This is a genomic window from Pantoea sp. RCC30.1 (genome assembly GCF_058148845.1).
The window spans coordinates 1-45,307 of sequence record NZ_JBXUHX010000014.1; the positions used below are offsets into that span (position 1 = coordinate 1).

Consider the following 45,307-nt stretch of genomic DNA (forward strand, 5'->3'; position numbering starts at 1 on the left):
CGCGCCATTGCAGCGTGGCATCCTTCTCCTCTTCAACAAAGCGACCATCGATCAGCACGTCGAGATAGCTCAGCACCGCGCGCTGCACCGCATTCAGCTCCTGCATCCGGTAACCGGTCCACAGCCAGATATCTTTATCGGGACACGCCTGCCGCACCCGTTTCACCAGACGGCGGATATGCGGCACGTTATGCGGGTGCAGCGGATCGCCACCGCTCAGCGACAATCCCTGGCGCGGAATGCGCGTATCCTGCAAATCTGCCAGCAGTTGCTCCTCCATCTCAAGCGTAAAGGGCACGCCGGAGTCGAGTCGCCAGGTGCTCTGGTTATAACAACCGCGGCACTGATGTTCGCAACCGGCGACAAACAGCGTGCAGCGGGTGCCGGGACCATTAACGATATCCACATCATAGTAGCGATGGATATGCATCATCCCAGCGGTCCTTCAGACAGATGTTTCACCCGACGCTGCACTTCCTGCTGTTTGCCAGCATTAAAGGGCCGCGCATCCGGGCTACCCAGATAGCCGCAGACCCGCCGGGTAACGGAGACGCGCGCCGGATCGTGATTGCCACAGTTCGGGCAGGTGAAGCCACGGCTGGTGCAGGTGAACTCACCGTTGAAGCCGCACTCGTAGCACTCATCAATCGGTGTGTTGGTGCCGTAATAGGGCACGCGGTCGTAGCTGTAATCCCAGACATCCTCCAGCGCCTTGAGATTGTGCTGCACATTCGGGTATTCGCCGTAACAGATGAATCCCCCATTCGCCAGCGGTGGATAGGGCGCTTCGAAGTCGATTTTGTCGTAAGGATTAACCTTCTTCTCAACGTCGAGATGGAAGCTGTTGGTGTAGTAGCCCTTGTCGGTAACGCCCGGCACCAGGCCAAACTGCGCCGCATCAAGACGACAGAAGCGATCGCACAGATTCTCGCTCGGCGTGCTGTAAAGGCTGAAGCCGTAGCTTGTTTCCTCTTTCCAGCGCTCGGTGGCATCACGCAGGTAAGCGATAATCTCCACGCCTTTGGCGCGCAGTGCCGCGTCATCGTAAGGATGCTGATGACCGCCGCTGAGGGCATTCAGCGTTTCGTGCAGGCCGATATAGCCCAGCGACAACGACGCGCGGCCATTGCGGAAAATAGGACCGACTTCATCATCCGCATTCAGCCGGACGCCACAGGCACCTTCCATATAGAGGATGGGCGCGACGCGTGCTTTGGTTTTCTCCAGCCGCGCGACCCGCGTCATCAGTGCCCGCTTAGCCAGCAGCAGTCGCGCGTCGAGCAGCGTCCAGAAACGCGCTTCTTCACCGCCCGCTTCCAGCGCGATGCGCGGCAGGTTCAGACTGATCACGCCGATATTGTTGCGGCCCTCATGAATCTGCTCGCCGTTCTCTTCATAAACGCCCAGGAAGCTGCGGCAGCCCATCGGGGTTTTAAATGAGCCGGTAACTTTAACCACCTGATCGTAGTTGAGGATATCGGGATACATCCGCTTGCTGGCACACTCCAGCGCCAGTTGCTTGATGTCGTAGTTAACGTCGCCCGCCCGGCGGTTAACGCCCTCGCGAATGCTGAACACCAGTTTTGGAAACACCGCTGTTTTGCGATTTTTCCCCAGCCCCGCCAGCCGGTTGCGCAGAATCGACTGCTGAATCAGCCGTGCCGCCCAGTCTGTCCCCAGTCCGAAACCAAAGGTGACAAACGGCGTCTGGCCGTTAGCGGTGTGCAGGGTGTTCACCTCATACTCCAGCGACTGAAAAGCGTCGTAGCACTCTTTCTCTGTACGCTGGCGTGCATACTGCTCAGCCTGCGGGATCTGCCACTGCTCAGCGATCGCCAGATGCCGGGCATAGCTCTGCTCAACAAACGGGGCCAGCACTTCATCAATGCGGTTAATGGTGGTGCCGCCATAAATGTGGCTGGCGACCTGAGCGATGATCTGCGCAGTGACGGCTGTAGCGGTGGCGATCGATTTAGGTGGCTCGATCTCAGCATTGCCCATTTTAAAGCCATTGGTCAGCATGCCTTTAAGATCGATCAGCATGCAGTTAAACATCGGGAAGAAAGGGGAGTAGTCAAGGTCGTGATAGTGGATCTCGCCGCGCTCGTGCGCCAGCACCACATCGCGCGGCAGGATCTGCTGCTGTGCGTAGTGCTTCGCCACGATCCCGGCCAGCAGGTCGCGCTGCGTCGGGATCACTTTGCTGTCTTTGTTGGCATTCTCATTCAGCAGCGCCGCGTTGGTCTGATCGACCAGACCGCGAATGGCGTGATGTAACTGGCTCTGACGATCGCGGGCGACATCGCGATCGTGGCGGTATTCAATGTAGGCGCGGGCCAGCTGCGGATAAGGGCCCCCCATCAGCGTCTCTTCTACCGCACACTGAATCTCACGGATATCCACCTCCGGACGCTCGGCCAGGCGCAAAGCAACGCGCTCAGCAACCTGCGCGCACCAGGCCAGGTCATCGACTTTTGCTGCTTTTGCCGCTGCCGCTACGGCCTGCTCAATACGCTGCGCATCAAAGCCTGTCCGGCATCCATCACGCTTGATTACCACCGTCGCCATTTCTCTCTCCATAAACTACATATAGGGTTCGGTAGGATTCTATTCCCTACATGTAGTGTTTGCTGCGAATTATTACGCTCAGATTTGACCTGAAACAAGGAAGGCTCAAGCCGGTAGAAAATTACGACTGTTGTAAAAAATGGGGCAGGGTTCAGGTTTCCTTCGGGATTTACTGGCGGATCGGCGCGCAGCAACTTTAATCAAAGTTCTGCCTGTTAAACGTTGACGTTACAAGGATGCCCGCCAATGTGGTTACCCCGTTCTCTGCTCCTGCTTTCGGCCCTCTGCCCGCTCGCCCAGGCCAGTCCACTGCCACTGATGCCCTGGCCGCAAGAGGTGGCACAGCCCGCCAGCGGCGGCACGCTTATCCTGACGCCGCAACTGACGCTGCAAATCTCAGGTGATCATCTGGCGGGCGCGGAAGCACGCTGGCTGGAGCGCATCAGTAATCAGACTGGGTGGCCGCTGTTGCCTGCCACCCAGCCGATGGCCGCACCGACTATCCGCATCGTTATTGCGAAGGCAGTAGATCCGCTGCCGCTGCCCGATAGCGATGAGAGCTATCAGTTACAGGTTGATGGCGACGGCGTCCTGTTAACCGCATCCAGCCGTTTTGGCGCGATGCGTGGCATGGAAACCCTGCTGCAACTGATACAAAACGGCGCACAGGGCACGACCATTCCTTACGTCACCATCCGCGATTATCCGCGCTTTCCGTGGCGCGGCGTGCTGATCGACACGGCGCGTCACTTTATGCCGGTGGAGACGCTTAAACGTCAGATCGACGGCATCGCCGCCGCGCGAATGAACGTCTTTCACTGGCATCTTACCGATGATCAGGGCTGGCGCTTCGCCTCCAGTCACTATCCCCAGTTGCAGCAGAAAGCCAGCGATGGCAACTATTACAGCCAGCAGCAGATGCGGGAGATCGTGAAATATGCCACCGATCGCGGGGTGCGTGTGGTGCCCGAGCTGGATATACCTGGACATGCTTCCGCGCTTGCGGTCGCGATGCCAGAGCTGATTAGCGTACCCGGACCCTATCAGATGGAGCGCGGCTGGGGCGTCTTTAAACCGCTGCTCGATCCCAGCAACGAACAGGTTTATCAGGTGATCGATACGCTGGTGGGTGAGATGGCGGCGATCTTCCCCGATCCCTGGCTGCACATCGGCGGCGATGAAGTCGATCCCACACAGTGGAACAACTCACCTGCGATTCAGCAGTTTATGCGCGAGAACAATCTGAAAGATGCACATGCGCTTCAGGCGTACTTCAATCAGCGGGTAGAAAAGATCCTCGAAGCCCATCAGCGTCAGATGGTGGGCTGGGATGAGATCGCCCATCCCGATCTGCCGCGCAGCATTCTGATTCAGTCGTGGCAGGGCCAGGATGCGCTGAGTGCGCTGGCAAAAGAGAACACTCGCAGCATCCTTTCTACCGGTTTCTACCTCGATCAACCCCAGCCTGCCAGCTATCACTACCGCAATGAGGTCACGCCGCGCGGGCTCAACGGCCTGGATCGTCTGCGGCCCGGCGATCAGGCGCAGAGCTGGTCATTCACGATGCCGCGGCTGAAAGGCAGCCCGGTGAAGGGCAGCTTTACGCTGATTCAGAGCGAGTCGGGCTGGCGCGGTTTTATCGACTTCGACGGCAAAGCCCGGCGGATGGTCAGTCAGATCAACTGGCTCTCGACACAGCAGGTGCAGTTCAGCGTGGATAGCTGGATGGGGCCGTTCCAGCCGGTGGTCACGCTGCAACAGAATTCCCTTAAAGGTTATGTAGAGGTAGGCAACGTGCGTTATCCCACCAGCGGCCAACGGCTGGCGCAGCCGCCTGCGGGCATCGCGCCCGTGCTGCCCACGCCAGAACAGGTGCAGCAAAATCTGCTGGGTGGTGAGGCGGCGCTGTGGGCGGAAAATATCAACAGCCAGATTATCGATACCAGATTGTGGCCGCGCGCCTTTGTGGTGGCCGAGCGGTTATGGTCCGCAGAAAATGTCACTAACATGGATTCGATGTATTCACGACTGGCAGCGATGGATCGCTGGAGCACCGTGTCAGTGGGAACGCTGCAACATGCCCAGACGGAGCAGCAGATGATGCGGCTGGCCAGCGGGCACGATATCGCCCCGCTGCGGGTGCTGGCCGAAGTGCTGGAACCGGCGCAGTACTACACGCGTCAGCATCTGAAGTTTCAGGCGGGCCATTACAACTACGACGAGCCGTTAAACCGGCTGGTCGATGTGCTGCCCGCAGAGAGCGAGGCGGTGCGCCAGCTGGAGCAGCAGGTCGCGGTATTAATCGCTAATCGTAATAATCCGGCTGCCGCCTCCGCGGTTCGCGCGCGGCTGCAGCGCTGGCAGGCCAACACGACTGCGGTAATGCCAATCATCAATGGCAGCGCGCAGCTGAAGCCGCTGGCACACAGCGTGCAGCAGATCGAGGTGCTGAGCACCATGGGCCTCGCGCTGGTGAATGCTTACGTCCGTAATCAGGCGTTTGGTGCCAGTGAAGTAGCGGAGATGCATGCGACACTGGATGCCGCCGCAGAGGTGCAGGATGAAACGGTGATAGCGCTGGTAAGGCCGCTGGAGACGCTGCTGCGCGCCTTTCAGTAAGTGCTGTGGCCGGCTGAGCCGGCCACCGTCGCGTCAGGCCGGGCCGCTGACCGAGTGGCGGCGCACCAGCGTCGGGCTGAACATGTGGGTCACTTCCGGCAGCGGCAGATCGTGGGCCAGCGCCAGTGCCAGCTGGGCCGCCTGCTGCGCCATGGTGACAATCGGATAGCGGACGGTGGTGAGGCGCGGTCGCACATAGCGCGACACCAGCACATCATCGAAGCCAATCAGCGACATCTCTTCCGGCACGCGAACGCCGTTATCGCTCAGCACCGCCAGCGCGCCCGCCGCCATGGAGTCGTTGTAGCAGGCGACGGCGGTGAAATTCTTGCCGCGTCCCAGCAGTTCCGTCATCGCCTGCTCACCGCCGACTTCATCCGGCTCGCCCCAGGTAACCAGTCGATCGCTGCACGGCAGGCCGTGTTCTTTGAGCGCATCGTAGTAACCCTGCAGACGATCTTCGGCATCGGAGATGGTGTGAGTCGAGCAGATAAAGGCGATATTCTGGTGGCCGAGCTGGATCAGATGACGGGTGGCCAGCCAGGCGCCGTAGCGATCGTCGAGCGCAATACAGCGCTTTTCAAAGCCTTTTATCAGCCGGTTCAGCAGCACCATTCCGGGCACCTGCTTCATCAGCACTTCCAGTTCTGCGTCGGGAATTTTCTTGGCATGAACCACCAGCGCCGCGCAGCGGTGACGCATCAGCTGTTCAATCGCCTGCCGCTCTTTTTGCTCATTATGGTAACCGTTACCAATCAGCAAAAAGTTACCGGTGTCACCCGCCACTTCATCCACGGCTTTAACCATCGCGCCGAAAAAGGGATCGGAGACGTCACCAACAATCAGGCCGAGCGTTTCGGTCGATTGTTGCGCCAGCGCGCGTGCATTGGCATTCGGGTGATACTGAAGCTGCTCCATTGCCTGGCCTACGGCCTGTCGGGAGCTGTCGCTGGCTTTGGGAGAATTATTGATTACACGTGAGACTGTGGCGACAGAAACGCCCGCCAGTCGCGCAACATCCTTTATGGTAGCCATGCGTTGACCTGCTTTGGGGAAAACGTTTACACATCGCATCAGTGTTACGGAAAAGGGCGGACACATCAACCCGACAGAATGCCAGCGTCGTCGCAAAAAGGGGCAAAATCGGACCCGCAGGCACATCTTCTGCTCAGCCGTCGCCCCATGCTATGCTCAATCTCCCACCTGGCTACCGTGAAAAAAACCGATGAAAACCAAAGTGCCGCATCTGGCTCACTGGGGCGCCTTTACCGCCGTCACTGAAAACGATCGCCTGATTGGCTGCGAACCTTTCTTCGCCGATGCCGATCCGTCACCGATGATCCACACCATTCCCGAGCTGGTCTACTCCGACAAACGCATTCGCCAGCCAATGGTGCGCCGCTCGTGGCTGAAGTCACGCGAGAAGAGCGACCGCACGCTGCGTGGTCGGGAAGATTTCGTCGCCGTCGACTGGGAAACCGCGCTGGATCTGGTGGCGGAAGAGAATCGCCGCATTCGTGAGCGCTACGGTGCTTCGGGCATTTTCAACGGCTCCTACGGCTGGTCATCGGCCGGTCGTGTCAACCACGCCCGCACCCTGGTTCGTCGTTTCTACTTTCAGGGCGGTGGCGGCGTCGATCAGCAGGGCAACTACAGCTGGGGCGCGGCGCAGTTCTTCCTGCCTTATGTAATTGGCACCTATATGCCGCTGACCGGGCGCGTCACCGAATGGCCGCAGGTGGTGGAGCATGCCGAAATTTTTGTCGCCTTTGGTGGACTGGCGCTGAAAAACGCCCAGGTCGCCTCGGGTGGTGCAGGGCAGCACAGCCTGAAACCGGCGCTGATGCAGCTGGCGACCAAAGGCACGCCGGTGATCAACATCAGCCCGATGCGCGATGACTGCCCGGAATTTGTTAACGCCGAGTGGATTCCGATTCGCCCTAATACCGATGTGGCGCTGATGCTGGCGCTGGGCCATGAGATCACCCAGCGCGGCGCGGTTGACGAAGCGTTTCTCGCCAGCCACTGCACTGGCTGGCCGCAGCTGCGTGCCTATCTGCTGGGTGAAACCGATGGCGTGGCGAAAACCGCCGGCTGGGCCAGCCGTATCACCGGCATCCCGGCTGACCGTATTGTGCAGCTGGCGCAGCAGCTCACCGGCAAGCGCAGCTTTATTACCTGCTCCTATTCCGTTCAGCGCGCCCATCGCGGGGAACAGCCTTACTGGATGATGATTGCGCTGTCGTCGATGCTCGGTCAGCCAGGCCTGCCGGGCGCGGGTTTCTCCTTTGGTCACGGTTCAATGAACAGCGTTGGTAACCCGCGTCAGGAAGGTCCGGCCCCGATGATGAGCACCGGTCCCAATCCTTCGGGACTGTCGATTCCGGTGGCGCGCATTAGCGATATGCTGCTCAATCCCGGCCAGCCTTACCGCTTTCAGGGCGAAACGCTGCACTATCCCGACATTCACATGGTGCACTGGGCGGGCGGTAATCCTTTCCATCATCACCAGCAGCTGAACCGGCTGGTAGAGGGCTGGCAGCGGCCCGATACGGTGGTAGTGCAGGATATCGTCTGGACGCCTGCCGCACAGATGGCGGACATCGTGCTGCCCGCGACAACCACGCTTGAACGCAACGACATCGGCGGCTCCTCACGTGACCGCTTTGTGCTGGCGATGCATCAGGCGATTAAGCCGCAGCATCAGGCGCGCAACGACTTCGATATTTTTGCTGACCTGGCAGAACGCCTCGGCTATCGCGACACCTTCACCGAAGGGCGCAACGAGATGCAGTGGATCGCCCATCTTTATCAGCAGTGTGCGACCGCACATCAGCGCAAAGGCATCGATTTCCCGGAGTTTGAAGCGTTCTGGCAGCGCGGCTTTGTGGAAATTCCGGAAGGCGGTAAGCCCTATCAGTTTATGGAGGAGTTCCGCGCCGATCCGCAGGCCAATCCGATTAAAACCGCCAGCGGCAAAATCGAGCTTTTCAGCCAGACCATTGCAGACTACCAGCTGGACGATTTTGCCGGCCATCCGGAGTGGCGTGAACCGCAGGAGTGGCTCGGTTCGGCGGTCAGCCGCGACTATCCGCTGCACATGATCTCGATTCAGCCTTCCGACCGGTTACACAGCCAGCTGGATGCCACCGAAACGGTGCAGGGCAATAAAACCGCCGGACACGAAACACTTTATATGCATCCGCAGGATGCAGCAGCCCGCGGGCTGGTGGAGGGTGACGAGATTGAGGTAAGCAACGCACGCGGCGTGATGCTGGCGGGCGTGCGGATCACCGAGGGTGTGACGCAGGGCGTGGTCATTATCTCCACCGGGGCCTGGTTTGATCCCGGCTTCGGCAAGGCGTGGCAGCCACACGATCGCGCGGGTAACCCCAATGTGCTGACGCTCGACATCGGTACGTCGTCGCTAACGCAGGGGCCAAATGCCATGAGTTGCCTGGTGGAAATCAAAAAACATCAGGATTGCACAATAGCGTAAGGATCTCATGGCTGGTTACATTTTGCGGGTAACTGTTGCGTTTGAGAGATAGCAGCCGATCAATCCCTCTTGCTACATTCAGGGTCCCAGAGGTATTGATGGGTGAACATCAATAGATTTTCTTGATTACACCAACCTGCGCAGATGCGCAGGTTTTTTTTGCCTGAAATCCGCTGCCGATAACGAACTGATACACAGTTTTCCTGTTATACAGCCAGCGCTTTCTTTATAACTGCTGGCACCAGCCCCTTTCTCTTTATTTTGCGCAGCGGAATGCCATGCCCCGGATTAAAAAACTACTGGGAAAAGACCAGATAAAAGCGCCGTTCAACCCTTTTCGTTTTCGCCTGATCTGCCTCGGTGTCACGACCTGTCTGGTGGTGCTGCTGGCGCGCGTCGCGGACCTGCAGTTCCTGAATCAGCCGATGCTGGAGCACGAAGCGGATCAGCGATCGCTGCGTACCGTCACGCTGCCGACCAGCCGCGGTACCCTGCTGGATCGTAACGGCGAAGCCCTGGCGCTCAGCGTGCCATCACGCGACGTGATTGCGGATCCGCAGCGCGTGCTGGAGAGCAACCCCGATTTTACCAGTGCCAAATGGGCCTATCTTGCAGCGGCGCTGAATACCCATCCCGAAGAGCTGGCGGCGCAAATCACCGCCAACCCGAAACGTCGCTTCCTCTACCTGGGGCGTAAAGTCGAACTGGGCATCGCTAAAGATATTAAAGAGCTGAAGCTAAAAGGCATCAGTGAAGTTTATGACGACAGCCGTTTCTATCCGATGAGTGAAGCCTCTGCGCCGCTGATCGGCATCGTCGGGGCGGATAATGTCGGCCTGAACGGACTGGAAAAAGGCTTCGATAAGGTGTTGCAGGGCGAGCCGGGCAAAGAGGTCTATCGTCAGGATGCGGCGGGCAATATCATCGCGATGATCAACTATCAGCCGCCGACCCAGCCGCCAACGGTGCAGCTCAGCATCGACAAATATGACCAGTACACGCTCTACAGCAAACTGCGCGACGGCGTGCTGATCAACAAGGCGGACTCGGGTGCCGCCGTGCTGGTGAAAATCGACACTGGCGAGATTCTGGCAATGGCTTCCTATCCGTCGTTCAACCCTAACAACTATGAAGGGGCTACCCCGGCGCAGATGCGTAACTCGGCCATCAACGATAGCTACGAGCCGGGATCGACCGTGAAGCCATTAGTGGTGATGGAAGCGCTGGAGCGCCATCTGGTGCGTCCGGACTCGGTGATCGACACCACGCCTTACAGCGTGAACGGTCACCTGATCCGCGACGTCGGCCACTGGCCGCGCCTGACCATGACCGGCATTCTGCAAAAATCGAGCGACATCGGCGTGTCACACCTTGCGCTGGCGATGCCTGCCGAAGCGCTGGTGAACACTTATCAGGCGTTCGGTCTGGGCAAACCGACTGGATTAGGGCTAACCGGCGAAAGCGTTGGCTACTTCCCGCTGCACCGCGCCCGCTGGGCCGATATCGAGCGGGCCACCTTCTCCTTTGGTTATGGCCTGCGTGTCACGCCTTTGCAGATTGCCCGTGAATACGCCACGCTCGGCTCTTATGGCGTTTACCGTCCGCTGTCGATCACCCGCGTCACGCCTCCGGTCATGGGGCGGCAGGTTGCTAACCCGGAAACGGTAAAAGAGGTGGTGCATATGCTGGAGAGTGACGTCCTGCCGGGTGGAACCGGTCTGAAAGCCGCCGTGCCGGGCTATCGTCTGGCAACCAAAACCGGTACGGCAGAAAAAATGGGCACCAGCGGCAAGTATGATGGCGGCTACGTCAACTACACCGCCGGTATTGCTCCCGCCAGTCATCCTGAAGTGGCGCTGGTGGTGATGATCAACCATCCGACGGCAGGCGATCACTTTGGTGGCTCGGTGGCTGCACCGGTGTTCGGCAATATCATGGGACCGGTGCTCAAACACATGAATATTGCACCGGACGCCATCTACACCAAACCACCGGCCAGCACTTCGGATAAATCTTAGAAAAATCAGAGTGTAAGCGAGGCATGAAAGATATTCACACCTCGTTGCACTTCCCCGAATTCGGTTGCGTTTTCCCGCTGTCTCCACGCAGTCATTCAGTGCGAGGATAGCAGTCCCAGAGGTATTGATGGGTGTGAAAACAACACCGCTTCGGCAGTGAGATCCCTGTTATTACACCAACCCACGCAGATGCGTGGGTTTTTTTTGCCTGCTCGCCAGACCCTGCCTTTTCCGCTGTATAAACCGCCGTTAAATCATCATCGTTCTTAACGAAACCCTGACAGTTTGCCAATAGAAAGGCGCGTCGCCTTTCACCGATAATGGCCGCCGTGAAGCCTGGTGTTTTTTTGCTCGCCTCAGCCGGTTATCACTGCCGCATTCCGCACGTTCCGGGATTTCTTTTTCTGCTTATCTGAAGAGTTTGACGATGACTCACCTTTCTCGCCCCGGTCGTACTTTTGGGCTCAAATGGCTGCTCCTGTTGCTGGTGGTTGCGATTGTTGCTGGCGTTGTCTGGCGTCTGCTGACGGCGGGACACGCGCCGGGTGAGGGGATGCCGCCGGGCAGGCATGGCGCGCATGGCATGATGGGCGGCGGGGCGACGCTGGTTCACAGCGGTATGGCCAGCACGGCGGATGTGCCGGTGTGGCTCAATGCGCTCGGCACGGTGATCCCCAACGCCAGCGTGACGGTGACCAGTCGTGTTGACGGCCAGCTGGAGCAGGTTTTCTTTACCGAAGGGCAGAAGGTCAGCGCCGGGCAGTTGCTGGCGCAGATCGATCCGCGCAGCTATCAGGCGACGCTGAACCAGTATCAGGGCGAACTCAGCGAAAACCAGGCGCTGCTGAACAGCGCCGAACTGACGCTGGCGCGCTACCGTAAACTGGCGGCGCAGGACGCACTGGCGCGTCAGGATCTGGACAGCCAGATTGCCACCGTCGGGCAATATCGCGGTGCGGTCGCCGCCGATCAGGCGCAGATCGCCAGTGCGAAGCTGAGCATTGAATATGCCCGGATCACTGCCCCGATCAGCGGGCGCGTCGGTCTGCGTCAGGTCGATCCCGGCAACATGGTACAGAGCTCCAGCAGCACCGGCCTGGTGACCATCACCCAGATGCAGCCCGCCGCTGTAACCTTTAGCGTGCCGCAAAGCGAAATCCCGACGCTGGTCAGCGTGTTGCATCAGGGCCAGAGCCTGCCCGCCACGCTGTTTGATCAGGACAACCAGCATCAGCTCGCCAGCGGCGAAGTGAAGTTCATCAGCAACCAGATCGACACCGCCACCGGTACCGTGGCGCTGAAAGCGGTTTTTGCCAACCAGGATGAGTCGCTATTTGCTAACCAGTTTGTGAATCTGCGGCTGCAGACCCGGGTGCTGAAAGGCGCGACGGTGATCCCGGCGCAGGCGCTGCAGTTGAGCAGCGACGGCAGCTTCGTCTTTGTGATCAATCAGGATCGCACCGTAACGCGCAAAGCGGTCACCACCGGCCCCGCGTTCGGAGACGATCAGCAGGCGATCCTCAGCGGCGTTTCACCGGGCGATCGGCTGGTGACGGAAGGGATCGATCGCCTCACCAGCGGCAGCAAAGTCACGCTGGCCGATGAGACGCCCGCTGCCGGTACTGTGTCGAAATGAACCCGTCTCGCCTGTTTATTCTGCGTCCGGTCGCCACCATTCTGCTGATGGTCGGCGTGCTGATCTCCGGTATTTTTGCCTATAAATTCCTGTCGACCTCGGCGCTGCCGCAGGTCGACTATCCGACCATTCAGGTCACCACGCTCTATCCGGGCGCCAGCCCGGATGTGATGGCGTCGTCGGTCACGTCACCGCTGGAGCGCCAGTTAGGGCAGATGGCGGGGCTGAGCCAGATGAGCTCCACCAGCGCCAGCGGCTCGTCGATTATTACCCTGAAGTTCAGCCTTGATCTGTCGCTGGATGTCGCCGAGCAGGAGGTACAGGCGGCGATCAATGCGGCGAATAACCTGCTGCCCGACGATCTGCCCAATCCGCCGACCTACAAAAAGGTCAATCCGGCGGACAGCGCGGTGGTGACGCTGGCGGCCAGTTCCAGCACGCTGCCACTGACCGAGGTGCACGACCTGGTCAATACCCGGGTGGCGCTGAAGCTGTCGCAGATTTCCGGTGTCGGGATGGTGACGCTGGCGGGCGGACATCAGCCCGCGATTCGGGTGCAGATGAATCCTCAGGCGCTGGCGGCGCATCATCTGACGCTGGAGGCGGTGAATACGCTGATTGGCAACAGCAACGTCAATGGCTCCAAAGGCGGCTTTGACGGTAAATATCATTCGGTCACCATCGACGCCAACGACCAGCTGCGCACCGCAACCGAGTACGGCAACCTGATCCTCACCTATGAAAATGGCGCGGCGCTGCGCCTGAAAGATATCGCCCATATCGAACAGGGCGCGGAGAACAGCTTCCAGTCGGCGTGGGCCAACAACCAGCCGGCGATTGTGATCAGCGTGCAGCGCCAGCCGGGCGCGAACGTGATTCAGGTGGTGGACAACATCAAGGCGCAGCTCCCCGCGTTACAGGCGGCGCTGCCGGACGGAGTGAAGATGACGATTCTCTCCGATCGGACCCAGACCATTCGCGCCTCGATCAGCGATGTCCAGTTTGAACTGATGCTGTCGATTGCGCTGGTGGTGATGGTGACCTTCCTGTTCCTGCGTAACGTAGCCGCCACGCTGATTCCGAGCGTGGCGGTGCCGCTGTCGCTGGTCGGCACCTTTGGGGTGATGTATCTGGCGGGCTTCAGCCTGAATAATCTGTCGCTGATGGCGCTGACTATTGCCACCGGTTTTGTCATTGATGACGCTATCGTGGTGGTCGAGAACATTTCACGGCGGCTGGAGCAGGGCGAGTCGCCCATGGAAGCCGCGCTGAAAGGCTCCCAGCAGATTGGCTTCACCATTATCTCGCTGACCTTTTCCCTGATTGCGGTGCTGATCCCGCTGCTGTTTATGGGCGATGTGGTCGGGCGACTGTTCCGGGAGTTTGCGATTACCCTGGCGGTGGCGATTCTGGTGTCAATGCTGGTGTCGCTGACCCTGACCCCGATGCTGTGCGCTTATCTGCTGCGCCACATTCCGCCCGAACAGCAGTCAACATTTGCCCGCAAGGGTGGCGAACTTTTCGATACGTTGGTGCGTGGCTATGACCGACTGCTGACCGTGGTGCTGAACCATCAGAAACTGACGTTGCTGGTGGCGCTGGCGACCTTCGGACTGACCGCGCTGCTCTACATGATGGTGCCGAAAGGCTTCTTCCCGACCCAGGATACCGGGCTGATTCAGGGCATTACTGTCGCCTCACAGGATGTCTCGTTTAACGCGATGGCGACGAGACAGCAGGCGCTGTCGGCGCTGATCCTGAAAAACCCGGCGGTGGAGAGCGTCTCATCGACTATCGGCATCGACGGCACTAACACCAGCCTCAACAGTGGACGGTTACAGATCAACCTTAAGCCGTTTGGCTCGCGTGATGTGAAAGCGGATGAGGTGATTAAACAACTGCAACTGGCGACCGCCGATGTGCCGGGCATCCGGCTCTATCTGCAACCGGCGCAGGATCTCACCGTCAACGACCAGGTCTCGCCGAGTCAGTATCAGTTCACCCTGGACGACGCCGACAGTGAAAATCTGGTCAGCGCGTCGCCGAAACTGGTGGCGGCGTTGCAGCAGCGGCCCGAGTTTAATGGTGTGGTGAGTAACTTGCAGGATCAGGGGCGCGTTTCTTATGTTGAGCTGAACCGCGACAAAGCGGCGCGCTTTGGCATTACTGCGTCGGACGTGGACACCGCGCTTTATAACGCTTTTGGTCAGCGCCTGGTCTCGACTATTTTCACCCAGTCGAATCAGTATCGGGTGGTGCTGGAAGTGGCGCCGGCATACCAGCAGGGCCCGGCGTCGTTTGATGATGTCTGGCTGCAATCGTCCGGCAGCAGCAGTTCGGCGTCGTCCACCAGCACGGCTTCGTCATCAACGTCTTCGTCTTCATCAACATCTACCTCAGCCTCTGACACGACATCCACCAGCAGCGGCATGGTAAAACTCACCGCTATCGCCACTATTCATCAGCGCACCGGCTCGCTCATGCACATGCGGCTGAATCAGTTTCCGGCGGTGATGATCTCCTTCAACCTCAATCCGGGCTACTCGCTGGAGGACGGGCAGCGGGCGATCACCGAGGTGCGGCAGCAGTTGCACCTGCCGGAGAGCACAACCCTGCGTTATCAGGGAGAAACCTCGGCGTTCCAGAGCGCCACCGGCAACACGCTGTGGCTGATTCTGGCGGCGCTGATCACCATGTATGTGGTGCTCGGCATCCTCTACGAAAGCTTTATCCATCCGGTCACCATTCTCTCAACGCTGCCGTCGGCGGCGGTGGGCGCGCTGCTGACGCTGTTGCTGGCAGGCACGGAGTTCAGCCTGATTGCGCTGATTGGCGTCATCCTGTTGATCGGCATCGTGAAAAAGAACGCCATCATGATGATCGATTTCGCGCTGGAGGCGGAACATAAGCAGCACCTCAGCGCGCGTGACGCGATTCATCAGGCCTGCCTGCTGCGCTTCCGCCCGATCCTGATGACGACGATGGCGGCGCTGCTCGGCGCGTTACCGCTGATGCTGGCCTCCGGCTCGGGCGCAGAGCTGCGGCAGCCACTGGGACTGGTGATTGTCGGCGGGCTGATTGTCAGTCAGGTGCTGACGCTCTTTTCAACGCCGGTGATCTACCTCCTGTTTGATGGGCTGGCGCAGCGCGGCAACGCCTGGGTGAAACGCCGTCAGCAGCAGGCGCGGAGCGGGCAATGAATCTGACCCGGCTGTTTATCTTTCGTCCGGTGGCGACGCTGCTGCTGACGCTGGCGATCCTGCTGCTCGGCGCGCTGGGCTACCGGCTGCTACCGGTCGCACCGCTGCCGCAGGTGGATTTCCCGACCATCATGGTCAGCGCCAGTCTGGCGGGGGCCAGCCCGGAAACGATGGCCGCCACTGTTGCTACGCCGCTGGAACGTGCGCTGGGGCAGATTGCCGGTATTAGTGAGATGACCTCCAGCAGTTCGCAGGGATCCAGCACGGTCATCCTGCAGTTTGAGCTGGACCGCGATATCAACGGTGCGGCACGCGACGTACAGGCGGCGATCAACGCGTCGCGCAGCCTGCTGCCGAGCGCAATGGCCTCGCTGCCGACCTACCGCAAAGCCAATCCGTCAGATGCGCCAATTGTGATGCTGGCGCTGACCTCCGCCACCCGCACGCCCGGCGAGCTTTATGACCTGGCGGAGAGCAAAATCGAACAGGCGATGGGGCAGGTGCAGGGCGTGGGAGAAGTGTCGCTGATGGGCAGCGCCTTACCCGCGGTGCGCATCGATCTGCAGCCGCTGAAGCTGACCCACTTCGGCATCTCGCTGGAGACGGTGCGCGCCGCTGTCGCCAACAGTACGACTAATCTGCCTAAAGGGATTTTGCAGAGCAGTGACCAGTCGTGGCTGGTGGACAGCAACGGCCAGCTGGAGAAGGCCGCCAGCTACCGCGATCTGATCATCACCTGGCAGCAGGGCAAGGCGGTGCGGCTGCGTGACGTCGCCACGGTCTATGACTCGGTGGAAGATCGCTATCAGGCCGGATTTCTTAATGCCACGCCCGCGGTGATGATCGGCATTAAACGTCAGGCGGGCGCGAACATGCTCGAAACCATCGACGCGATAAAAGCGCAGCTGCCGCTGCTGGAAAAAAGTCTGCCCGCTGACAGCCAGCTGAAAGTGGTGGTTGACCGTTCGCCCGGCGTGCGCGCCTCGCTGTATGACACTGAAGAGACGCTGCTGATCGCGGTGTTGCTGGTGATTGCGGTGGTGTTTATTTTCCTGCGCAATCTGCAGGCGGTAATCATTCCGGCGCTGGCGCTGCCGGTGTCGCTGATCGGCACCTGCGCGGTGATGTACCTGCTGGGTTACAGTCTGGATAACCTGTCGCTGATGGCGCTGATTATCTCCACCGGCTTCGTGGTGGATGATGCGATTGTGGTGCTGGAGAACATCACCCGTCACATTGAGCGCGGGCTGAGTCCGCTGCGGGCGGCGCTGCACGGGGCACAGGAGGTGAGCTTCACCGTGCTGTCGATGACCGTGTCACTAATCGCAGTGTTCATCCCGATCCTGCTGATGGGCAGCATTGTCGGGCGGCTGTTCCGGGAATTTGCCGTGACGCTCACCGTGTCGCTGCTGATCTCGCTGTTTGTCTCACTCAGCCTGACGCCGATGCTCTGCGCGCGCCTGCTGAAACCGAAGCCGCCCGTCAGCCAGCGGCCGCATCCGCTTTATCAGTTTATTGAAAACCAGCTGAATCGCCTGCTGGCCGCCTACGGACGCGGGCTTGCCTGGGTAATGCGCCATCAGAAGCTGACGCTGCTCAGTCTGCTGCTGACCGTGCTGCTCAATGTATTTCTGTTCACCGTGGTGCAGAAGGGCTTTTTCCCCAATCAGGACACCGGGCTGCTGATGGGTGCGCTACGCGCCGATCAGAACATCTCATTCCAGGCGATGAAGCCGAAAATGCTGATGTTTACGAAGATCATTCAGAAAGATCCGGCGGTCGAGAGCGTGATGTCGTCGATGGGCAGCGGGATGTTTGGCTCCCGCAACAGCGCCAACTTTTTTGTGCGGCTGAAGGATTTTGACCAGCGCGACGCCACGGCTACCGAGGTGGCCAACCGGCTGACGCGCAAAACCAGTCACATCGCCGGGGCGCAGATGTTCCTGATGGCGGCGCAGGATCTGCACATTGGCGGCCGCAGCGCTAACGCGACCTGGCAGTACAGCCTGCAGGCAGACGATCTTGAGCTGCTGCGGGTCTGGACGCCGAAAGTGCAGGCGGCGCTGGCGGCAATTCCCCAGCTCAACAGCGTAGATTCCGACTCGCAGACCGGCGGTCAGGAGGTGGAACTGACCATCGATCGTGACCGCGCCACCCGGCTGGGCGCCAATGTGAAAATGCTGGATACGCTGCTGAACAATGCGTTCAGCCAGCGGCAGATCGCCACGCTCTACCACACTCTGAATCAGTATCACGTGGTGATGTCGCTGCAGGACAGCGACACCGCGAATCCGGAGACGCTGCAGCAGCTCTATGTGATTAACGACAGCGGTGACCGCGTGCCGCTCTCCGCCTTTGTCCGCTTTAGCGGCGGTAATGCACCGCTGTCGGTGGCACATCAGGGCCAGTCGGCTACCAGCACGGTGGCATTTAATCTGAATGATGGCGTCTCGCTGGAGCAGGCGCAGTTGCTGATTAAACAGGCGATGGCGAAGCTGGGCCTGCCGTCGACTATTCATGCCGGTTTTGCCGGTACCGCGGCGGCCTTTTCACAGCTGACCGCCACCATGCCATGGCTGATTCTGGCGGCGCTGGCGGCGGTCTATATCGTGCTCGGCGTGCTCTATGAGAGCTATATCCATCCGCTGACCATTCTCTCGACGCTGCCGTCAGCGGGCGTCGGGGCGCTGTTACTGCTGCTGCTGACCAACACGCAGCTCACGGTGATCGCGCTGATTGGCATCATCCTGCTGATCGGCATCGTGAAAAAGAACGCCATCATGATGATCGACTTCGCCATCGACGCGGAGCGGCGGCTGGGCATGTCGCCTCAGCAGGCGATCACCCAGGCGTGCCTGATGCGCTTCCGGCCGATCATGATGACCACGCTGGCCGCCTTCTTCGGCGCGTTGCCGCTCGCGCTGGGCAGCGGCGGTGACGCCGACCTGCGCAGCCCATTGGGGATCGCTATCGCGGGCGGACTGGCGCTCAGCCAGCTGCTGACGCTGTTTACCACGCCGGTTGTTTATCTTTGGCTCGATCGTCTGGGCCGTGTCACTCAACGTCAATGGCGTCGTCTGCGCCATGCGGAATCCTGAACCATGAAACCTCTCATCCCGTTTGTTGTGATGCTGCTGCTGGGCGGCTGTAGCGTCGGTCCTGACTATCAGCGCCCGGCGGTGGCGATGCCGGTTCACTATAAAGAGGCCCGAGGCTGGCAGCAGGCGACGCCGCTGGATGCGCAAAGCAAAGGCCAATGGTGGTCGGTTTATCATGACGCCACCCTGAGCGACCTGCTGAGCCAGGTGAGTATCTCGAACCAGAACGTGGTGAATTATGCCGCGCAGTACCGGCAGGCGCAGGCACTGGCGGCTGAGTCCCGCGCGGCGCTGTTTCCCTCGCTGGACTATGACGGCAGCGTAACCCGCAGCGGCAGCCATGCCACTGATAGCAGCGTTCGCACCACCAGCAGCAGCCATCAGGCGGAGCTGAGTGCCAGCTGGGAGCTGGATTTGTGGGGCAAACTGCGGCGCACGCTGGAGGAGAACCGCGCCAGCGCCTCGGCCAGCGCGGCGGAACTGGCCAACATCACCCTGAGCGCCCAGTCTGAGCTGGCGCAGGACTATTTCCAGCTGCGCATCATGGATCAGAAAATCGCGCTCTATCAGCAGAGCGTTGATGCTTATCAGCGCTACCTGAAAGTGATTAATAGCCAGTATCAGGCGGGCACCGCGTCGCGTGCCACGCTGGCCCAGGCGCAGCTTCAGCTGGAGAGCGCCAGCGCCTCGGCGCAGGATTATCAGTGGCAGCGTGCGCAGATGGAGCACGCTATTGCGCTGCTGGTCGGCAAGGCACCCGCCGACTTCAGCCTGACCGCCGCGCCGCTGACGGCCTCGCTGCCCGCGATTCCAGCGGGTCTGCCGGGCGAGCTGTTGCAGCGCCGTCCCGATATCGCTTATGCCGAACGCAACATGGCCGCCGCCAATGCCGCCGTGGGTGTGGCGGTGGCCGGTTACTATCCCGACCTGACCCTGAGCGCCAGCGGTGGCGTCAGCGCTTCCGTGCTGCATTCGCTGTTCTCGCTGCCGAACCGCGTCTGGTCGCTGGGGCCGGAGCTGAGCGGCACGCTGCTCGATGCGGGCGCGACCGCAGCACAGGTCGATCAGGCGCGGGCGAGCTGGGAGGCCAGCGTCGCCACCTATCGTCAGACGGTGCTGACCGCGATGCAGGAGGTGGAGGATAAGCTGGTGGAGCTGAACACACTGCAGGGCGAAATCGCCGCGCAGCAGCGCGCCACTGACGCGGCGCAGACTTCGGCGCGGGTGACGCGTCTGCAGTATGAGTCGGGCATGATTGACTACCTGGATGTGGCGACGACAGAGAACAGCAGCCTGAGTGCGCAGCAGAGTTTGCTGACGCTGCAGAGCACGCAGTGGGTCAGCAGCGTGGCGCTGATTGCCGCACTCGGCGGAGGCTGGCAGGCCCCCTGAGGCAGCGTCAGGATGCCGATAATTCGGTTGTCGAACCGCGTCAAATCCTGCATCGTGAGGGGCTAATTTTCACGATGCTAAGGAACCGGCATGGCTTTCAAACTATTACGCCTGATGTTTCGCCTGTTATGGCGGGTCGAACTGCGGGGCGACGTCGCCGAACTGCATAAGCAGAAGGTATTGATCACACCGAACCATATGTCGTTTCTGGACGGCATGCTGCTGGCGCTATTTTTGCCCATCAAACCGGTGTTTGCCGTCTACTCGACCATCAGCGAAAGCTGGTTTATGCGTCTGGCGAAACCCTTTATCGACTTTGTGCCGCTGGATCCGACCCGGCCTATGGCGCTGAAGCAGCTGGTCAGGCTGATTGATACAGGCCGTCCGGTGGTGATCTTCCCGGAAGGACGAATTACCATCACTGGCTCGCTGATGAAAATCTACAGCGGGGCGGGCTTTGTCGCGGCGCGTTCAGGCGCTAACGTAGTGCCAATGCGCATTGAAGGTGCTGAATACACGCCGTTTGGTCGTCTGGCGGGCGTGTTTAAACGCCGTCTGTTCCCGCGCATCACACTGACCGTTCTGCCCGCCACTCGCATTCCGATGCCGGAGGCGAAACGGGCGCGCGATCGGCGCGTGCTGGCCGGTGAGCATCTGCATCATGTGATGATGGAAGCGCGGATGGCGGTGCGTCCGCGTGAAACCCTGTTTGAGGCATTTCTGGCGGCACGTAATCGTTATGGCGCGTTTAAGCGCTGCATCGAAGATGTGAATTTCAAACCCGACAGTTACAACGGACTGCTGAAGAAGTCGCTGGGCGTGGGCCGTATTCTGGAGCGCTACAGCCAGCCGCGTGAAGTGGTGGGGCTGTTGCTGCCCAATACTACCGTGACGGCGGCGGCGATTTTCGGGGCTACCCTGCGAGGACGCGTTCCGGCAATGCTCAACTACAGCGCGGGCGTTAACGGCATGCGGGCAGCACTGACCGCCGCGCAGATCAAAACCGTCTTCACGTCGCGGCAGTTCCTGGACAAAGGCAACCTATGGCATCTGCCGCAGGGGCTGGATGATGTGCAGTGGATCTACCTGGAAGACCTCAAAGATACCGTCACTGGCAAAGACAAGCTGTGGATCCTCGCCCATCTGCTGATGCCGCATCGCGCCCAACTGCCTCAACAGCCAGAAGACGCCGCGATGGTGCTGTTTACCTCTGGCTCTGAAGGTAATCCTAAAGGCGTGGTGCATTCACATAAAAGTCTGCTGGCGAACGTTGAGCAGATCCGCACCATCGCCGACTTCACGCCGCGCGACCGCTTTATGTCGGCGCTGCCACTGTTCCATGCGTTTGGTTTAACCGTCGGGCTGTTCACGCCACTGATGACCGGCGCTCAGGTCTTCCTCTATCCCAGCCCGCTGCACTATCGCATCGTGCCGGAGCTGGTCTATGACCGTAACTGCACCGTGCTGTTTGGCACCTCAACCTTCCTGGGTAATTACGCGCGCTTTGCCGCGCCGTATGATTTTGCCCGCCTGCGCTATGTGGTCGCCGGTGCGGAGAAGTTGCAGGAGAACACCCGTCAGCTCTACATCGAGAAGTATGGTATTCGCATCCTCGAAGGCTACGGCGTAACCGAGTGCGCGCCAGTCGTGGCGATTAACGTGCCGATGGCGGCGAAGACGCACACCGTGGGACGCATTCTGCCGGGCATGGATTCACGACTGATGTCGGTGCCGGGCATCGAGCAGGGAGGACGGCTGCAGCTGCGCGGGCCCAACGTGATGAAGGGCTATCTGCGCGTCGAGAATCCAGGCGTGCTGGAAGCGCCGGTCGCCGACGATGGCGAAGGCAATCTGGAAGCGGGCTGGTATGACACCGGTGATATCGTCAGCTTTGATGAAGGCGGTTTCTGCCAGATTCAGGGGCGTGCCAAACGCTTTGCGAAGATCGCGGGTGAGATGGTGTCGCTGGAGATCGTCGAGCAAATCGCCCTCAAAGCGTCGCCGGACAAACAACACGCCGCTTCACTGCGCCCGGATGGTCAGCGCGGTGAAGCGCTGGTGCTGTTCACCACCGATGCTGAGCTGGCGCGCGACAGGCTGCAGAAAGCGGCCCGCGAGCTGGGTGCGCCAGAGTTGGCATTGCCGCGTGATATCCGCGTGATGAAGCAACTACCGCAGCTGGGCAGCGGTAAACCCGATTACGTCACGCTGAAAAAAATGGCGGAAGAGGAGCAGGCATGAGTCTTGATCGTAATGCGCCGCTGATGTCGCGCGGTATGATAGCCGTGATTATCGCCCAGTTCTTTTCGGCCTTTGGCGATAACGCGCTGCTGTTTGCCACGCTGGCGGTGCTGAAAAGTCAGTTCTATCCCGAGTGGAGCCAGCCGGTATTACAAATGCTGTTTGTTGCGGCCTATATTCTGCTGGCGCCGTTTGTCGGCCAGGTGGCGGACAGCATGGCGAAAGGACGGGTGATGATGCTCGCCAACAGCCTGAAGCTGCTGGGCGCGCTGGTGATCTGCTTCGGCTTCAATCCCTTCCTCGGCTATACCCTGGTGGGCGCGGGTGCAGCGGCTTACTCTCCGGCCAAATATGGCATCCTCGGTGAGATCACCCACGGCGAGAAGCTGGTGAAAGCCAACGGGCTGATGGAGGCATCGACCATCGCCGCCATTTTGCTTGGCTCGGTGGCGGGCGGGATGCTGGCTGACTGGCATATTCTGGCGGCGCTGGGGATTTGTGCGCTGACCTATGGTATCGCCGTGGTCGCGAACCTGTTTATCCCGAAACTGCAGGCGGCACGGCCTGGACAGAGCTGGCAGTTTGGCGTGATGACGCGCAGCTTTTTCAGTGCCGCCACGCTGCTGTGGCGTGATGCAGAGACGCGCTTCTCGCTGCTCGGCACCAGTCTGTTCTGGGGCGCAGGTGTGACGCTGCGTTTCCTGCTGGTACTCTGGGTGCCGGTGGCGCTGGGCATCAATGACAACACGACACCAACGACGCTGAATGCCATGGTGGCGATCGGCATCGTAATTGGCGCGGCAGCGGCGGCGAAGCTGGTGACGCTGCAGACCGTGCGTCGCTGTATGCCAGCTGGCGTGCTGATTGGCATCATGGTGGTAGTCTTCGCGCTGCAGCATTCCCTGATGAATGCTTATCTGGTGCTGATGCTGATTGGTGCGCTGGGCGGTTTCTTTGTGGTGCCGCTGAATGCGCTGTTGCAGGCGCGGGGCAAAGAGAGTGTCGGTTCAGGTAACGCAATTGCGGTACAGAACCTGGGTGAGAACAGCGCGATGCTGATCATGCTGGGGCTTTATACGCTGGCGATCAAGGCGGGCGCACCTGCGGTAGCGACGGGCGTCGGATTTGGCGTGCTGTTTGCGCTGGCGATTACGGTGCTGTGGCTGTGGCGACCGGCTAAGCGGTAAGTGACTCGCCGCCTCTCTCCAGTTTACAGGGGGAGAGGCGGCGTACACTCTTAGCGACGGATGGCAATCGCTTCGATTTCAATTTTCACGTCTTTCGGCAGACGCGCCACTTCAACACAGGAACGCGCCGGGAAGTTAGCCTCATGCTCGGTGAAAAACGCCTCATAAGTCGCGTTGACCGTGGCGAAATCATTTAAGTCCTTCACGAACACCGTGGTCTTCACGATGTCGCTGACCTTCAGACCCGCTGCTTCAACAATCGCCTTCACGTTTTCAAGTGACTGACGCGCCTGTGCGGCAACGTCATCCGCCACCTGGCCAGTCGCCGGATCGACCGGGATCTGACCTGAGGTGATGATCATGCTGCCCAGATCGACACCCTGAACATAGGGGCCGATAGCGGCAGGGGCTTTTGCAGTACTGATTTCACGAGACATCATTGCTCCTTTGATTATGTCGTCAGGCGGCGATGCCGCCGGTGCTGCCCATTATAGGGTCGGGCAGGGCGATTACCAGTGACCCAGCACCACATGCCGGGCGAACTCTTTCTCGCAATATTTGCACTTCAGATGCACATCGTCGGCGCGTTGCTTCACGGCAAAGCTGGAGAAGACCGGCTCGCTCCGGCTGATGCAGTTGCTGTTAGGGCAGGTCAGCACCCGTTCAACGTGATCCGGCAGCGTCGGAGCGATCTTCGCCACCACTTCATAGTCGTCGATACGGTTAACCGTGGCATGGGGCGCATAGACAGCCAGCTGATTCACCTGATCGTCAGTGAGGAAGGTGTTCTCAATCTTGATCAAATCTTTGCGACCCATCTCGCCCGAGGGCAGATTCAGACCGATGGTAATGCGCTGATCGGTTTCGGTCAGCCGGAACAGAGAGAGTAATTTAAAGCCGATCTGCGCCGGAATATGGTCGATGACCGTGCCGCGTCTGATCGCTTCGACCTGTAGTTTGTTGTCCTGCGTCATGGGGGTTCTCCTTACAGGGCGAGTTCGCTGTTTAAAACCAGTGCCAGCAGAGCCTGGCGTGCATAGATGCCGTTACCCGCCTGCTGGAAATACCAGGCGTAAGGGGTGTGATCGACATCGGTGGTGATCTCGTCGATGCGCGGCAGCGGATGCAGCACCTTCATGTTGTCGCGCGCCGTACTGAGATCGGCGGCGCGCAGAATGAACTGCGCTTTGACGTTGGCATATTCGGACGGATCGAGCCGCTCTTTCTGCACCCGCGTCATGTAGAGAATATCGAGCTGCGGCATCACCTCTTCAAAGCTGTCGTGACGTGACCAGGCGATGTTCTTCTCATCCAGCATGTCGGTGATATAGGCTGGCATCGCCAGCGCATCGGGTGCGATAAAGAAGAAACGGTTGCCATCAAACTTTGCCAGCGCCTGCGTCAGAGAGTGCACCGTGCGGCCATACTTGAGGTCGCCGACCATCGCCACATTCAGCTGACCAAGACGGCCCTGCGTCTCCTGAATGGTGAAGAGATCGAGCAGCGTCTGGGTCGGATGCTGGTTCGCGCCGTCACCGGCGTTGAGAATCGGGATGCCGCCGGAGAACTCGGTCGCCAGCCGCGCCGCGCCTTCCTGCGGGTGACGCATCACGATTGCATCAACGTAGGTACTGATCACTGAAATGGTGTCGGCCAGGGTTTCGCCTTTCTTGCCCAGCGAGGTATTACTGCCGTCAGCAAAGCCGACTGCTGACGCGCCGAGGCGGTGGATCGCCGTTTCAAACGACAGGCGGGTTCGTGTCGAGGCCTCAAAGAAGCAGCTGGCGATAACCTTGTGCTTCAGCAGTTCCGGCTGCGGATGGGCTTTCAGCCTGGCGGCGGTGTCCAGCGCCAGTTCCAGCTCTTCACGACTGAGGTCGTTGATTGAAATAATGTGCTTGCGATATAGCGGGTTAGGCATAGCTCTCTCCTCTGCGCGGCCGGATTGCGGACAAAAAAAAGCCCCTGCTTAAGGGGCTTTTTTATGATCGGGTCGATGACCGAAAGAAACAGCAGCACCGCCTGCGGTCAGGCGTGGTTGAGCGTCAAATTGTCCGCTGAGCTGTAGCATATTTCCTCCGGCAAATTGGGCCGCATTATACCCGTTCGCGGTTGAGCAGCAAGAGGAAAACGTTTGCGGTGCCTCAGCTCTGCCCCAGCGTGGCCACCATCACCGCTTTAATGGTGTGCATCCGGTTCTCGGCCTGGTCGAACACGATGCTGTGTGGTGATTCAAACACCTCGTTGCTCACTTCCATGCCGTTGGGCAGATCGTACTGCTCGGCCATCTGCTGGCCCAGCGTGGTCTGGTCGTCGTGGAAAGCGGGCAGGCAGTGCAGGAATTTAACCTGCGGGTTGCCGGTCAGATCGAGCATCGCGCGGTTAACCTGATAGTCACGCAGCAGGGCGATACGCTCGGCCCAGACTTCTTTGGCTTCGCCCATCGACACCCAGACATCGGTGTAGATAAAGTCAGCGCCTTTCACGCCCTCGGCAATATTTTCGGTGAGGGTGACTTTACCGCCGGTCTGCTGTGCGGCTGCGCGGCACTGCGCCACCAGCTCTTCCTCTGGCCAGCAGCTCTTCGGTGCCACCAGACGCAGATCCAGCCCCACTTGTGCGGCGGCTTCCAGCATGGTGTTACCCATGTTGTTCCGCGCATCACCCACATAAACCAGCGTCATCTCGCGGAGCTTTTTGCCCGGCAGATGCTCCTGCATGGTCAGCAGGTCGGCCAGCAGTTGAGTCGGATGAAACTCGGTGGTCAGGCCGTTCCACACCGGCACACCGGCGTGTTCTGCCAGCGTCTCCACCAGTTCCTGACCGTAACCGCGATACTGAATGCCATCGTACATCCGGCCCAGTACCCGCGCGGTGTCGCGCATCGACTCTTTATGGCCGATCTGGCTGCCACTCGGGCCAAGATAAGTGACGTTCGCACCCTGATCGTAAGCGGCAACTTCGAAAGAGCATCGGGTACGGGTCGAGTCTTTTTCGAAGATGAGCGCGATGTTTTTACCTTTCAGATGCTGCACTTCCTGGGCGTTTTTTTTCGCCTGTTTCAATTCAGCGGAAAGGGCAAGCAGATGATCAATTTCGGCGGGAGTAAAATCCAGAAGCCTGAGGAAATGGCGCTGATACAGCTGACTCATACAACACTCCGGTAATCATTAAAGTGAATTAAAATTCAATCTAACCGTATGAATATGCATTTTCAAGTGTGGGGCTAATAAACTTTTCGTTTTGTGTAGTGGCGCGACGGGCAGTATGGGAAAATAATTGATTATTGCCGAACTCAGAGAGGACATCGTCATGGCATATGAAGCATTACTGGAAGAGCAGCAGGAAGAGACGCGGCAGATTATTGAAGAGCTGCTGGAGGATGGCAGCGATCCTGATGCGCTCTACACCATCGAACACCATCTCTCATGCAATAATTTTGATTCGCTGGAAAAAGCCGCTGTTGACGCCTTCAAGCTGGGTTATGAAGTGACCGAGCCGGAAGAGCTGGAACTGGAAGATGGCACCACCGTCATGTGTGTCGACATCATCAGCGAATCTGCGCTGAAGCCTGAGCTGATCGATGTGCAGGTTGAGCAGCTGGTGAACCTGATTGGCAAGTACAACGTCGATTACGACGGCTGGGGAACCTATTTCGAAGATCCCGATGCTGAAGATGAAGATGAAGAAGACGCCATCGACGGTGATGACGAAGATGATAACGGCATTCGCCACTAAGTTGCGCTGGGCGGAGGATGCTCCGCCTCTCTTCTTTTCCAGCCTCGTTTTGACATCATGAACTACGCACCCTTACTCGAACCGATCTACCAGTTTCTGCACTGCCGCACGCCACAGGCCTGGATTGATGAGGCGCGCAAACCGGAAAATCTGACCCTGCTGTTAACCGACCATCTGGTGTGCGAGCTTAAGGCCGCGCAGACCGCGGTGTGGCTGATCCGTAAATATGTCGCCGACAAACCCAGCGGCGACGCCATTCTGGCGTGGCTGAAACCCTATGAAGATTTTATCTTCCGCGAAGATGGCGACAGTGACTTTATCAACGCCCATAAGAACCTGACGAAACACATCATCGTGCGCAATGCGCTACCGTGGGCGGATGAGCTGGTGGAGAAGATGGTGCTGCTGATTAAAGAGGAACTGCATCACTTCTATCAGGTATGGGAAATTATGCAGTCGCGCGGGTTGGTTTATCAGAAGATCACCGCCAGCCGTTATGCCAAATCGCTGCTGCGTGAAGTCACCACCCATGAGCCGGAAACGCTGGTAGATAAGCTGATATGCGGCGCCTATATCGAGGCGCGCTCCTGCGAACGTTTCGCCAGTCTGGCACCCTGGCTTGATGACGAACTGGCGAAGTTCTATCTGTCGCTGCTGCGTTCAGAGGCGCGCCATTATCAGGACTATTTGATGCTGGCAGCGCAGATTGCCGGTAAAGATATCGCGCCACGGGTACAGGCGATTGGAGTGACAGAAGGGCGGTTAATCAGCGAACCCGACAACGAGTTACGCTTTCACAGTGGTGTACCGGCGTTCTGAACCGGCAACATCAACGGCGCTGGCAGCCCCCTGTATCAGAGTAATTTCAGCATACGCACTTCGCAGTCGACATGGCCTGTGCAGCCCATCGCGCTGTCGATATGCTCAAAGCCCAGTGACTCATAAAGTTTAATGGCCCGCGTCAGGCTGGCTGTGGTTTCCAGATAGCAGCGACGGAAGCCGTGGCTGCGTGCATGTTCCATCGCCCGCAGCGCCAGTTCGCGTGCCAGACCCTGACCGCGCACCTCTGGCAGAAAGTACATCTTTTGCAGTTCGCAGATATCGGGCGCGCTGCAGGCGAGCGGCGCAACACCGCCGCCACCGACCACCTTACCCTGATACTCAACAATCCAGTAGGCGCTCTGTTCGGCGCTATAGAGCTCAAACAGCTGGTCGAGCTGCGGATCGGAAACGGTATAGCCTTTGTCAGCCGTCAGGCCGAACTCCGCAGAAACGTCGCGGATCACCTGGGCGATATGCGGATTATCGGCGGCAGTAATTGGCCGCACCTGGAGGTCAATACGCGGGGTGGCGCTGGTCGTCATCATCTCTTCCGGATTTGTACGAGGTCAATAAAAAAGCCGGGCAAGCCCGGCTTTATGGATAAGCTGTCAGCTAAGACGCTTACAATGCCGCAATGACCGCCTGCTGTTCAATCAGTTTTGCTTTTGATTGTTGCAGGTCTGCCACGCGTTCGCGCTCTTTCGCGACGACCGCTTCCGGCGCACGCGAAACAAAGCCTTCGTTCGCCAGTTTGGTCTCAATCTTCTCGATCTCGACATCCAGCTTAACCAGCTCTTTCGCCAGACGCTCCAGCTCGGCAGTTTTATCCACCAGATCCGCCATTGGGATCAGCAGCTCTGCGCCTTCAACCAGTTTGGTTACCGACACCGGGCCTTTCTCTCCCGCAGGCAGAATGGTCAGGCTTTCCAGACGCGCCAGGCGCGACAGGAAGTTGCGGTTAGCTTCAACGCGACGTAGTGCCGCAGGCGAGCAGTCACGCAGCAGCACATCCAGCGGCTTGCTCAGGGCAATGTTCATCTCGGCACGGATATTACGCACCGCGACAATTGCCTGTTTCATCCACTCAACATCCGCTTTCGCTTCGGCATCTTCTTTCGCCGCATCATAGTGCGGGAAAGGCTGCAGCATGATGGTGTCGTCGCTGATATTTTTCAGTCCCTTCACGCGCTGCCAGATGGTCTCAGTGATAAACGGAATGATGGGGTGCGCCAGACGCAGCAGCGCTTCCAGCACGTGAACCAGCGTATGACGGGTGCCACGCAGTTCAGATTCACTGCCGCTGTTCATGACCGGCTTGGTCAGCTCCAGATACCAGTCGCAGAACTGGTTCCAGGTGAAGTCATACAGCAGGTTAGCCGCGATATCGAAACGGTAGCTATCCAGCGCTTCACGGTACGCTTTAACCGTATTATTGAACTCGGTCAGGATCCAGCGATCCGCCAGCGACAGCGTCATTTCACCGCCGTTCTGTCCGCAATCCTGGTCTTCGGTGTTCATCAGCACAAAGCGGCTGGCGTTCCACAGCTTGTTACAGAAGTTGCGGTACCCTTCCAGGCGCTTCATGTCCCAGTTGATGTCGCGACCGGTTGAGGCCAGCGCCGCCAGGGTAAAACGCAGTGCATCGGTGCCTGATGGCTCGATGCCGTCCGGGAACTGCTTCTCGGTACGTTTGCGGATCTTCTCAGCCAGCTGTGGCTGCATCATGTTGCCGGTGCGTTTCTCCAGCAGTGCTTCCAGCGAAATGCCGTCGACCATATCCAGCGGGTCAATCACGTTGCCCTTGGATTTCGACATCTTCTGACCTTCTTCATCGCGGATCAGACCGGTCATGTAGACGGTTTTAAACGGCACCTGCGGTTTGCCGTTTTCATCTTTGATGAAGTGCATGGTCAGCATGATCATGCGGGCAATCCAGAAGAAGATGATGTCGAAGCCGCTGACCAGCACGCTGGTCGGATGGAAGGTACGCAGCGCTTCGGTGTTTTCCGGCCAGCCCAGGGTGGAGAAGGTCCACAGACCTGAGGAGAACCAGGTATCCAGCACATCATCATCCTGACGCAGTGCCACATCGGCGGCCAGGTTATTCTCGGCGCGAACTTCATCTTCGGTACGGCCAACGTAGACGTTACCGTTGTCGTCATACCACGCCGGGATGCGGTGACCCCACCAGAGCTGACGGGAAATACACCAGTCCTGAATATCGCGCATCCAGGAGAAGTACATGTTTTCGTACTGCTTTGGCACAAACTGGATGTCGCCGTTCTCAACGGCTTCAACCGCGACTTTCGCCAGCGGCGCGGTACGTACATACCACTGGTCGGTCAGCATCGGCTCGATAACCACGCCGCCACGGTCGCCGTAAGGTACGGTCAGGTCGTGAGGTTTGATCTCTTCAAGCAGGCCCAGCTCATCGACAGCGGCAACAATCGCTTTACGCGCGGCAAAACGTTCCATGTTCTGGAAAGCGGCCGGGATCTCATCGGAACAGGCATCGCTGGCTTCGCCGTTGGTGTCATACACCTGAGCACGGTCGCGGATATCACCGTCGAAGGTCAGGATGTTGATCATCGGCAGCTTATGACGACGGCCGACTTCGTAGTCGTTGAAGTCATGCGCCGGGGTGATCTTGACGCAGCCGGTGCCTTTTTCCATGTCAGCGTGTTCGTCGCCAACGACAGGAATCAGACGGCCAACCAGCGGTAGCATCACAAATTTGCCGATCAGATCTTTATAGCGTGGATCTTCCGGGTTAACTGCCACGCCGGTATCGCCCAGCAGAGTTTCCGGGCGGGTGGTGGCAACGACCAGATAATCTTTACCGTCGGCGGTTTTTGCGCCGTCAGCCAGCGGATAGCGGATATGCCACATTGAGCCTTTGCTCTCGCGGTTTTCCACTTCCAGATCGGAGATCGCCGTGCGCAGCTTAGGATCCCAGTTTACCAGGCGCTTGCCACGGTAGATCAGGTTCTCTTTGTAGAGGCGAACGAACACTTCTTTAACGGCGTTGGAAAGGCCATCGTCCATGGTGAAGCGCTCGCGCTCCCAGTCGACGGAGTTGCCCAGACGGCGCATCTGGCGGGTGATGGTGCCGCCGGATTCTGCTTTCCACTGCCAGATTTTCTCGATGAACGCATCACGGCCATAGTCCTGGCGCGTCTTGCCTTCTTCAGCCGCAATTTTGCGCTCAACCACCATCTGCGTGGCGATGCCCGCGTGGTCAGTACCGGCCTGCCACAGGGTATTTTTCCCCTGCATGCGCTGGTAACGAATCATGGTGTCCATGATGGTTTGCTGGAAGGCGTGACCCATGTGCAAGCTACCGGTGACGTTCGGCGGCGGGATCATGATGCAAAAGCTTTCCTGGCTGGTATCGCCATTCGGTTTGAAGTAGCCCTGCTTTTCCCAATGCTCGTAAAGCGGCTGCTCGATATCTTGCGGGTTATATGTCTTTTCCATTTCTGCTATGTCGTTTGCGGCTGTGGTGGCGCTGCCGTATTCAATTGGAATCCAACGCTGCGATACGCTTTGTAGCGATCGCGCGCCAGTTGTTTGAGCGTGTCTTCGTAAGGAACGAAGTCTATCACTTCATGGAAAGCAGTAGCAAAATCTGCGAAGTGGGGCAGCAGGCTAATCAGCAGGTCGCGCTGTGAACTGCCGCGACGCTGTGGCCAGGCCAGCTCGACCGGCGCACCGTAGCGCGGGCCTTCACCCGCCAGGTTGTGCGGCACGAAGGCATTTGCCGGTCGTTGCCACAGCGCTTCGTCGAGACGAATGGCTTGCTGCTCATCTTCGCAGGCGATCAACACCCGCTTTCCGGCCCGCCAGCGTGTTTCCGCCAGATTGCACACCAGCGCTTCAACGGCACTAAGGCCATCGCTCGGGGCATCGGTTTCCAGCACGTAGAAGGTTGCGTTTTTCATCGGTTAGCTCATCAGAAGATCAAGGGTGGAATCAGATCCACCCTTGCTGTCAGAAAAGAGGGCGCTTAGTCGTCGCCGTTCAATCCTGCCCGATTCAACAGAAACTGCGACAGCATCGGCACCGGACGTCCGGTGGCGCCTTTGGCCTTGCCGGAGCGCCAGGCGGTACCGGCGATATCCAGGTGTGCCCAGTTATATTTGCGGGCAAAGCGTGCCAGGAAGCAGGCAGCGGTAATTGCGCCGCCAGGACGGCCACCAATGTTCGCCATATCGGCAAAGTTGGATTCCAGCTGCTCCTGGAACTCATCCGCCATCGGCAGACGCCAGGCGCGATCGCCTGACTGCTCGGAGGCACTGATCAGCTCATGCGCCAGCGGGTTGTGGTTCGACAGCAGGCCGCTGATGTGATGGCCCAGCGCAATCACGCAGGCTCCGGTCAGCGTCGCCACGTCAATCACCACTTCCGGGTCAAAACGTTCGACGTAAGTCAGCGCATCGCACAGCACCAGACGGCCTTCAGCGTCGGTGTTCAGCACTTCAACCGTCTGGCCAGACATGGTGGTGAGCACGTCGCCCGGACGCATTGAACGGCCGTCCGGCATGTTTTCACAGCCCGCCAGCACGCCAACCACGTTCAGCGGCAGGTTCAGCTCGGCCACCATACGCATCACGCCATAGACGGCAGCCGCGCCACACATGTCATACTTCATTTCGTCCATGCTGTCGGCAGGCTTGATGGAGATGCCGCCGGAGTCAAAGGTCAGCCCTTTACCCACCAGCACAATCGGCCGCGCTTCAGCGTCGGGATTGCCTTTGTATTCAATCACCGACATCAGCGATTCGTTCTGCGAACCCGCACCGACAGCAAGATAGGCGTTCATGCCCAGCTCTTTCATCTGCTGTTCGCCGATGACGCGGGTGGTAACATTTTTGCTGAAGGCATCGGCCAGCTGGCGCGCCTGTGACGCCAGGTAGGCGGCATTACAGATATTTGGCGGCATGTTGCCGAGATCTTTAGCCGCTTTCATACCGGCAGCGACCGCTAATCCATGCTGGATCGCGCGTTCGCCGCTGGTCAGTTCACGGCGGGTCGGTACGTTAAAGACCAGCTTGCGTAAGGGGCGACGTGGCTCTGCTTTGTTGCTTTTCAGCTGGTCAAAGTTGTAGAGCGCCTCTTTTGACGTCTCCACGGCCTGACGCACTTTCCAGTAGGTATTGCGGCCTTTAACATGCAGCTCAGTCAGGAAGCAGACCGCTTCCATTGAGCCAGTGTCGTTCAGCGTATTAATGGTTTTCTGAATGACCTGTTTGTACTGGCGTTCATCCAGCTCACGCTCTTTACCGCAGCCAATCAGCAGAATACGCTCGGACAGGATATTTGGCACATGGTGCAGCAGCAGTGTCTGGCCCACTTTTCCTTCGAGCTCGCCGCGGCGCAGCAGGGCGCTGATATAGCCGTCGCTGATTTTATCCAGCTGCTCGGCAATCGGTGACAGACGACGCGGTTCGAAAACGCCAACGACAATGCAGGCACTGCGCTGTTTTTCCGGGCTTCCGCTTTTTACACTGAACTCCATGCACTCTCCTGAATCTTAAAGACAACGGCCGCTGCTGCCGCTAGAATGTAGCGCGCTCATGACCCATTTATTCATCGTCGCAGCATGACATTCTGCCGCTGGAGGTCATAATGAATCAGGGTGACAAGATGTTGTTTTTTCACCACCCGGACGCGTTTTTCATACAAATTTAGCTACGGCGACGGCCATTGATGAAGAAAAATGGCTGATAAGCGTTGAAACTAGCGATTTTCCTGCAAAAAGACAAGTTTTCACAGGCGTACTAAGCGTGATCATCATTAGATATCTGGTTCGGGAAACACTCAAAAGCCAGCTGGCTATCCTGTTTATCCTGCTACTCATCTTCTTTTGTCAGAAGTTAGTCAGGATCCTGGGTGCTGCGGTGGATGGCGAAGTGCCGACAAACCTCGTTCTGACCTTGTTAGGACTCGGTGTGCCTCAAATGGCACAACTTATACTGCCCTTAAGTCTGTTTCTGGCGATTCTGATGACGCTGGGGCGTCTCTACACGGAAAGTGAAATTACCGTGATGCACGCCTGCGGCCTGAGTAAGGCCGTCCTGGTTAAAGCGGCGATGGTACTGATGCTGTTTACCTCGATAGTGGCGGCTGTGAACGTCATCTGGCTGGGGCCGTGGTCATCCCGCTATCAGGATGAAGTGACGCAGAACGCTAAAGCGAACCCGGGTGCTGCAGCTATGGCCGCCGGACAGTTCCAGACCTCCAGCGACGGCAGTGCCGTGCTGTTTGTCGAGGATGTGAAGGGTAACAACTTTGGTAACGTCTTCCTGGCGCAGTTAAGGCCAAAAGGTAACGCGCGTCCTTCGGTGGTGCTGGCTGACAGCGGTCACATGGAGCAGCATAAAGATGGCTCGCAAGTGGTGACGCTGGATAAAGGCACCCGCTTTGAGGGCACGGCGCTGCTGCGTGATTTCCGCATCACTGACTTCACCAATTATCAGGCCATTGTGGGCTATAAAGCGGCAACGCTCGATCCTAACGATGCCGAACAGGCGAGCCTGACTGACCTGTTCGCGAATAAGACACCTGATTTCCAGGCCGAGTTGCACTGGCGTCTGACGCTGGTGTTCGCGGTACTGGTGATGGCGCTGATGGTGGTGCCGCTCAGTGTGGTGAACCCACGTCAGGGTCGCGTGCTGTCGATGCTGCCTGCCATGCTGCTCTATCTGATCTTCTTCCTGTTGCAGAGCTCACTGAAGTCGAGTGGGGCAAAAGGGCGGCTCGATCCGGCGCTCTGGATGTGGGTGGTGAATATCAGCTATCTGGTGCTGGCGGTGCTCCTTAACCTGTGGGATACGGTGCCGATGCGTCGGATTCGCGCCCGCTTTACCCGCGGAGGGTCGGTCTGATGTTTCGCGTACTTGACCGCTATATCGGTAAAACCATCTTCAATACCATCATGCTGACGCTGTTCATGCTGGTGTCGCTTTCCGGCATCATCAAGTTCGTCGATCAGCTGCGTAAAACCGGTCAGGGCAGCTATAGCGCACTGAGTGCCGGTTATTACACCCTTTTAAGCGTGCCCAAAGATATTGAGATTTTCTTCCCGATGGCGGCCCTGCTGGGCGCGCTGCTGGGACTGGGCGCGCTGGCGCAGCGCAGTGAACTGGTGGTGATGCAGGCGGCAGGCTTTACCCGCATGCAGGTTGCGCTGTCCGTGATGAAAACCGCGATTCCGCTGGTGCTGCTGACCATGGCGATTGGTGAGTTTGTTGCGCCGTCAGGCGAGCAGATGGCGCGTAACTACCGGGCGCAGCAACTTTACGGCGGCGCACTGGTCTCGACGCAGAATGGTCTGTGGGCGAAAGATGGCAATAGCTTTATCTTTATCGAGCGCATTAAAGGCGACAACGAAATTGATGGCGTCAGCATCTATAGCTTTAACGATCAGCGTCGTCTGCAGAGCGTACGTTATGCGGCAACGGCGACCTGGGATGCGGCTAAAAAGCGCTGGATACTGTCACAGGTCGATGAATCGAACCTGACCGATCCTAAGCAGATTACCGGCTCACAGAGTCTGAGTGGCGAATGGAAAACCAATCTGACGCCGGACAAGCTGGGTGTGGTCGCGCTGGATCCGGACGCATTATCGATTCGCGGTCTGCATAGCTACAGTAAATATCTGAAGCAGAGTGGTCAGGAAGCGGGACGTTATCAGCTGAATATGTGGAGCAAGATTTTCCAGCCGCTGTCTGTCGCGGTGATGATGCTGATGGCGCTGTCGTTTATCTTTGGTCCGCTGCGCAGCGTGTCGATGGGTGTGCGTGTGGTGACTGGTATCAGCTTTGGCTTCCTGTTTTACGTGCTGGACCAGATTTTCGGTCCGCTGAGTCTGGTTTACGGGCTGCCACCGATTCTTGGGGCGATCCTGCCGAGCTTTGCGTTCTTCGCTATCAGTCTGTTTATGTTGATTAAGCGGCGTTGACAATCACAGCGAAAAGGCCGCCTTCCAGGGCGGCCTTTTTCGTGGCAGGCACTGTGTGACAGTCTATTCGTCCAGCAGTCTGATGCATCCCTCCATTACCTCATCCAGTCATTGATCAATGCACCATACAGCGTCTCTGCTTCCGCTAACCGGCTCAGCAGGCAGTATTCATCGGTCTGATGTGCCATTGACGGTTCACCTGGGCCGAGGATAATGCAGGGCGGCATGCCCAGCGCGGGCAACAGCAATGATGCATCGGTGAAGTAGGGCACAATGCGCGGTGTCAGTGGGGCGTCATGAAGCGGCTGGCAGTGCTGATAAACGGATTGAACCCAGGCCTGATTGTCTTCGCTCAGCACCGCAGGCAGGTCCACCAGAGTGCTCACCGTCACGCTATCTCCCAGTAAGGTTGTCAGTTGCTGACGAATGGTGGCGTGCTGCAGATTGGGTGCGCTACGGATATCCACGTCAAACTGTGTACGATCGGGCACAGAATTAATGTTCAGGCCGCCTGCAATGCGTCCGACGTTAATCGTGGGCTGTTTCATTAGCGGATGCGGCGCGCCAGGTGAGAAATGCTGAATTTTGCCCAGTGCGTCAGCCGCCAGATAAATGGCATTAATACCCAGTTCCGGCATTGCGCCGTGCGCTGTTTTGCCACGGGTTTCACAGCGTAGCCATAGCGCACCTTTGTGGCCGATTACCGGATAGTTGCTGGTAGGCTCGCCGACGATTAATGCGCCCACCTCGGGCAGGTCAGTGGTATCAATCAGCGCCCGCGCGCCGTCGCAGCCCGTCTCTTCCCCGCCAGTGATCAACAGCACGACACCAGAACCTTGTTGGATCGCCTGCTGATGCGTCACGCAGGCGACGGCGAAGGCCGCTACAGCGGCCTTCATGTCACTCGATCCGCGCCCGTACAGCTTGTCACCCACGACTTCACCGAAAGGATCGTACTGCCAGTCAGCATTGCCAAGCGGTACGGTATCCAGATGGCCGGTAAAACCCAGCTGCGGTCCGGGCTGGCTGCCAGGCAAACGGGCAATCAGGTTCAGGCGATTTTCACCGAAGGGGGATAAGGTGACATCAAAGCCCTGTTCCGCCAGCCAGTCCGCCAAAAAGTGCATGCAGGCCGCTTCATTGCCTGGTGGATTAATGGTGTCAAAGCGCAGCAGCTGCTGCGCCAGCATCTGGCTCTGGTTCATCAGCCGCGCACCGTTAACCAGTCCAGGCAGTTGATCCACAGCTGGCGATAACCCTGCCACTGGGCAAATTCCTGCGGCAGCCAGTGTGCAGACATATCGCTGGTCCAGACCAGTGAGCGGCCCTGCTGATACTCGCGTACCGCCAGCAGCGGATGTTCAGTGCCATCAATGGTCGCCAGCAGTTTACCTTCTGGGTGCATTTCTACTTCGTTATAGCCCAGTAACCACGGCCATTCGTCTGGCATATCGGTGAACAGCGCGTGAGATTCGATCACGCTCGGATAAGAGCCTTCGGGGGTTTCGATACGATCATCCCAGGCAAGGCAGCGCACCGGCAGCACTTTCTCAACTGCCGTGTTGCGATAGCGCGCGCCACCATTGATGCCCTGAAAACTAAAGTAGCCGCCGATCATCATCAGCGCGCCGCCCGCGGCCACATAATCGTGAATCAGCGTCAGCCGATTTGCTGTACGCTGGCTCTTCAGCCAGGTATCCGGATGTAGCAGCAACGTATTGGCACCGATGTCGGACAAAATGATGGCGTCCCACTGCTGAAGTCCATTGAGTGTTAAAGGAAACTCGGTGGCGGCGGCATGGGCGGGCATATAGGTGATGGCATAATTACTGTCGGCCAGCGCCGCCATAAAATCGGTCGCGCCATTGTGCCAGGTGGCGGTGGCAAACTGATCAAAGCCCTTAACGTGAACGGACGTGCTGGTCCAGGATTCCCCGACCAGTAAAATTTTCTTCTGCATTACGGTTCTCCCTTACCCACCAAAAACGCGCTGTGGGTTAGTAATCAGTAAGGTTTCAAGTTGTTCGCCGCTTAAGCCGTGGCGTTTCAGGCGCGGGACAAAATGTTTAAGAATATAGCCATAGCCATGACCGCCGTAGCGGGTCAGCATGGTTTTCAGGAATACGTCCTGCGACAACAAAACCTGTTCAATAAAGCCGTCATCGATCAGCTCGCGAATAGCGCGGGCATTCTCTTCATCGGAAGGTGACTGCGCGGACTCATCGGCGTAGTAATAGCTCATGCCGATCATGTCGTATTCCAGAAAGGCTCCGCGCTGTGCCAGTTCGCGCTGGTAACGCTTATCGGCAAAGCTGGGGTTCATGTGGCACAGCACAACATGGCGCAGGTCAGCCCCTTCTTCCTGAAGGATATCCAGCACCCGATGGCCCAATCGCTCCCAACCTGGCAGATGTACCTCAATGGGCACGCTTGTCGCGGCACTGGCGCGGCCCGCCGCCCGCAGAGATTTCTCCTCATTGGCAGTAAAGCGGCTGGAAACGCCGATCTCGCCGATGAGACCTGCCAGTACGTCGGGTTTGTCTTCTCTGCCGCCCAGGTCATAAATCAGCTTGTCGGAAAGCGCTTCAATGCTGATCGTTTTCATCCATTCCGGATGTGACGGTTCCAGATACAGCCCGGTACTCATGATGATATTCAGCCCGGTCAGGCGCGCGATACGTTGGAGTGCTTTTGGATCGCGGCCAATGCCGATATTAGTGGGGTCCACCACCGTATCGCCGCCCAGTGCCCGAAACTTCATCAGCTCTTCAATCGCTAAATCCACATCAAAGAGCTGACAGTTATCGCGGCTGATAAGCGGATTGAGGGACAACTCGCCCAGGTTTTCAATGCTTACCGGCATCTCCGCCAGATGACGATCGCTACAGCAGCAGGGCGGTACCCATTTGCCGGAGGCATCCAGCAAAATGTGTTCGTGCATCAGCGTCACACCCATTTCACTCACTGGTAGCGGGCCCAGCACGGTCATCACATAGCCACTGGTGGTGCCCAGTGGCAGCGGATCGGGATGGCGAAAAATGGAATGTTTCATGCGCTATCCTTTCGCTACCGATCGCGTCGGGTTGAGAATGCGGGTGTTCAGCCAGATTGCCAGCAGAATAATCGTACCGGTGGCGATCTGCGTGTAAAACGGAGAGATATGCGACAAAATCAGGCCGTTCTGGATGATGGCAATAGATAGCGCGCCTAACAGCGTGCCAATAATGGTGCCGAAGCCACCGAACAGGCTGGTACTGCCCAGCACCACCGCGGCGATCACCTGCAACTCAAAGCCTTCGCCCTGGTTAGAGGAGCCACTGCCCAGACGGGCGGTGATGATCATGCCCGCCAGCGCTGCCGCCATGCCGCTGATGATGTAGACCTTCATAGTCACGGCTTTGGTGTTAATCCCGCTACGCCGTGCGCCTTCCGCATTCGCACCGATTGCTGTGACATAGCGACCAAAGCGCATATGGTTCAGCACGATATGGCCGACCACCAGCACCACGATGCCGATCAGTGCGGGCATGGGGATGCCCAGTACCCAGGCACGCCCCATAAAAGCGAACAGGCTGTCTGCAGGGATGGGAATGGAGTAGCCCTGCGTAATCAGCAGCGCCACACCTCGCACTACTGCCAGCGTAGCCAGCGTGACGATAAAGGCCGGAATACCTTCATAGGCGATAAAAAAGCCGTTAATGGCGCCTACCAGCGCGCCCAGCAGTAAGCCGCCCAGTAACACCACCGGCCAGGGCAGTCCCCAGTTATTCAGGGCGATAGCGGACAGGGCGCCGACCAGCGCCAGCGTCGATCCCACGGAAAGATCGATTCCGCCCGTTGTAATCACCAACGTCATCGCCGTGGCGACGATCAGCAGCGGCGCACTCTGACGAATAATATTCAGCCAGTTAGCGCTGCTGAGAAAGTTGCCGGTGATCAGAGAAAACACCACACAGCAAAACACGAAGAACAGCGCGATGCTGACCACGCCAGAGTGATTGTGCAGAAGGCGACGAGGCAACGAGTGCTGCGCCATACGGGAACTGCTCAGATTCATAATAGTCATCCTGTAACCTCGCTCAGTGCGCTGCGGCCGAGCGGGCGACAAATTTCTCACCCACGATCAAATTGACGATCTCGGTCAGGTCCGTGTCGGCCACCCGGCGCTCCGCCACGTTGGTGCCTTCATACATCACCATGATGCGATCGCAGACCAGGAACAGGTCCTGTAAGCGATGGGTGATCAGGATGACACTCACGCCTCGGGCCGACACCCGACGGATGAGTTCCAGCACAGCCTCCACTTCGGCAACGGCCAGCGCGGCGGTGGGTTCATCCATGATCAGCACTTTGGGATCAAAGGCGGCAGCGCGAGCAATCGCAATCGCCTGGCGCTGCCCGCCGGATAAATTGCGCACCAGCAACCGCGTGTCCGGTATAGAAATCCCCAGACCTTTCAGCATTTCTCGTGCGTCAGCATGCATTTTCTCTTCATCCAGAAACGGAATGCCGAGAATCGACTTCATCGGCTCACGTCCCATAAACAGATTGCCTGCCACATCGACGGTGTCGCACAGCGACAGGTCCTGATAAACCATCTCAATATGGCAGCGGCGTGAATCCGCCGGGTTACTGAAATGCTGATCCTCACCATCAATACGAATTGTGCCGCTGGTGGGCACGACGGCGCCTGACAGCACCTTGGTCAGTGTGGATTTACCCGCGCCGTTGTCGCCCACCAGACCCAGCACTTCACCCGAGGCCAGTCGCAGATTTACACCGCGCAGAGACTGTATCGCGCCGTAGGTCTTGGTAATATTCACCATCTCTACCCGTGTCAGGGCAGTTTGTGTTTGCTGCATGTGATCACTCCCATCACCGCTAACGGGACAGTTACTCTGCATGTAAAAAAGCGGTTACCCTGCACGGTTTACGCCCTTGTAAACCGGTTTACCTGCAGGATAAAACTTTTGTCGCTACATACAGAACAACACGCTACAACGATATTTGTTTGCCGGTTACGGTACTGCAGCATCCGTGCCAGCCTGTAAACAGGCCCTATGCTCGCGGTCTAACTCACTGTAAATAAAAACATTTAAATTTTTAATTTTAGTAAACCGGTTTACTTACTATAACCCTGCGAAATTAAAAAGCTCATTATTTGCGCCAGCGCTGTGCACTTTTGCGCCATTCTGGGACGTTGTTAACAAATTTGTATCGAATCGCGCGCCACCCATTCCACCGGCAGGCGAGTCTCGGCGGGAACGGCGAGATCGTCATTCAAAATGCGCAACATGATGTGAACCGCCGTGCGGCCCAGTTCCCGCGCGGGCTGGCGAATGGTCGAAATGCGGGGTTGAGTAAAGTCGGCATAAGTGGCGTCATCAAAGCCGACCAGCGACAGCGCCTCGGGGGCTTTCAGTCCGCGAGCACGCAGTCCATCCAGCAAACCCAGCACCAGATAATCACTGGCGGCAAAGACTGCGGTAGGGCGCGCGCGGCGGCTGAACAGTCGTTCAAGCGCCTGTTCACCAAACTCACGCTGATATTCACCGTACATTACCCATTCAGGCGGCACGTTCAGCCCAGCCTGCTTCATGGCGGTGCAAAAGCCCTGATAGCGCTCGCGCACGCTCATCAGTTCGTCTGGCCCGCCGACAAAGGCGATATGACGGTGACCCGCGGCGATCAGTTTTTCTGTGGCAATACGACCGCCCTGAACATTATCGGCAAACACTTTCGGCACCATGCTGCCAGGAATATCTTCGTCCAGTAACACGATGCGCTGGTGGCGGTTAATTTCTTTGCGCAACAGGCCGTTATCGGGATGGTTGGTGGTAAACAGCAGGCCATCCACCTGGCAGGTATCCAGCCAGCGAATAAACTGACTCTCTTTGCCAGGATGGTTACGGGTGATGCACAGCACCAGGCTGTAGCCATGGGCGGAGGCGGCTTCTTCAGCGGCATCCGCCAACTCGGCAAAGAAGGGATTGGTGATATCGGGCAGCACCAGCCCTAAGGTTTCGCTGCCGCCCTTGCTCAGGCGACGTGCCAGGCTGTTACCACGATAATCCAGTTGATGAATCGCCGCTTCAATACGGTCGATGGTCTCCTGCGGCAATATAATGCTTTGATTCATATAGCGGGATACGGTCGCTTTTGACAGCCCGGCCAGTGCTGCGACATCGGATAACAACACCCGTTTTTTACTCATATCACCTGCCATCTTGCCCGGAATCGGGTATCTGTAACATAGTTAGGCGCAGCGGACACCGTTTTTTCCATGGCCGCTGGCGATAAAATAATCCCTTGACAAAACCCCGCCGTAAGCAAATTGTAAAAGCAGTTTACCGCATTACCCGGGAGTCACTCCCAGACCGGCTTAACGCGTTTCAGGTGTTCACCATAATGGACAGTGAACCGAAGCGACGTTATTCAGGTTCAGGCTGAACAAGCCATTCATACGATATTTGCCCGCCAACAATAATCCCTCTGCATCCCGATGCGGAGATCGACTGGTTATCGCTCATTCCCGACGAGGAATTTTAAGATGATGGCATTTAACACCAGAAAACTGCGTGCTGTTGCGCTGGCAACCGGCTTACTGTCTGCGGGTTCTGCTTTTTCTTTGGCTCATGCAGCTCCTGTTTATGCGCTGGTTCAGATTAATCAGCAGGCCCTGTTTTTTAATCAGATGAACAAGGGCGCCCAGGAAGCGGCGAAAGCCAGCGGTAAGGACTTAGTGATCTTTAACGCCAACGATAATCCCGTGTCGCAAAACGATGCAATCGAAAATTATATTCAACAGGGCGTGAAGGGCATTATGGTGGATGCCATTGACGTCAATGGCATTATGCCCGCTATAAAAGAAGCGGCCGCCGCTAAAATACCGGTGATTGCGATTGATGCGGTATTACCTGCAGGCCCTCAGGCGGCTCAGGTGGGTGTGGATAATCTGGAGGGCGGCAAAATTATTGGTAAATATTTTGTCGATTATGTAGCGAAAAATATGGGTAGCAAAGCGCGACTGGGCATTGTGGGTGCACTGAATTCGGCCGTGCAGAATCAGCGTCAGAAAGGGTTTGAAGAAACCATTAAGAGCAATCCGGGCATCACCGTGGCGGATGTGGTTGATGGTCAGAATGTGCAGGATACCGCGATGACGGCGGCAGAAAACCTGATTACCGGTAACCCGGATTTAACCGCTATCTACGCGACCGGTGAACCGGCACTGCTGGGTGCGATTGCTGCCGTTGAAAACCAGGGGCGCCAGAAGGACATTAAAGTCTTTGGCTGGGATCTGACGTCAAAAGCGATTAGCGGCATTGATGGCGGTTATGTCACGGCCGTGCTGCAGCAGGATCCGAAAAAGATGGGTGAAGAGGCAGTAAAAGCCCTGAACACGCTTGCGTCGGGGAAAACCGTGTCAAAAACCATTCTGGTGCCTGCTACGGTGGTGACCAAAGCCAACGTGGATAGCTACCGCGTGATGTTTAAGTAATCGCTGACTCGCCGCCTGTATGAAGCAGCGCGGCGAGTTCCTCTGCGGTGGGGAAAGCCTGCAGTGTCCCATGACGGCTGACGGTCAGCGCAGCAGCCTGACTGGCATGAATAAGCGCTAGTGAATCAATTTCACCCCCACGCAGGATCGCGGAAGCCAGCATCACGGCAAGAAAGGTATCGCCTGCGCCAGTGGTATCTATGGCATTGGCAGATTGCGCCGGGCAAAACGTACGCTGGCCACCCTGGGTCAGCCAGGCACCCGCGCTGCCAAGTGTGGTTACCAACGTTTTCACTGCGCGGGGTTGCAATTGTTGCGCTTCGTGCTGATTCACCACGGCGATATCCACCAGCGGCCAGCATGAGGCAAAACCGACGTGTACGGGCGAGGGGTTAAATACGGTTTTCAGACCGTGTGATTTGGCCAGGCTAAACAGCGCGTGGGTTTTCCCGGGCGAGAAATTGCCCTGTTGCACCAGCAGATCGCCCGGACGCGCGCTGGCAAGATGGTGGTTAAGCGTATTGATATCCAGCGCATCTGCCGCCGTTGTACTGGTAATAATGGCGTTGTCGCCATCGGCGCTATGCAGAATAAGCGAGGTATCGCTCAACGCAGTAATGGGCTGCGCAGGCAGTAACGTCACGGGCTCGTTCATGAGCTGCTGACGGATCCATTTTCCATTGCTGTCATACCCGGTCGCGGCAATTAAATACGTTTCAATACCGCAACGGGATAAAAGTATCGCCTGATTCGCGCCTTTACCGCCGATATCCTGCGAACGTTTATAACCGTGAACAGAGGCGCCCTTAGCCGGAATATCTGTAACAGACCAGGTTTCATCGACAGTAATATTACCAGCCACATAAACACGCATAGTGTTTTCCTGAACAGGATAAAGAAGCGATGGTTGCTATATCAGCAGAAAAAATTGATGCAATACAAGCGATATTTTCCCGCCCTAAAGCGGTAATTGGCGTCATTCACTGTGACCCTTTTCCGGGTTCGCCAAAATATCGCGGCAAACCCGTCAGCGCGATAATTGATCGCGCATTACGCGATGCAGAAAACTATATTCTCGGCGGCGTTCACGGCCTGATTGTGGAAAATCATGGCGATATTCCTTTTTCAAAACCGGAGGATATTGGTCCGGAAACACCAGCGCTGATGGCCGTGATTACGGAAAAAGTGCGCGAACGTTTCGGCGTGCCGCTGGGTATTAATGTGCTGGCGAACGCCGCACTACCCGCTTTCGCTACCGCGCTGGCGGGTGGGGCAGATTTTATCCGCGTCAATCAATGGGCCAATGCTTATATTGCCAACGAAGGCTTTATTGAAGGGGCTGCCGCGAAAGCGCTGCGCTACCGTAGTCAGCTGCGCGCCGAACATATCAGGGTGTTCGCCGACAGCCACGTTAAACACGGCAGTCATGCGATAGTGGCCGATCGCTCCATTCAGGAACTGACCCGCGATGTCGATTTTTTCGAAGCGGATGCGGTTATCGCTACCGGGCAGCGTACCGGTGACAGCGCCACGCTGGACGAAATCGACGAGATTCGCGCCGCCACTACCTTACCGCTGCTGGTGGGTTCGGGCGTCACGCCCGCCAACGTCTGCCAGATTCTGGGCCGCACGCAGGCCGTTATTGTGGCCAGCGCGCTCAAAGTGGATGGCGTCTGGTGGAACGATGTGGATCGGGAGAGGGTGAAACATTTTATGGCCGTGGCGCAGGCTGCGCTGGATCAAGCGTAGCCACCGTTTATCACCTGGCGCAGACCACAAAAAAACCTGCTGGTGAGGCTTAATGCTTGTCAGTTAAGCTTTTAAG

The 45,307-nt window shown here is 58.0% G+C and carries 33 protein-coding genes; 15 read left to right on the plus strand and 18 right to left on the minus strand.

Annotated features, from left to right (window positions below):
• Positions 1–433 (minus strand): anaerobic ribonucleoside-triphosphate reductase-activating protein (gene nrdG / locus AC2LB6_RS13635; RefSeq protein ID WP_490093919.1); only part of this gene is annotated, 433 nt, incomplete at its 3' end.
• Positions 430–2,568 carry an anaerobic ribonucleoside-triphosphate reductase gene (nrdD, locus tag AC2LB6_RS13640; protein WP_490093920.1) on the minus strand — a complete coding sequence of 713 codons (2,139 nt, stop codon included), beginning with the start codon at positions 2,566–2,568 and terminating at the stop codon, positions 430–432. The genes nrdG and nrdD, both read right to left, overlap by 4 nt.
• 246 nt (positions 2,569–2,814) lie before the next feature.
• Here nrdD and AC2LB6_RS13645 point away from each other — a divergent pair, with 246 nt between their 5' ends.
• On the plus strand, positions 2,815–5,187 hold the full coding sequence (locus AC2LB6_RS13645) for a beta-N-acetylhexosaminidase (RefSeq protein ID WP_490093921.1): 2,373 nt from the start codon (positions 2,815–2,817) through the stop codon (positions 5,185–5,187).
• Between the two features lie 33 nt (positions 5,188–5,220).
• Here AC2LB6_RS13645 and galR read toward each other — a convergent pair whose 3' ends face one another.
• Complete coding sequence (gene galR / locus AC2LB6_RS13650; RefSeq protein WP_090963956.1) at positions 5,221–6,222, minus strand: HTH-type transcriptional regulator GalR; 1,002 nt, start codon at positions 6,220–6,222, stop codon at positions 5,221–5,223.
• 190 nt (positions 6,223–6,412) lie between these two features.
• Between galR and AC2LB6_RS13655 the strand changes: the two genes are divergently transcribed.
• The 8 genes from AC2LB6_RS13655 to lplT all read left to right on the plus strand — a co-directional run bounded on the left by AC2LB6_RS13655 (position 6,413) and on the right by lplT (position 23,458).
• Positions 6,413–8,686, plus strand: coding sequence for a molybdopterin guanine dinucleotide-containing S/N-oxide reductase (locus AC2LB6_RS13655; RefSeq protein ID WP_490093922.1), 2,274 nt, complete (start codon positions 6,413–6,415; stop codon positions 8,684–8,686).
• A gap of 278 nt (positions 8,687–8,964) precedes the next feature.
• Positions 8,965–10,704, plus strand: a complete 1,740-nt coding sequence (locus AC2LB6_RS13660) for a penicillin-binding transpeptidase domain-containing protein (protein WP_490093923.1) — start codon at positions 8,965–8,967, stop codon at positions 10,702–10,704.
• 427 nt (positions 10,705–11,131) lie between these two features.
• Entirely contained in the window at positions 11,132–12,340 is a 1,209-nt protein-coding gene (locus tag AC2LB6_RS13665) for an efflux RND transporter periplasmic adaptor subunit (protein ID WP_490093924.1), read from the plus strand.
• Positions 12,337–15,540 carry an efflux RND transporter permease subunit gene (locus AC2LB6_RS13670; RefSeq protein WP_490093925.1) on the plus strand — a complete coding sequence of 1,068 codons (3,204 nt, stop codon included), beginning with the start codon at positions 12,337–12,339 and terminating at the stop codon, positions 15,538–15,540. The genes AC2LB6_RS13665 and AC2LB6_RS13670 overlap by 4 nt, the downstream gene beginning before the upstream one ends.
• Positions 15,537–18,638 carry an efflux RND transporter permease subunit gene (locus AC2LB6_RS13675; RefSeq protein WP_490093926.1) on the plus strand — a complete coding sequence of 1,034 codons (3,102 nt, stop codon included), beginning with the start codon at positions 15,537–15,539 and terminating at the stop codon, positions 18,636–18,638. The genes AC2LB6_RS13670 and AC2LB6_RS13675 overlap by 4 nt, the downstream gene beginning before the upstream one ends.
• Positions 18,639–18,641: 3 nt before the next feature.
• The gene (locus AC2LB6_RS13680) at positions 18,642–20,030 is read left to right on the plus strand and encodes an efflux transporter outer membrane subunit (protein WP_490093927.1); all 1,389 of its coding nucleotides are present in this window, start codon (positions 18,642–18,644) and stop codon (positions 20,028–20,030) included.
• Between the two features lie 90 nt (positions 20,031–20,120).
• Positions 20,121–22,271 carry a bifunctional acyl-ACP--phospholipid O-acyltransferase/long-chain-fatty-acid--ACP ligase gene (gene aas / locus AC2LB6_RS13685; RefSeq protein ID WP_490093928.1) on the plus strand — a complete coding sequence of 717 codons (2,151 nt, stop codon included), beginning with the start codon at positions 20,121–20,123 and terminating at the stop codon, positions 22,269–22,271.
• Complete coding sequence (gene lplT, locus AC2LB6_RS13690) at positions 22,268–23,458, plus strand: lysophospholipid transporter LplT (RefSeq protein WP_490093929.1); 1,191 nt, start codon at positions 22,268–22,270, stop codon at positions 23,456–23,458. The genes aas and lplT overlap by 4 nt, the downstream gene beginning before the upstream one ends.
• A gap of 50 nt (positions 23,459–23,508) precedes the next feature.
• Here the strand turns inward: lplT and ridA are convergent, their stop codons facing one another.
• The 4 genes from ridA to argF form a co-directional block, all read right to left on the minus strand.
• A complete protein-coding gene (gene ridA, locus AC2LB6_RS13695) occupies positions 23,509–23,895 on the minus strand; it encodes a 2-iminobutanoate/2-iminopropanoate deaminase (protein WP_490094005.1) in 387 nt (128 codons plus the stop codon).
• Positions 23,896–23,967: 72 nt separating this feature from the next.
• A complete protein-coding gene (pyrI, locus tag AC2LB6_RS13700) occupies positions 23,968–24,432 on the minus strand; it encodes an aspartate carbamoyltransferase regulatory subunit (RefSeq protein WP_490093930.1) in 465 nt (154 codons plus the stop codon).
• Positions 24,433–24,443: 11 nt separating this feature from the next.
• A complete protein-coding gene (pyrB, locus tag AC2LB6_RS13705) occupies positions 24,444–25,379 on the minus strand; it encodes an aspartate carbamoyltransferase (RefSeq protein ID WP_136197997.1) in 936 nt (311 codons plus the stop codon).
• 223 nt (positions 25,380–25,602) lie between these two features.
• A complete protein-coding gene (gene argF / locus AC2LB6_RS13710) occupies positions 25,603–26,610 on the minus strand; it encodes an ornithine carbamoyltransferase (protein WP_490093931.1) in 1,008 nt (335 codons plus the stop codon).
• Positions 26,611–26,770: 160 nt separating this feature from the next.
• On the opposite strand from argF, the gene rraB reads away from it, so the two are divergent.
• Together rraB and miaE are read left to right on the plus strand one after the other, a co-directional pair.
• Positions 26,771–27,196, plus strand: coding sequence for a ribonuclease E inhibitor RraB (rraB, locus tag AC2LB6_RS13715; protein ID WP_490093932.1), 426 nt, complete (start codon positions 26,771–26,773; stop codon positions 27,194–27,196).
• A gap of 57 nt (positions 27,197–27,253) precedes the next feature.
• Positions 27,254–28,015, plus strand: a complete 762-nt coding sequence (gene miaE / locus AC2LB6_RS13720; protein WP_490093933.1) for a tRNA isopentenyl-2-thiomethyl-A-37 hydroxylase MiaE — start codon at positions 27,254–27,256, stop codon at positions 28,013–28,015.
• 35 nt (positions 28,016–28,050) lie between these two features.
• On the opposite strand, the gene AC2LB6_RS13725 is transcribed toward miaE, so the two are convergent.
• The 4 genes from AC2LB6_RS13725 to pepA all read right to left on the minus strand — a co-directional run bounded on the left by AC2LB6_RS13725 (position 28,051) and on the right by pepA (position 33,536).
• On the minus strand, positions 28,051–28,563 hold the full coding sequence (locus AC2LB6_RS13725; RefSeq protein WP_490093934.1) for a GNAT family N-acetyltransferase: 513 nt from the start codon (positions 28,561–28,563) through the stop codon (positions 28,051–28,053).
• Positions 28,564–28,639: 76 nt separating this feature from the next.
• The gene (locus AC2LB6_RS13730; RefSeq protein WP_490093935.1) at positions 28,640–31,495 is read right to left on the minus strand and encodes a valine--tRNA ligase; all 2,856 of its coding nucleotides are present in this window, start codon (positions 31,493–31,495) and stop codon (positions 28,640–28,642) included.
• 5 nt (positions 31,496–31,500) lie between these two features.
• Positions 31,501–31,959 carry a DNA polymerase III subunit chi gene (locus tag AC2LB6_RS13735; protein ID WP_490093936.1) on the minus strand — a complete coding sequence of 153 codons (459 nt, stop codon included), beginning with the start codon at positions 31,957–31,959 and terminating at the stop codon, positions 31,501–31,503.
• 65 nt (positions 31,960–32,024) lie between these two features.
• A complete protein-coding gene (gene pepA, locus AC2LB6_RS13740) occupies positions 32,025–33,536 on the minus strand; it encodes a leucyl aminopeptidase (protein WP_010251654.1) in 1,512 nt (503 codons plus the stop codon).
• Between the two features lie 268 nt (positions 33,537–33,804).
• Between pepA and lptF the strand changes: the two genes are divergently transcribed.
• Positions 33,805–34,905, plus strand: a complete 1,101-nt coding sequence (lptF, locus tag AC2LB6_RS13745; protein ID WP_090963998.1) for an LPS export ABC transporter permease LptF — start codon at positions 33,805–33,807, stop codon at positions 34,903–34,905.
• Complete coding sequence (gene lptG, locus AC2LB6_RS13750; protein WP_490093937.1) at positions 34,905–35,981, plus strand: LPS export ABC transporter permease LptG; 1,077 nt, start codon at positions 34,905–34,907, stop codon at positions 35,979–35,981. Before lptF ends, lptG begins: the two co-directional genes overlap by 1 nt.
• Positions 35,982–36,076: 95 nt before the next feature.
• Here lptG and AC2LB6_RS13755 read toward each other — a convergent pair whose 3' ends face one another.
• From AC2LB6_RS13755 to AC2LB6_RS13780, 6 genes are all read right to left on the minus strand, one after another.
• Positions 36,077–37,186 carry a M20 family metallopeptidase gene (locus AC2LB6_RS13755; protein ID WP_490094006.1) on the minus strand — a complete coding sequence of 370 codons (1,110 nt, stop codon included), beginning with the start codon at positions 37,184–37,186 and terminating at the stop codon, positions 36,077–36,079.
• A complete protein-coding gene (locus AC2LB6_RS13760; protein WP_083070297.1) occupies positions 37,186–37,941 on the minus strand; it encodes a glutamine amidotransferase in 756 nt (251 codons plus the stop codon). The genes AC2LB6_RS13755 and AC2LB6_RS13760 overlap by 1 nt, the downstream gene beginning before the upstream one ends.
• A gap of 12 nt (positions 37,942–37,953) precedes the next feature.
• Positions 37,954–39,033 (minus strand): phosphotriesterase family protein, encoded by a 1,080-nt coding sequence (locus AC2LB6_RS13765; RefSeq protein WP_473795152.1) that lies wholly within the window; start codon positions 39,031–39,033, stop codon positions 37,954–37,956.
• A 3-nt stretch (positions 39,034–39,036) separates the two neighbouring features.
• On the minus strand, positions 39,037–40,038 hold the full coding sequence (locus AC2LB6_RS13770) for an ABC transporter permease (protein WP_490093938.1): 1,002 nt from the start codon (positions 40,036–40,038) through the stop codon (positions 39,037–39,039).
• Positions 40,039–40,060: 22 nt separating this feature from the next.
• On the minus strand, positions 40,061–40,807 hold the full coding sequence (locus tag AC2LB6_RS13775) for an ATP-binding cassette domain-containing protein (RefSeq protein ID WP_490094007.1): 747 nt from the start codon (positions 40,805–40,807) through the stop codon (positions 40,061–40,063).
• Between the two features lie 377 nt (positions 40,808–41,184).
• Complete coding sequence (locus tag AC2LB6_RS13780; RefSeq protein WP_083070291.1) at positions 41,185–42,207, minus strand: LacI family DNA-binding transcriptional regulator; 1,023 nt, start codon at positions 42,205–42,207, stop codon at positions 41,185–41,187.
• A 324-nt stretch (positions 42,208–42,531) separates the two neighbouring features.
• On the opposite strand from AC2LB6_RS13780, the gene AC2LB6_RS13785 reads away from it, so the two are divergent.
• Positions 42,532–43,482, plus strand: coding sequence for an ABC transporter substrate-binding protein (locus tag AC2LB6_RS13785; protein WP_163658389.1), 951 nt, complete (start codon positions 42,532–42,534; stop codon positions 43,480–43,482).
• On the opposite strand, the gene AC2LB6_RS13790 is transcribed toward AC2LB6_RS13785, so the two are convergent.
• Positions 43,475–44,356 carry a PfkB family carbohydrate kinase gene (locus tag AC2LB6_RS13790; protein WP_083070287.1) on the minus strand — a complete coding sequence of 294 codons (882 nt, stop codon included), beginning with the start codon at positions 44,354–44,356 and terminating at the stop codon, positions 43,475–43,477. The genes AC2LB6_RS13785 and AC2LB6_RS13790 overlap by 8 nt on opposite strands.
• A gap of 29 nt (positions 44,357–44,385) precedes the next feature.
• Here AC2LB6_RS13790 and AC2LB6_RS13795 point away from each other — a divergent pair, with 29 nt between their 5' ends.
• Positions 44,386–45,231 carry a BtpA/SgcQ family protein gene (locus AC2LB6_RS13795; protein ID WP_083070284.1) on the plus strand — a complete coding sequence of 282 codons (846 nt, stop codon included), beginning with the start codon at positions 44,386–44,388 and terminating at the stop codon, positions 45,229–45,231.
• Positions 45,232–45,307 lie beyond the last annotated feature (76 nt).

Excerpts from the sequence above, each read along its gene's own strand:
- nrdD (WP_490093920.1), bottom strand. The coding sequence starts at position 2,568 with ATGGCGACGGTGGTAATCAAGCGTGATGGATGCCGGACAGGCTTTGAT.
- AC2LB6_RS13645 (WP_490093921.1), top strand. The coding sequence starts at position 2,815 with ATGTGGTTACCCCGTTCTCTGCTCCTGCTTTCGGCCCTCTGCCCGCTC.
- galR (WP_090963956.1), bottom strand. The coding sequence starts at position 6,222 with ATGGCTACCATAAAGGATGTTGCGCGACTGGCGGGCGTTTCTGTCGCC.
- AC2LB6_RS13655 (WP_490093922.1), top strand. The coding sequence starts at position 6,413 with ATGAAAACCAAAGTGCCGCATCTGGCTCACTGGGGCGCCTTTACCGCC.
- AC2LB6_RS13660 (WP_490093923.1), top strand. The coding sequence starts at position 8,965 with ATGCCCCGGATTAAAAAACTACTGGGAAAAGACCAGATAAAAGCGCCG.
- AC2LB6_RS13665 (WP_490093924.1), top strand. The coding sequence starts at position 11,132 with ATGACTCACCTTTCTCGCCCCGGTCGTACTTTTGGGCTCAAATGGCTG.
- AC2LB6_RS13670 (WP_490093925.1), top strand. The coding sequence starts at position 12,337 with ATGAACCCGTCTCGCCTGTTTATTCTGCGTCCGGTCGCCACCATTCTG.
- AC2LB6_RS13675 (WP_490093926.1), top strand. The coding sequence starts at position 15,537 with ATGAATCTGACCCGGCTGTTTATCTTTCGTCCGGTGGCGACGCTGCTG.
- AC2LB6_RS13680 (WP_490093927.1), top strand. The coding sequence starts at position 18,642 with ATGAAACCTCTCATCCCGTTTGTTGTGATGCTGCTGCTGGGCGGCTGT.
- aas (WP_490093928.1), top strand. The coding sequence starts at position 20,121 with ATGGCTTTCAAACTATTACGCCTGATGTTTCGCCTGTTATGGCGGGTC.
- lplT (WP_490093929.1), top strand. The coding sequence starts at position 22,268 with ATGAGTCTTGATCGTAATGCGCCGCTGATGTCGCGCGGTATGATAGCC.
- ridA (WP_490094005.1), bottom strand. The coding sequence starts at position 23,895 with ATGTCTCGTGAAATCAGTACTGCAAAAGCCCCTGCCGCTATCGGCCCC.
- pyrI (WP_490093930.1), bottom strand. The coding sequence starts at position 24,432 with ATGACGCAGGACAACAAACTACAGGTCGAAGCGATCAGACGCGGCACG.
- pyrB (WP_136197997.1), bottom strand. The coding sequence starts at position 25,379 with ATGCCTAACCCGCTATATCGCAAGCACATTATTTCAATCAACGACCTC.
- argF (WP_490093931.1), bottom strand. The coding sequence starts at position 26,610 with ATGAGTCAGCTGTATCAGCGCCATTTCCTCAGGCTTCTGGATTTTACT.
- rraB (WP_490093932.1), top strand. The coding sequence starts at position 26,771 with ATGGCATATGAAGCATTACTGGAAGAGCAGCAGGAAGAGACGCGGCAG.
- miaE (WP_490093933.1), top strand. The coding sequence starts at position 27,254 with ATGAACTACGCACCCTTACTCGAACCGATCTACCAGTTTCTGCACTGC.
- AC2LB6_RS13725 (WP_490093934.1), bottom strand. The coding sequence starts at position 28,563 with ATGATGACGACCAGCGCCACCCCGCGTATTGACCTCCAGGTGCGGCCA.
- AC2LB6_RS13730 (WP_490093935.1), bottom strand. The coding sequence starts at position 31,495 with ATGGAAAAGACATATAACCCGCAAGATATCGAGCAGCCGCTTTACGAG.
- AC2LB6_RS13735 (WP_490093936.1), bottom strand. The coding sequence starts at position 31,959 with ATGAAAAACGCAACCTTCTACGTGCTGGAAACCGATGCCCCGAGCGAT.
- pepA (WP_010251654.1), bottom strand. The coding sequence starts at position 33,536 with ATGGAGTTCAGTGTAAAAAGCGGAAGCCCGGAAAAACAGCGCAGTGCC.
- lptG (WP_490093937.1), top strand. The coding sequence starts at position 34,905 with ATGTTTCGCGTACTTGACCGCTATATCGGTAAAACCATCTTCAATACC.
- AC2LB6_RS13755 (WP_490094006.1), bottom strand. The coding sequence starts at position 37,186 with ATGAACCAGAGCCAGATGCTGGCGCAGCAGCTGCTGCGCTTTGACACC.
- AC2LB6_RS13760 (WP_083070297.1), bottom strand. The coding sequence starts at position 37,941 with ATGCAGAAGAAAATTTTACTGGTCGGGGAATCCTGGACCAGCACGTCC.
- AC2LB6_RS13765 (WP_473795152.1), bottom strand. The coding sequence starts at position 39,033 with ATGAAACATTCCATTTTTCGCCATCCCGATCCGCTGCCACTGGGCACC.
- AC2LB6_RS13770 (WP_490093938.1), bottom strand. The coding sequence starts at position 40,038 with ATGAATCTGAGCAGTTCCCGTATGGCGCAGCACTCGTTGCCTCGTCGC.
- AC2LB6_RS13775 (WP_490094007.1), bottom strand. The coding sequence starts at position 40,807 with ATGGTGAATATTACCAAGACCTACGGCGCGATACAGTCTCTGCGCGGT.
- AC2LB6_RS13780 (WP_083070291.1), bottom strand. The coding sequence starts at position 42,207 with ATGGCAGGTGATATGAGTAAAAAACGGGTGTTGTTATCCGATGTCGCA.
- AC2LB6_RS13785 (WP_163658389.1), top strand. The coding sequence starts at position 42,532 with ATGATGGCATTTAACACCAGAAAACTGCGTGCTGTTGCGCTGGCAACC.
- AC2LB6_RS13790 (WP_083070287.1), bottom strand. The coding sequence starts at position 44,356 with ATGCGTGTTTATGTGGCTGGTAATATTACTGTCGATGAAACCTGGTCT.
- AC2LB6_RS13795 (WP_083070284.1), top strand. The coding sequence starts at position 44,386 with ATGGTTGCTATATCAGCAGAAAAAATTGATGCAATACAAGCGATATTT.